General features: G+C 62.8%; 50 protein-coding genes. 34 read left to right on the top strand and 16 right to left on the bottom strand.

Annotated elements, in window-relative coordinates; genetic code table 11:
- Positions 1–104: 104 nt before the first annotated feature.
- Genes KGA89_RS03190 through fabI form a run of 6 tightly spaced genes read left to right on the top strand, consistent with a single transcriptional unit; the run spans position 105 to position 8,312 of the window.
- Positions 105–1,937 carry an extracellular solute-binding protein gene (locus KGA89_RS03190; RefSeq protein WP_263292950.1) on the top strand — a complete coding sequence of 611 codons (1,833 nt, stop codon included), beginning with the start codon at positions 105–107 and terminating at the stop codon, positions 1,935–1,937.
- On the top strand, positions 1,934–3,787 hold the full coding sequence (locus KGA89_RS03185; RefSeq protein WP_053162863.1) for an extracellular solute-binding protein: 1,854 nt from the start codon (positions 1,934–1,936) through the stop codon (positions 3,785–3,787). Before KGA89_RS03190 ends, KGA89_RS03185 begins: the two co-directional genes overlap by 4 nt.
- Before the next feature lie 4 nt (positions 3,788–3,791).
- Entirely contained in the window at positions 3,792–4,865 is a 1,074-nt protein-coding gene (locus KGA89_RS03180) for a microcin C ABC transporter permease YejB (protein WP_092198160.1), read from the top strand.
- A 1-nt stretch (position 4,866) separates the two neighbouring features.
- Complete coding sequence (locus tag KGA89_RS03175) at positions 4,867–5,886, top strand: ABC transporter permease (protein WP_003202737.1); 1,020 nt, start codon at positions 4,867–4,869, stop codon at positions 5,884–5,886.
- 1 nt (position 5,887) lies between these two features.
- Positions 5,888–7,498: an ABC transporter ATP-binding protein gene (locus KGA89_RS03170; RefSeq protein ID WP_003202738.1), complete on the top strand. Its 1,611-nt coding sequence runs from the start codon at positions 5,888–5,890 to the stop codon at positions 7,496–7,498.
- A 19-nt stretch (positions 7,499–7,517) separates the two neighbouring features.
- A complete protein-coding gene (gene fabI / locus KGA89_RS03165; protein ID WP_003202751.1) occupies positions 7,518–8,312 on the top strand; it encodes an enoyl-ACP reductase FabI in 795 nt (264 codons plus the stop codon).
- Positions 8,313–8,493: 181 nt separating this feature from the next.
- On the opposite strand, the gene KGA89_RS03160 is transcribed toward fabI, so the two are convergent.
- On the bottom strand, positions 8,494–9,456 hold the full coding sequence (locus tag KGA89_RS03160) for a sensor domain-containing diguanylate cyclase (protein WP_223470571.1): 963 nt from the start codon (positions 9,454–9,456) through the stop codon (positions 8,494–8,496).
- 138 nt (positions 9,457–9,594) lie between these two features.
- Between KGA89_RS03160 and KGA89_RS03155 the strand changes: the two genes are divergently transcribed.
- Entirely contained in the window at positions 9,595–10,419 is an 825-nt protein-coding gene (locus tag KGA89_RS03155; protein WP_223470570.1) for a helix-turn-helix transcriptional regulator, read from the top strand.
- 33 nt (positions 10,420–10,452) lie between these two features.
- Here the strand turns inward: KGA89_RS03155 and KGA89_RS03150 are convergent, their stop codons facing one another.
- The gene (locus tag KGA89_RS03150) at positions 10,453–11,040 is read right to left on the bottom strand and encodes a LysE family translocator (protein WP_223470569.1); all 588 of its coding nucleotides are present in this window, start codon (positions 11,038–11,040) and stop codon (positions 10,453–10,455) included.
- Between the two features lie 142 nt (positions 11,041–11,182).
- On the opposite strand from KGA89_RS03150, the gene KGA89_RS03145 reads away from it, so the two are divergent.
- Positions 11,183–12,637 carry a TrkH family potassium uptake protein gene (locus KGA89_RS03145; protein ID WP_043042385.1) on the top strand — a complete coding sequence of 485 codons (1,455 nt, stop codon included), beginning with the start codon at positions 11,183–11,185 and terminating at the stop codon, positions 12,635–12,637.
- Positions 12,638–12,713: 76 nt separating this feature from the next.
- Here the strand turns inward: KGA89_RS03145 and KGA89_RS03140 are convergent, their stop codons facing one another.
- Positions 12,714–13,211 (bottom strand): hypothetical protein, encoded by a 498-nt coding sequence (locus tag KGA89_RS03140; RefSeq protein WP_223470568.1) that lies wholly within the window; start codon positions 13,209–13,211, stop codon positions 12,714–12,716.
- Positions 13,212–13,356: 145 nt separating this feature from the next.
- On the opposite strand from KGA89_RS03140, the gene KGA89_RS03135 reads away from it, so the two are divergent.
- From KGA89_RS03135 to KGA89_RS03125, 3 genes are all read left to right on the top strand, one after another.
- Positions 13,357–14,439, top strand: coding sequence for a bifunctional transcriptional activator/DNA repair enzyme AdaA (locus KGA89_RS03135; RefSeq protein WP_223470567.1), 1,083 nt, complete (start codon positions 13,357–13,359; stop codon positions 14,437–14,439).
- Positions 14,440–14,462: 23 nt separating this feature from the next.
- A complete protein-coding gene (locus KGA89_RS03130; protein ID WP_038856838.1) occupies positions 14,463–15,080 on the top strand; it encodes a DNA-3-methyladenine glycosylase family protein in 618 nt (205 codons plus the stop codon).
- Positions 15,081–15,278: 198 nt separating this feature from the next.
- Positions 15,279–15,767, top strand: a complete 489-nt coding sequence (locus tag KGA89_RS03125) for a GFA family protein (RefSeq protein WP_223470566.1) — start codon at positions 15,279–15,281, stop codon at positions 15,765–15,767.
- A gap of 21 nt (positions 15,768–15,788) precedes the next feature.
- On the opposite strand, the gene KGA89_RS03120 is transcribed toward KGA89_RS03125, so the two are convergent.
- The gene (locus KGA89_RS03120) at positions 15,789–16,394 is read right to left on the bottom strand and encodes a tRNA-(ms[2]io[6]A)-hydroxylase (RefSeq protein ID WP_223470565.1); all 606 of its coding nucleotides are present in this window, start codon (positions 16,392–16,394) and stop codon (positions 15,789–15,791) included.
- A 177-nt stretch (positions 16,395–16,571) separates the two neighbouring features.
- Between KGA89_RS03120 and KGA89_RS03115 the strand changes: the two genes are divergently transcribed.
- Positions 16,572–17,435, top strand: coding sequence for a universal stress protein (locus KGA89_RS03115; protein WP_223470564.1), 864 nt, complete (start codon positions 16,572–16,574; stop codon positions 17,433–17,435).
- A 163-nt stretch (positions 17,436–17,598) separates the two neighbouring features.
- Here the strand turns inward: KGA89_RS03115 and KGA89_RS03110 are convergent, their stop codons facing one another.
- Complete coding sequence (locus tag KGA89_RS03110; protein ID WP_003202781.1) at positions 17,599–18,069, bottom strand: DUF1289 domain-containing protein; 471 nt, start codon at positions 18,067–18,069, stop codon at positions 17,599–17,601.
- A gap of 408 nt (positions 18,070–18,477) precedes the next feature.
- Between KGA89_RS03110 and acnB the strand changes: the two genes are divergently transcribed.
- Positions 18,478–21,087 carry a bifunctional aconitate hydratase 2/2-methylisocitrate dehydratase gene (gene acnB / locus KGA89_RS03105; protein WP_003202783.1) on the top strand — a complete coding sequence of 870 codons (2,610 nt, stop codon included), beginning with the start codon at positions 18,478–18,480 and terminating at the stop codon, positions 21,085–21,087.
- A gap of 140 nt (positions 21,088–21,227) precedes the next feature.
- On the opposite strand, the gene KGA89_RS03100 is transcribed toward acnB, so the two are convergent.
- Positions 21,228–22,508, bottom strand: a complete 1,281-nt coding sequence (locus tag KGA89_RS03100) for a serine/threonine transporter (RefSeq protein ID WP_223470563.1) — start codon at positions 22,506–22,508, stop codon at positions 21,228–21,230.
- A gap of 399 nt (positions 22,509–22,907) precedes the next feature.
- Between KGA89_RS03100 and KGA89_RS03095 the strand changes: the two genes are divergently transcribed.
- Complete coding sequence (locus KGA89_RS03095) at positions 22,908–23,855, top strand: 2-hydroxyacid dehydrogenase (protein ID WP_053119855.1); 948 nt, start codon at positions 22,908–22,910, stop codon at positions 23,853–23,855.
- Between the two features lie 2 nt (positions 23,856–23,857).
- Here the strand turns inward: KGA89_RS03095 and tssA are convergent, their stop codons facing one another.
- The 5 genes from tssA to KGA89_RS03070 form a co-directional block, all read right to left on the bottom strand.
- A complete protein-coding gene (gene tssA, locus KGA89_RS03090; protein WP_223470562.1) occupies positions 23,858–24,940 on the bottom strand; it encodes a type VI secretion system protein TssA in 1,083 nt (360 codons plus the stop codon).
- The gene (locus KGA89_RS03085; RefSeq protein ID WP_223470561.1) at positions 24,937–28,761 is read right to left on the bottom strand and encodes a type VI secretion system protein; all 3,825 of its coding nucleotides are present in this window, start codon (positions 28,759–28,761) and stop codon (positions 24,937–24,939) included. The genes tssA and KGA89_RS03085 overlap by 4 nt, the downstream gene beginning before the upstream one ends.
- A complete protein-coding gene (locus tag KGA89_RS03080) occupies positions 28,758–29,519 on the bottom strand; it encodes a DotU family type IV/VI secretion system protein (protein ID WP_223470560.1) in 762 nt (253 codons plus the stop codon). Before KGA89_RS03080 ends, KGA89_RS03085 begins: the two co-directional genes overlap by 4 nt.
- A gap of 18 nt (positions 29,520–29,537) precedes the next feature.
- Positions 29,538–30,869, bottom strand: a complete 1,332-nt coding sequence (gene tssK, locus KGA89_RS03075; protein ID WP_223470559.1) for a type VI secretion system baseplate subunit TssK — start codon at positions 30,867–30,869, stop codon at positions 29,538–29,540.
- 64 nt (positions 30,870–30,933) lie between these two features.
- Positions 30,934–31,383: a hypothetical protein gene (locus tag KGA89_RS03070; protein WP_013693577.1), complete on the bottom strand. Its 450-nt coding sequence runs from the start codon at positions 31,381–31,383 to the stop codon at positions 30,934–30,936.
- A 224-nt stretch (positions 31,384–31,607) separates the two neighbouring features.
- On the opposite strand from KGA89_RS03070, the gene tssB reads away from it, so the two are divergent.
- From tssB to KGA89_RS03020, 10 genes are all read left to right on the top strand, one after another.
- Positions 31,608–32,168: a type VI secretion system contractile sheath small subunit gene (gene tssB, locus KGA89_RS03065; RefSeq protein WP_003202799.1), complete on the top strand. Its 561-nt coding sequence runs from the start codon at positions 31,608–31,610 to the stop codon at positions 32,166–32,168.
- A gap of 30 nt (positions 32,169–32,198) precedes the next feature.
- A complete protein-coding gene (gene tssC / locus KGA89_RS03060; protein ID WP_223470558.1) occupies positions 32,199–33,680 on the top strand; it encodes a type VI secretion system contractile sheath large subunit in 1,482 nt (493 codons plus the stop codon).
- 192 nt (positions 33,681–33,872) lie between these two features.
- On the top strand, positions 33,873–34,370 hold the full coding sequence (locus KGA89_RS03055; RefSeq protein WP_046063980.1) for an Hcp family type VI secretion system effector: 498 nt from the start codon (positions 33,873–33,875) through the stop codon (positions 34,368–34,370).
- Positions 34,371–34,383: 13 nt separating this feature from the next.
- Positions 34,384–34,827 carry a type VI secretion system baseplate subunit TssE gene (tssE, locus tag KGA89_RS03050; protein WP_223470557.1) on the top strand — a complete coding sequence of 148 codons (444 nt, stop codon included), beginning with the start codon at positions 34,384–34,386 and terminating at the stop codon, positions 34,825–34,827.
- A complete protein-coding gene (gene tssF, locus KGA89_RS03045) occupies positions 34,811–36,601 on the top strand; it encodes a type VI secretion system baseplate subunit TssF (protein WP_223470556.1) in 1,791 nt (596 codons plus the stop codon). The genes tssE and tssF overlap by 17 nt, the downstream gene beginning before the upstream one ends.
- Entirely contained in the window at positions 36,565–37,590 is a 1,026-nt protein-coding gene (tssG, locus tag KGA89_RS03040; protein WP_223470554.1) for a type VI secretion system baseplate subunit TssG, read from the top strand. Before tssF ends, tssG begins: the two co-directional genes overlap by 37 nt.
- 1 nt (position 37,591) lies before the next feature.
- On the top strand, positions 37,592–40,135 hold the full coding sequence (gene tssH / locus KGA89_RS03035; protein WP_223470553.1) for a type VI secretion system ATPase TssH: 2,544 nt from the start codon (positions 37,592–37,594) through the stop codon (positions 40,133–40,135).
- A gap of 67 nt (positions 40,136–40,202) precedes the next feature.
- Entirely contained in the window at positions 40,203–40,784 is a 582-nt protein-coding gene (locus KGA89_RS03030; protein WP_038856368.1) for a hypothetical protein, read from the top strand.
- A gap of 32 nt (positions 40,785–40,816) precedes the next feature.
- Positions 40,817–42,826 (top strand): type VI secretion system tip protein TssI/VgrG, encoded by a 2,010-nt coding sequence (tssI, locus tag KGA89_RS03025; protein WP_223470551.1) that lies wholly within the window; start codon positions 40,817–40,819, stop codon positions 42,824–42,826.
- A 13-nt stretch (positions 42,827–42,839) separates the two neighbouring features.
- Positions 42,840–43,382: a toxin-antitoxin system YwqK family antitoxin gene (locus KGA89_RS03020; RefSeq protein WP_003202816.1), complete on the top strand. Its 543-nt coding sequence runs from the start codon at positions 42,840–42,842 to the stop codon at positions 43,380–43,382.
- 41 nt (positions 43,383–43,423) lie between these two features.
- Here the strand turns inward: KGA89_RS03020 and KGA89_RS03015 are convergent, their stop codons facing one another.
- Positions 43,424–43,819 carry a DUF4280 domain-containing protein gene (locus KGA89_RS03015; RefSeq protein WP_003202818.1) on the bottom strand — a complete coding sequence of 132 codons (396 nt, stop codon included), beginning with the start codon at positions 43,817–43,819 and terminating at the stop codon, positions 43,424–43,426.
- A 185-nt stretch (positions 43,820–44,004) separates the two neighbouring features.
- Here KGA89_RS03015 and KGA89_RS03010 point away from each other — a divergent pair, with 185 nt between their 5' ends.
- From KGA89_RS03010 to KGA89_RS03000, 3 genes are all read left to right on the top strand, one after another.
- The gene (locus KGA89_RS03010) at positions 44,005–45,072 is read left to right on the top strand and encodes a phosphotransferase family protein (RefSeq protein WP_003202820.1); all 1,068 of its coding nucleotides are present in this window, start codon (positions 44,005–44,007) and stop codon (positions 45,070–45,072) included.
- 24 nt (positions 45,073–45,096) lie between these two features.
- The gene (locus KGA89_RS03005) at positions 45,097–45,864 is read left to right on the top strand and encodes an SDR family oxidoreductase (RefSeq protein ID WP_003180553.1); all 768 of its coding nucleotides are present in this window, start codon (positions 45,097–45,099) and stop codon (positions 45,862–45,864) included.
- 232 nt (positions 45,865–46,096) lie between these two features.
- Positions 46,097–47,212 (top strand): Gfo/Idh/MocA family protein, encoded by a 1,116-nt coding sequence (locus tag KGA89_RS03000; protein ID WP_039012295.1) that lies wholly within the window; start codon positions 46,097–46,099, stop codon positions 47,210–47,212.
- A gap of 165 nt (positions 47,213–47,377) precedes the next feature.
- Here KGA89_RS03000 and KGA89_RS02995 read toward each other — a convergent pair whose 3' ends face one another.
- Together KGA89_RS02995 and KGA89_RS02990 are read right to left on the bottom strand one after the other, a co-directional pair.
- Entirely contained in the window at positions 47,378–48,820 is a 1,443-nt protein-coding gene (locus tag KGA89_RS02995) for an FAD/NAD(P)-binding protein (protein WP_039012297.1), read from the bottom strand.
- Between the two features lie 15 nt (positions 48,821–48,835).
- The gene (locus KGA89_RS02990) at positions 48,836–49,399 is read right to left on the bottom strand and encodes a helix-turn-helix domain-containing protein (protein WP_003202826.1); all 564 of its coding nucleotides are present in this window, start codon (positions 49,397–49,399) and stop codon (positions 48,836–48,838) included.
- A 12-nt stretch (positions 49,400–49,411) separates the two neighbouring features.
- Here KGA89_RS02990 and KGA89_RS02985 point away from each other — a divergent pair, with 12 nt between their 5' ends.
- The 7 genes from KGA89_RS02985 to KGA89_RS02955 all read left to right on the top strand — a co-directional run bounded on the left by KGA89_RS02985 (position 49,412) and on the right by KGA89_RS02955 (position 56,758).
- The gene (locus KGA89_RS02985) at positions 49,412–50,416 is read left to right on the top strand and encodes a DMT family transporter (protein ID WP_223470617.1); all 1,005 of its coding nucleotides are present in this window, start codon (positions 49,412–49,414) and stop codon (positions 50,414–50,416) included.
- 281 nt (positions 50,417–50,697) lie between these two features.
- On the top strand, positions 50,698–53,622 hold the full coding sequence (locus KGA89_RS02980) for a monovalent cation/H+ antiporter subunit A (RefSeq protein ID WP_027911835.1): 2,925 nt from the start codon (positions 50,698–50,700) through the stop codon (positions 53,620–53,622).
- A complete protein-coding gene (locus KGA89_RS02975) occupies positions 53,622–53,966 on the top strand; it encodes a Na+/H+ antiporter subunit C (protein WP_003202835.1) in 345 nt (114 codons plus the stop codon). Before KGA89_RS02980 ends, KGA89_RS02975 begins: the two co-directional genes overlap by 1 nt.
- Positions 53,963–55,648, top strand: coding sequence for a monovalent cation/H+ antiporter subunit D (locus tag KGA89_RS02970; RefSeq protein WP_028237599.1), 1,686 nt, complete (start codon positions 53,963–53,965; stop codon positions 55,646–55,648). Before KGA89_RS02975 ends, KGA89_RS02970 begins: the two co-directional genes overlap by 4 nt.
- Entirely contained in the window at positions 55,645–56,133 is a 489-nt protein-coding gene (locus tag KGA89_RS02965; protein ID WP_223470549.1) for a Na+/H+ antiporter subunit E, read from the top strand. The genes KGA89_RS02970 and KGA89_RS02965 overlap by 4 nt, the downstream gene beginning before the upstream one ends.
- Positions 56,130–56,408 (top strand): K+/H+ antiporter subunit F, encoded by a 279-nt coding sequence (locus tag KGA89_RS02960; RefSeq protein WP_003202841.1) that lies wholly within the window; start codon positions 56,130–56,132, stop codon positions 56,406–56,408. Before KGA89_RS02965 ends, KGA89_RS02960 begins: the two co-directional genes overlap by 4 nt.
- Positions 56,405–56,758: a Na+/H+ antiporter subunit G gene (locus tag KGA89_RS02955; protein ID WP_214512672.1), complete on the top strand. Its 354-nt coding sequence runs from the start codon at positions 56,405–56,407 to the stop codon at positions 56,756–56,758. The genes KGA89_RS02960 and KGA89_RS02955 overlap by 4 nt, the downstream gene beginning before the upstream one ends.
- A 134-nt stretch (positions 56,759–56,892) precedes the next feature.
- Here KGA89_RS02955 and KGA89_RS02950 read toward each other — a convergent pair whose 3' ends face one another.
- Complete coding sequence (locus KGA89_RS02950) at positions 56,893–57,330, bottom strand: DUF3995 domain-containing protein (RefSeq protein WP_223470547.1); 438 nt, start codon at positions 57,328–57,330, stop codon at positions 56,893–56,895.
- 139 nt (positions 57,331–57,469) lie between these two features.
- The coding region (locus KGA89_RS02945; RefSeq protein ID WP_317851097.1) for a glycine betaine ABC transporter substrate-binding protein at positions 57,470–57,671 on the bottom strand (202 nt) is incomplete at its 5' end.

Here is a 57,671-nt window from a genome sequence, read left to right as displayed (position 1 = left end):
CTTAGCTGACTGGCATCCCCGCTAAACCCCGCCTTTTTCCTGCCGATACAAGCTGTTACTGTACAGGCCATAAAAGCCCAAGCCGCCTGGATCGGATCTCAGACTTGATACGTCCCCTCCTCTTGCTCCTGATCAGCCTGGCCTTGAGCTCTCCCGCCAGCGCAGCCATCAGCGAAAGCCATGGCTATGCGCAGTTCGGCACGCTCAAGTACCCGGCCAGATTCACCCACTTCGACTGGGTCAACCCGCAAGCGCCCAAGGGCGGTGTCTTGCGAGTCATGGCATTCGGCACCTTCGATACGCTCAACCCCTACACGTTCAAGGGCAGCAGCCCGGTTTCCACACCCAATTTCCTGCAATACGGCATCAATGAGCTGAACGAACCACTGATGGTCGGCACCGGCCAGTACGCGCCGTCCGGTGATGAACCGACGTCGAGCTACGGCCTGATCGCCCAGTCGGTGGAATACAGCGAAGACCGCAGTTGGGTGGTGTTCAACCTGCGCCCCGAAGCGCGGTTTCACGATGGCGTGCCCATCACCGCCTATGACGTGGCGTTCTCCTACAGGACGCTGCTCAAGGACGGTCACCCGCAATACCGCACCAACCTGCAGGAAGTGCTGCGTGTCGACATTCTCAATCCACTGAGAATCCGCTTTGTCTTCAAGCGCGCGGGCAATCCGCTGCTGATCCTGCGCCTGGGTGAACTGCCGGTGTTGCCCCAGCATTACTGGAAAGGCCGCGATTTCAAGGCAACGACCTTCGAACCGCCCCTGGGCAGCGGGCCGTATCGCATCACCAAAGTGCAACCAGGCCGCCAACTGGTGTTCGAACGGGTCAAGGATTACTGGGGCAAGGACCTGCCGGTCAATCGTGGCAAGTACAACTACGACCGCATGGACGTGGAGTTCTATCGTGACAGCGAAGTTGCCTTCGAAGCCTTCAAGGCCGGCGAGTTCGACATCTACATCGAACACCAGGCCAAGAACTGGGCCAACGGCTATGACTTTCCGGCGATCAAGCGCGGCGACGTGATCAAGGCGCAGATTCCCCACCAGATCCCGACCCAGACCCAGGGCCTGTTCATGAACACCCGACGCGGCACGTTTGCCGAGGTCAAGGTACGTGAAGCCCTGGGGCTGATGTTCGATTTCGAGTGGACCAACCGCACCCTGTTCAGCGGCGCCTACAAGCGCACCCTCAGTTATTACCCCAACAGCGAGTTTTCCGCCACCGGCCTGCCGGTGGGCCATGAATGGCTGCTGCTCAAGCCATACCGGGAACAATTGCCGCCCAAACTGCTCACCGAACCCTTCAGCTTGCCCAAGACCGACGGTCGCGGCATCCCCCGGGAAACCCTGCGCAAAGCCCTGGGGTTATTGAAGGAAGCCGGTTGGAGCCTCAACGGCCAACGCCTGCTGAACGCCGACAGCCAGCCCCTGAGCTTCGAAATCCTGCTGGTGAACCCGAACCTGGAGCGCATCCTGCAACCCTACGTCGAGAACCTCGCCAGCATCGGCATCCAGGCCCGGCTGCGCACGGTGGACCGCGCCCAGTACAAGCAGCGCCTGGACCAGTTCGACTTCGACATGATCCTGCTGACCTTGAACCAGACCCTCAGCCCGGGCCTCGAGCAATGGCAGTACTTCCACTCCAGCCAGGTCGGGGTCAAGGGCAGCAAGAACTACGCCGGGATCGCCAACCCTGTGGTCGATCATCTGCTGGAAAAGCTGCTCGCCGCCCAGACCCGCGACGAACAGGTCGCCGCCGGCAAGGCCCTGGATCGCGTGCTGCTGTGGCAGCATTACTGCATTCCCAACTGGTATCTCAATTATCATCGCCTGGCGTACCGCAACCGGTTCGCCTTCGTCACCACGCCGCCCTACACCCTGGGCCTGAGCGCATGGTGGCTGAAATCTTCGGAGAAAGATCAATGAAGCCTCTACGTGCCCTGCTCCTGCAGGCCAGCAGCCTGTTATTCGCCGGGCTGGCTTGTGCCGCGCCGCAGCATGCCGTGACCTTGTACAACGAGCCGCCGAAGTATCCGGCGAACTTTCAGCATTTCGACTACGTCAACCCGGACGCGCCCAAAGGCGGGATCTTCCGCCAGGGCGGTTTTGGCGGCTTCGACAGCCTCAACCCGTTCATCAGCAAAGGTGTACCGGCCGACGACATCGGCCTGATCTACGACACCCTGGCCAAGCAGGGCCTGGACGAACCGTTCACCGAATATGGCCTGATCGCCGAAAAAATCGAGAAAGCCCCGGACAATGGCTGGGTACGTTTCTACCTGCGTCCCGAAGCCCGTTTCAACGATGGTCATCCGGTGCGCGCCGAGGACGTGGTCTTCAGCTTCCAGACCCTGACCAAGGACGGCGCGCCGATGTTTCGTGGTTATTACAGCGACGTCGCCGACGTCATCGCCGAAGACCCGCTCAAGGTTTTGTTCAAGTTCAAGCATACTAACAATCGTGAGCTGCCGTTGATCCTCGGCCAACTGCCGGTATTGCCGAAACACTGGTGGGCCGAGCGCGACTTCAGCAAGGGCAACCTGGAGATCCCCCTCGGCAGCGGTCCCTACAAGGTCGCCGAAGTGAAGGCCGGACGCTCGATCCGTTATGAGCGGGTGAAGGATTACTGGGGCAAGGACCTGCCGGTCAATCGCGGCTTCTATAATTTCGACGTACTGACTACCGACTACTACCGCGACAACACCGTCGCGGTCGAGGCCTTGAAAGCCGGTCAGTTCGATTTCTGGCTGGAGATGACCGCCAAGAACTGGGCCAATGCCTACAACATCCCGGCCGTGACCGAAGGCCGGTTGATCAAGGAGCAGATCCCCAACGGCAACCCCACCGGCATGCAAGGCTTTGTCTACAACCTGCGCCGGCCGATCTTCCAGGACATACGGGTGCGCAAGGCCTTGAGCCTGCTGCTGGACTTCGAGTGGACCAACAAGCAACTGTTCAACGGCGCCTACGCCCGCACCCGCAGCTATTTCGAGAATTCGGAAATGGCCGCCACCGGCCTGCCCGGCGAAGACGAGTTGAAGATCCTCGAGCCCCTGCGCGGCAAGATTCCCGAACAGGTCTTCACTGACGCCTTCCAGCCATCGATGTGCGACGGCAGCGGCATGATCCGCGACCAGCAGCGCAAGGCCTACCAATTGCTGCAAGAGGCCGGCTGGCGCATCGTCGACGACAAGATGGTCGATGCCCAGGGCAAACCGGTGGTGCTGGAGTTCCTGCTGGCCCAGACCGAGTTCGAACGGGTGCTGCTGCCGTTCAAGCGCAACCTGAGCGACCTGGGCATCGACCTGGTGATCCGCCGCGTGGACGTGTCCCAGTACATCAACCGCGTGCGTTCCCGGGACTTCGACCTGGTGGTGGGCAGCTTCCCGCAATCCAGTTCGCCGGGTAACGAACAACGCGAGTTCTGGATGTCCGCCGCCGCCGACAAGCCCGGCAGCCGCAACACCATGGGCCTGAAAGATCCGGCCGTGGACCAGTTGGTGGAACAACTGATCAACGCCGATTCGCGCAAGAGCCTGGTGGCCCACGCCCGTGCGCTGGACCGGGTCTTGCAATGGGGCTACTACGTGATCCCGAACTGGCACATCAAGACCTGGCGCGTGGCCTACTGGAACCACATCGGCCATCCGAAAATCACGCCCACCTATGACATCGGCACCACCACCTGGTGGGTCAAGCCGGAGGTCAAGCCGGCCGATGAAGTAGAGAAGCAGGTCATCGAGCAGCAAATCGCCGCCCCTGCGAGCGTGGAGTAACGAAATGCTGGCTTATATTTTTCGGCGACTGCTGCTGATCATCCCGACCCTGTTCGGCATTCTGCTGATCAACTTCGTCATCATCCAGGCCGCACCCGGCGGGCCGGTGGAACAGATGATCGCCAAGCTCGAGGGCTTCGAGGGCGCCACCAGCCGCATTGCCGGCGGCGGTGCCGAAGTGTCGGTGGCAGGCTCCTCCTACCGCGGCGCCCAGGGCCTGGACCCGGGGCTGGTCAAGGAAATCGAGCGCATGTACGGCTTCGACAAGTCGGCACCCGAACGCCTGTGGATCATGATCAAGAACTACGCCCACCTGGACTTCGGCGACAGTTTCTTCCGCGACGCCAAGGTCATCGACCTGATCAAGGAAAAGATGCCGGTGTCCATCTCCCTGGGGTTGTGGAGCACGCTGATCATGTACCTGGTGTCGATCCCGCTAGGGATCGCCAAGGCGACGCGGCACGGCAGCCATTTCGATGTCTGGACCAGCTCGGCCATCATCGTCGGCTACGCGATCCCGTCATTCCTGTTCGCCATCCTGCTGATCGTGGTGTTTGCCGGCGGCAGCTATTTCGACTGGTTCCCGTTGCGCGGGCTGACCTCCAACAATTTCGACGAATTGAGCATGGGCGGCAAGATCCTCGATTACTTCTGGCACCTGGCCTTGCCCGTCACCGCCCTGGTGATCGGTAACTTCGCCACCATGACCCTGCTGACCAAGAACAGCTTCCTCGACGAAATCAACAAGCAATACGTGGTCACCGCCAAGGCCAAGGGCCTGACCCGCCATCGAGTGCTCTACGGCCACGTATTCCGCAATGCCATGCTGCTGGTGATCGCCGGCTTCCCTTCGGCATTCATCGGGATTTTCTTTACCGGCTCCCTGCTGGTGGAAGTGATCTTCTCCCTCGACGGCCTGGGCCTGATGAGTTTCGAAGCGGCCATCAACCGCGACTACCCGGTGGTGTTCGGCACCCTGTTCATCTTCACCTTGCTGGGGCTGGTGGTGAAGCTGATCGGCGATCTGACCTACACCTTTGTCGATCCACGCATCGACTTCGAAAGCCGGGAGCATTGAGATGAACCTGTCCCCTCTCAATCGCCGCCGCTTCGAACTGTTCAAGGCCAACAAGCGTGGCTGGTGGTCCCTGTGGCTGTTCCTGATCCTGTTCGGGCTGAGCCTGGGCGCCGAGCTGATCGCCAACGACAAGCCGCTGGTGGTGCATTACGACAACGGCTGGTACTTCCCGGCCCTCAAGCGCTACCCGGAAACCACGTTCGGCGGCGAATTCCCGCTGGAAGCCAACTACAAGAGCCCCTATATCCGCGAACTGCTGGCGGCCAAGGACGCCTGGGTGCTGTGGGCACCGATTCCGTTCAGCTACCAGAGCATCAACTACGACCTGAAGGTCCCGGCCCCGGCGCCGCCCTCTTCCGTGAACTGGCTGGGCACTGACGACCAGGGTCGCGATGTCCTGGCCCGGGTCATCTATGGCTTCCGCATCTCGGTCCTGTTTGCCCTGACGCTGACCGTGCTCAGCTCGATCATCGGCGTGATCGCCGGCGCCCTGCAGGGCTTCTATGGCGGTTGGGTGGACCTGGCCGGCCAACGATTCCTGGAAATCTGGTCCGGGTTGCCGGTGCTGTACCTGCTGATCATCCTGGCCAGTTTCGTCCAGCCCAACTTCTGGTGGCTGCTGGGCATCATGCTGCTGTTTTCCTGGATGAGCCTGGTGGATGTGGTCCGTGCCGAGTTCCTGCGCGGGCGCAACCTGGAATACGTGCGTGCTGCCCGGGCGCTGGGCATGCAGAACGGCGCGATCATGTTCCGCCACATCCTGCCCAACGCCATGGTCTCGACCATGACGTTCATGCCGTTCATCCTCACCGGCGCCATCGGCACCCTCACCGCCCTGGATTTCCTCGGCTTCGGCCTGCCGCCAGGCGCGCCGTCCCTCGGCGAGCTGGTGGCCCAGGGCAAATCCAACCTCCAGGCGCCATGGCTGGGCATCAGCGCGTTCGCCGTGCTGGCCCTGATGTTGAGCCTGTTGGTGTTCATCGGCGAGTCCGCTCGCGATGCCTTCGATCCGAGGAAGTGAAATGAACCAGGATAATCTGATCGAAGTGCGCGACCTGGCGGTGGAGTTCATTGTCGGCGAACGCCGCCAGCGCGTGGTCGAGGGGGTCAGCTTCGATATCAAGCGCGGCGAAACCCTGGCCCTGGTGGGTGAAAGCGGCTCGGGCAAATCGGTTACCGCCCATTCGATCCTGCGGTTGCTGCCTTACCCGCTGGCCCATCACCCCACCGGGACCATCCAGTACGCTGGCCAGAATTTGCTGGGTTTGAAGGAAAAAACCATCCGTCATATCCGTGGCAACCGGATCGCGATGATCTTCCAGGAGCCGATGACGTCCCTCAACCCGCTGCATTCCATTGAAAAACAGATCAATGAAGTGCTCGGCATCCACAAGGGCCTGAGCGGCAAGGTCGCGACCCGCCGGACCCTTGAGTTGCTGGAGCTGGTCGGCATTCCCGAGCCCCACAAGCGCCTCAAGGCCCTGCCCCACGAGCTGTCCGGCGGCCAGCGCCAGCGGGTGATGATCGCCATGGCCCTGGCCAACGAGCCGGAACTGCTGATTGCCGACGAGCCGACCACCGCACTGGACGTCACCGTCCAGCTGAAAATCCTCCAATTACTCAAGGAATTGCAGGCGCGATTGGGCATGTCGCTGCTGCTGATCAGCCACGATTTGAACCTGGTGCGAAGAATTGCGCATCGCGTATGTGTCATGCAGCGCGGTTGCATCGTCGAACAGGCATCGTGCGAAGAGTTGTTCCGGGCACCGCAGCATCCGTACACTCGGGAACTGCTGGGCGCTGAACCCAGCGGCACCCCGGCGAGCAACGTCGTCGGCCCGCCGCTGTTGCAGGTCGAGGACCTGAAAGTCTGGTTCCCGATCAAGAAAGGCCTGTTCAAGCGCACGGTAGACTACATCAAGGCCGTGGACGGTATCCGCTTCAGCCTGCCCCAGGGCCAGACCCTGGGCATCGTCGGCGAAAGCGGTTCCGGCAAATCCACCCTGGGGCTGGCAATCCTGCGGTTGATCGGCAGCCAGGGCGGGATCCGTTTCGAAGGCAAGCAGCTGGATAGCCTGACGCAGCAACAAGTCCGGCCGCTACGCCGGGAGATGCAAGTGGTGTTTCAGGACCCGTTCGGTAGCCTGAGCCCACGGATGTGTGTGAGCCAGATCGTTGGCGAAGGCCTGCGGATCCACAAGATCGGCACCGAAGCCGAACAGGAACAAGCGATAATCGCGGCATTGAAGGAGGTAGGCCTGGACCCGGAAACCCGGAACCGCTACCCCCATGAATTTTCCGGAGGGCAACGGCAGCGTATCGCCATTGCCCGGGCCCTGGTGCTCAAGCCGGCGTTGATTCTGCTGGATGAACCGACGTCGGCCCTGGACCGTACCGTGCAACGCCAAGTGGTGGAGCTGTTGCGGTCGTTGCAAACCAAGTACAACCTGACGTACCTGTTTATCAGCCATGACCTGGCTGTCGTCAAAGCGCTGAGCCACCAGTTGATGGTGGTCAAGCATGGCCAAGTGGTCGAACAAGGTGATGCCCGCAGCATATTCGCCGCGCCGCAGCACCCCTATACACAGCAGTTGCTGGAGGCCGCCTTCCTGGCCCCAACAACTGCCGAATAACCTGAAAGAGGAGCAACACATGGGTTTTCTCGCCGGTAAGCGCGTACTGATCGTCGGTGTCGCCAGCAAGCTGTCCATCGCATCCGGCATCGCCGCCGCCATGCATCGCGAGGGCGCTGAGCTTGCCTTCACTTATCAGAACGACAAACTCAAGGGTCGTGTCGAAGAGTTCGCACAAGGCTGGGGTTCGAGCCCTGAGCTGTGCTTCCCGTGCGACGTGGCCAGCGATGAAGAAATCGCCAAGGTCTTCGAAGAACTGAGCAAGAAGTGGGATGGCCTGGACTGCATCGTGCACTCCGTGGGCTTCGCCCCGGGCGACCAACTGGACGGCGACTTCACCGAAGCCACCACCCGCGAAGGTTTCCGCATTGCCCACGACATCAGCGCCTACAGCTTCGTGGCCCTGGCCAAGGCCGGTCGCGAAATGATGAAAGGCCGCAACGGCAGCCTGCTGACCCTGTCGTACCTGGGCGCCGAGCGCACCATGCCGAACTACAACGTCATGGGTATGGCCAAGGCTTCGCTGGAAGCCGGCGTCCGTTACCTGGCCGGCTCCCTGGGCCCGGACGGCACCCGCGTCAACTGCGTATCGGCAGGCCCGATCCGCACCCTCGCCGCTTCCGGCATCAAGAACTTCCGCAAGATGCTGGCCGCCAACGAAGCGCAAACCCCGCTGCGTCGCAACGTCACCATCGAAGAAGTCGGCAACGCCGGCGCCTTCCTGTGCTCGGACCTGGCGTCGGGCATCAGCGGTGAAATCATGTACGTGGACGGCGGCTTCAACACCACCGCCATGGGCAACATCGAAGAGTAATCTTCACGTTGCAGCAAAAACGCCGCTTGTCCTGGAAAGGCCATGCGGCGTTTTTTTATGCCCACTGCAACCCCCCCTGTGGGAGCGAGCTTGCTCGCGATGGCGGTGGGTCTGCTGGCATTGATATTGACTGTGCCGACGCCTTCGCGAGCAAGCTCGCTCCCACAGGGATCAGCCTGTGCTAGCTGCGTAGCGCCTGTTTCTGTGTGTACATCGCCGCATCCGCGTCCGCCAGTAGCAGGTCGATCGACTGATGACGCTGGGGGTCGTACTCGATCTGGCCGACACTGAAACGAATGTCATAGCCACGCTGCAACATCGCATTGCGCTCATCGAGGATTTCCTGGAGCCGCGCCATGATTGCCGCTATCTCGACATGGGAAGAACCGGTGAGCAACGCCACGAATTCGTCACCGCCCAGGCGGCCGATCACATCACTTTCGCGAAAGGCGATACGCAGCACATCGGCGAACGTTTTCAGCGCGTTGTCGCCCTCGGCGTGCCCATAACGGTCGTTGATCGGCTTGAAGTCGTTGAGATCGAAGAACAGCAGCGTCGCCGGTCGCGACAAGCGATCACACACATTCAACGCATGCTGGGCCAACATCCTGAAGCCACGCCGATTGGACAGCAGCGTCAGCTCGTCCATGCTCGCCATCTGCACCGCGACCATTTCCTGCTCGGCCATGCGGGCCAAGTCGCGCAACAGTTCGCGCTCTTCGTCATTGAGCTTGCGCGGCTTGGTGTCGAGCAGGCACAACGTGCCGAGCTTGCTGCCGTCCTCCATCCCCAGCGGATGCCCCGCATAGAAGCGAATGCCAGGCTTGTCCGTGACCAGTGGGTTGTCGTGGAAGCGCTCATCCTGTTCCGCGTCGCAGATCTCCAGGATCTGATCCTGCAAAATCGCATGCCCACAGAAGGAAATCTCCCGCGAGGTTTCGCTGGCGTCCAGGCCGGCGCTGGACTTGAACCACTGCCGATTGGCGTCCACCAGCGACACCAGCGCGATGGGCACGTCAAACAGGCGTCGGGCAAGGCGGGTCAGGCGGTCAAACCGCTCTTCGGGTGCGGTATCAAGCAGCTTGAGCGAGTGCAGATTCTTGAGGCGAGCGGCTTCGTCGTCCGGTTGGCGTGGCGCAAGCATCGGAAACTCCATTGGCAGGACTTCATGAAGTCTAGTCCAGGACCCCAGCCCTTCAAACCGAACGGGCTAAATCCGACGGGCATTTACCGGTCAGGACTAATACACTGCCACTCAGGTTCAAGACGAGGACGCTGACCGATGAAGCACGCCCCCCATGACGACGCCCCACGCTTCTGGCGCGACGCGGCCCTGCCCTTCATCGAAGCCCGGGCCATCGGCGATGGACGCAAGGTCTGCTATTCGCGCCATTCCCATGACCACTTTTCCATCGGCGCGATCACCGCCGGGCGCAGCACCTACGTTCACGAACGCTCGAATTTCCAGGTGGAAAGCGGCACGGTGGTGCTGATGAACCCGGGCGACGTCCACGCGTGCAACCCGATCGACGATCAGCCGTGGTCCTACGTGATGTTGTACGTCGACACCCAGTGGCTCAGAGACTTGCAGCGCCGTATCGGCTTTGACGAAAGCCTGGATTTCCAGGGCTTCGCCACCACGCACAGCCGCGATGTGGAGCTGTTTGCCGCATTGGGAAGGTTGTATGAGCAATTGGTGGATGAGCAGCTCGACACGCACCACAAGCACGCCGCCGCCGAGGCATTTTTTATCGACCTGCAACAACGGCTCAACCCTGCCGGTCGCCCGGACCGGGGCAGTCATCCAGGCCTCATGCGTGCGGCGCAGTTTATCCACGACCATTGCAGCGAAGCCTTGAAGCTGGAAGACATCTGCACCGCCGCGCAACTGTCGCCGTCCTACCTGAGCCGAGCCTTCAAGCGCCATTACGGGATGACGCCCCACGCCTTCCTGGTCAACCGCCGGATCCAGTTTGCCCGGCGCCAATTGCGCGAAGGCAAGCTGATCGCCGACGTGGCGCTGGACAGCGGGTTTGCCGACCAGGCGCATTTCCAGCGTGCCTTCAAGCAACACCTGGCGGCTACGCCCGGGCAATATCGCGGCTGATACCGCACCACCTGACCGCAAGGACGGGTTGGCTCAAGGCAACAACAGATACACCGCACTGGCCACCAACAACCCCGCCATCGTCCGATTGAACAGGCGCATGGTCGCCGGATTACCCAACCAGGTGCGCAGGAAACTCCCGGCGTAGGCCCAGCAGCCCACCGAGACGTAGCAGATCACCAGGTAGATCGCCGCAAACTGCCACACCAGCCGCGCCTCGCCATCGGCCACGAACGCCCCCATTCCCGCCACGCAGGCCAGCCACGCCTTGGGGTTTAGCCATTGCATCAGCGCGCCATAGAACATCGAAGGCGCTCGCCCCTCGTCCTCGGCGCCCAGGTGCCCGTTATCCATCGCCAGTTTCCAGGCCATGAACAACAAAAACGCCACGCCGCCCAGTTGCACCACCCGTGTGAGGCCAGGCCAGCGTTGCAACACTTCATGCAACCCCAGCCCCATCAGCACCAGCAGCAAGACAAACCCCAGGGTTGCACCGCCCACATGGCGCAACGTCGCACGAAACCCGTACCGCGCCCCGGAGCTGAGGGCGACGATATTGACCGGGCCGGGTGTAATGGAGGCGACCAGGGCAAACGCCGCCATGGAAAGAATCAAACTCATCGCATACCTTCTTCATATCTGTGAGGTGGCGATCAAGGTAAATTGCCAATCGCGGGCGGTATTGAACAAAACTGCCCAAGGGGCTACCCATCAGCCCGCCACAAAAACAATACTGTGCGGCTCATTCATTCAGGCGTGTTCTATGTCCATTGCGGTTGTGCGGTTTATTGGCTTCATCCTCGGTATTTTCCTGATCACCCTGGCTGCCAGCATGGCAATCCCGCTTTTGACGCTGGTGATGTACGAGCGCAACGATGACCTCTCGGCGTTTTTGTGGTCGAGCCTGATCACCTTCGTCTGCGGCGTCGCGCTGGTGGCGCGCGGTCGGCCTGCACACACCCAGATGCGCCCGCGGGACATGTATCTGCTGACCACCGCCAGTTGGGTCATCGTCTGCAGCTTCGCCGCCCTGCCCATGGTGTTCATCCAGCACATCAGCTACACCGATGCCTTTTTCGAAACCATGTCCGGCATCACCACCACCGGCTCGACCATCCTTACCGGCCTGGACACGGCCTCCCCCGGCCTGTTGATCTGGCGCTCGATGCTGCACTGGCTCGGCGGGATCGGCTTTATCGGCATGGCCGTGGCGATCCTGCCACTGCTACGGGTCGGCGGTATGCGGCTGTTCCAGACCGAGTCGTCGGACTGGTCGGAGAAAGTCACGCCGCGCTCCCATGTCGCGGCGAACTACATCCTGTGGATCTATGTCGGCTTGACCGCCCTCGCCACCCTGGCCTTGTGGCTGGCCGGCATGACGCCCTTCGAAGCGATCAACCACGCGATGTCATTGATTTCCACAGGCGGCTTCTCCACCTCAGATGCTTCCCTGGGGCATTGGCCCCAACCGGCCATCCACTGGGTGTCGGTGGTCGTCATGATGGCAGGCGCGCTGCCGTTCACCTTGTACGTCGCCACCTTGCGCGGCCACAAACGCGCGTTGCTCAAGGACCAGCAAGTCAGGGGATTCGTCGGATTCCTGGTCATCACCTGGCTCATCGTGGGGACATGGCTGAGTCTGAACAGCGACTACAGCTGGTGGGACGCGGTCCGCATCGTGGCCGTCAACGTGACGTCGGTGGTCACCACCACGGGCGTGGCGCTGGGGGACTACACCCTATGGGGCAGCTTTGCCTTGCTGCTGTTCTTCTATTTGACGTTCGTTGGCGGTTGCTCGGGATCGACGGCCGGCGGACTGAAGATCTTCCGCTTCCAGGTAGCCGGCGAGTTACTGATGGGCAGCCTGAAACAACTGATCCATCCCCGGGCGGTGATCCAGAAAAAATACAACAATCACCCCATCGACGAAGAGATCGTCCGTTCGCTACTGACCTTTTCGTTTTTCTTCACCATCACCATTGGCGCTATCGCCCTGGGGTTGGCGCTGATCGGCCTGGACTGGACCACCGCCCTGACCGGCGCGGCCACCGCCGTGTGCAACGTGGGCCCGGGGCTGGGCACGATCATCGGGCCAGCCGGCAACTTCTCGACCTTGCCTGATGCGGCTAAATGGCTGCTGACCATTGGTATGCTGCTGGGTCGGCTGGAAATCCTGACGGTGCTGGTGTTGTTCACGCCGGTGTTCTGGAAGTATTGAACACGTCAGGTCAGGCAAAACAGACAAACAAAAAAGCCGCGGCGCCATGCACAGGCGTCGCGGCTTTTTTAAGCGATCAGCGGTCGTTCTTGATCGAAGAGCTGGTCGCGTTGGTCAGGCCCTTGGTGTTGTGGGTACCTGGTGTAGCGGTGGAAATCGCCGATGCCTTGGTCAGGCCACGGGTATCACGGTCGTTGGCGATGCTCGAGGTCAGCGAAGCCTTGCTGGTGCGGTCGGTGCGGGTGGTGCCGGTGTGCTTGCCGCTCAGGCCATGATCACGGGTGCGGGTACCGGTGTGGTCGCTAGCCAATCCTTTGCCAAGGCCGCTGGAATCACCAGACTTGTCATGGTCCTGGCCACCACCGGTGCCGCCACCGATGCCACCACCGTGGCCACCGCCATTGCCACCACCATTGCCGCCGCCGTTTCCTCCACCGTGGCCGCCACCACCCCCATTGCCGCCTGCGGCATAGCTCGAACCGATAGGCGACAACTCAGCAGGCAGCAAGGCCGAGGCACCGAACGCCAAGGCACAGACAGCAACGGCGATGAGGGATTTTTTATGTTTGGACATGATGTCTCCGAAAGACAAAAACAACGGTTGAACCTTTAAGACTCGCAGGTTCAATTTTTGTTCGTGACCGTCCGACCAAGTGAACGGAAATTCACTGTCGATTTTTCGGTGGAGTCGTTCCGGGCACGGTTCTATGCTCAGGCCCATGAACCTACACGACTCGCTGCTCCCGCCCCATGCCGAGATGGTCCGCGCCATGCTCGAACGAGACACCGCCTACGAGGGGGTGTTCTTCACTGCGGTCAAGACCACCGGTATTTTCTGTCGCCCCAGTTGCACCGCGCGCAAGCCGAAACCGGAGAACGTCGAGTTCTTCGCCCATGCCGACGAAGCCATGTCGGCCGGCTACCGGGCCTGCCTGCGCTGCAAGCCCCTGGACGCCGCCGCCATCGCGCCGGACTGGATCCAGGCCCTGCTCAAAACCGTCGACGCCGAACCCGACCTGCGCTGGACCGATGCCCTGCTACTGGAACAAGGTATCGAGCCGCTGAAACTGCGCCGCTGGTTCAAGCAACATTTCGGCATGACCTTTCACGCCTATCTGCGCACCCGCCGCCTGGGCATTGCCCTGGGCGGCATCAAGGACGGCAGCTCCATCGACAATGCCGCGTTCGATTCCGGCTATGAGTCATTGAGCGGTTTTCGTGACGCCTTCGTGAAATCCTTCCACATCACGCCGGGCCGCGCAGCCCTCAGCGAACCGTTGTTGTTCACCCGCCTGACCACACCGCTGGGCCCCATGTTGGCCATGGCCGAACGACGAGGCCTGGTGCTGCTGGAATTCCTCGACCGCCCGGCCCTGACCAAGGAGTTGGAAGAGCTGCAGCAACGCTACGGCTACACGGTTGCGCCGGGGCACAACGCTCATTTGCAACAGATCGAAACCGAACTGGCCGAGTATTTCGCCGGCAAGCTCACGGCATTCAACGTCCCGCTGCACATGCCCGGCAGCGCCTTCGCCGTACGGGTCTGGACTGAACTGCAAAAGATCCCCTACGGCGAAACCCGCAGCTACGGCGGCATCGCCACGGCGCTGGGCAGCCCTGGCGCCAGCCGCGCCGTGGGCCTGGCCAACGGCCAGAATCGCTTGGCCATCGTCATTCCCTGCCACCGGGTGATCGGTGCGGATGGCTCGTTGACCGGCTATGGTGGCGGACAGCCGCGCAAGGCGTTTCTGCTACGGCTGGAGAAAGCCGCGGTGCAGGTTTCACTGCCCCTGGCGTTTTGAGCGCCCCGGAGAACAAATATCCGATGTCTGTGCCCTACCATGAGGCCAGCGCCTGGCTGGCAAGCCTCGACGAAGACTGGCGACGTCACGTCGAGGCGATCGGCCCTTGCCTGCTGCAACCCAAGCCGGCCCGCGACCCCTATGAAGCCCTGGTGCGGGCGATTGCCTACCAGCAACTGCACGCCAAGGCCGGCGATGCCATCCTCGGTCGGCTGCTGGCGTTGTTCCCGGCGCAGGCATTCCCCAATCCCGGGCAGATCCTGGCGACAGACGTTGCGCAGTTGCGCGGCTGTGGGTTTTCCGCGAGCAAGATCGCGACGATCCAGGGCATCGCCCAGGCAACGCTGGACGGAATCGTGCCGGATTACGCCACTGCGCGGGCGATGGAGGATGAAGCGTTGATCGAGCGCCTGGTCAGCTTGCGCGGCGTCGGGCGCTGGACCGTGGAGATGCTGCTGATCTACAGCCTGGAACGGCCGGACATCCTGCCAGCCGATGACTTTGGCGTACGTGAAGGTTATCGACGGCTCAAGGGGTTGGAGCAACAGCCCAGCCGCAAGCAGATGGTTGAGATCGGCCTGGCCTGGAGCCCTTATCGGACGGTGGCGGCGTGGTATTTGTGGCGGGTGCCCGGTCGCTAGACCGTGTCATCGTTCATCGCGAGCAAGCTCGCTCCCACAGTTGATCTTCAGTGTCCACAAATTGTATCTACACAGAAAATCCCCTGTGGGAGCGAGCTTGCTCGCGAAGGCGGTCGCATGGTCACCTTCAATCCAACTGTCAAGACACAAACTGTCTAGGCTGTACTGAGTCATTTCCAATCCCACTGGAGGTTCCCCATGCAGCTAGAAGGATCCTGCCACTGCGGCGCGGTGTCGTTCACCCTCGACAGTGCTCACCCCTACCCCTATCAGCGCTGCTACTGCTCGATCTGCCGCAAGACCCAGGGCGGTGGCGGTTTTGCGATCAACCTGGGGGGCGATGCCCAAAGCATGAAGGTGCGTGGTCGCAAGCACATCTCGATCTACCACGCACGACTCAAGGACGAAGGCGATAAACGCGCCCACCGCAGCAGCGCCGAACGGCACTTCTGTTCCTTGTGCGGTTCGGGGCTATGGCTGTTCAGCCCCGAATGGCCGGAGCTGATTCACCCCTTTGCCTCGGCCATCGACACACCGCTACCGGTGCCGCCGGAGCACACCCACCTGATGCTGGGTTCCAAGGCGCCGTGGGTGGAAGTCGAGGCGCATCCGGGCGACCAGCAGTTCGAGGTCTATCCCGAGGAATCCATTGCTCAGTGGCATGAACGCCTGGGGCTGAGCGTTTGAGAGGCAGCGCGGCATAAGGCCCTATGCCGCAGGCACACCACTGTGGAAACGAAACTCCACATCCGGCGATTCGATCAGCTCCCGCTCGGCCTCACGGACCTTGTCGATCACCTGGGCAATGTCCTTGGCGTCGCCGTACTGGTAAGCCAGTTTCAGGTAACCCTGGAAATGTCGGGCTTCGCTTTTCAGCAAGCCGAAATAGAACTTGCCCAGTTCCTCGTCCAGGTACGGCACCAAGGCCTCGAAACGCTCGCAGCTGCGGGCTTCGATGAAGGCGCCGACCACCAGGGTGTCCACCAGCTTGACCGGTTCGTGGCTGCGTACCACCTTGCGCAACCCCGAGGCATAACGCCCGGCGGAGAGCTGGCGCAAGCCGATCTTGCGTTTTTTCATCAAGCGCATGACCTGCTCGTGATGCACCAGCTCTTCCCGGGCCAGGCGCGACATCAGATTGATCAGATCGACGTGGGAATGGTATTTGGCGATCAGGCTCAGGGCGGTGCTGGCCGCCTTGAATTCGCAGTTCTTGTGGTCGATCAGCATCGTTTCCTGGTCAGCCAGCGCGGCCTGGACCCAGGCATCGGGGGTGCGGCAACCAAGGAATTCGTGAATTTCGGGAAGATTCATGGGGCTCACGGGAAAAGGTAGTCGAGCGAAGGGCGCCGATTATACCGGCCTGCCCCCAGACCACCAGCCACCGCCGTTGATATGCATCAAGTCGAAGACTCATCCACAACAACTAGACTGCCCACAACAACTATAGTTGAGCAACGCCAGCCTTTTCATTGCAGGAGAACGCCGATCATGCAAGCCATTCGCAGCATCCTGGTGGTTATTGAGCCCGAACATTCGGAAAGCCTGGCGCTCAAGCGCGCCAAACTGATCGCCGGAGTGACCCAGGCCCACCTGCACCTGCTGGTGTGCGACAAAAAGCATGACCATGCCGGCCTGCTCAGCGTGCTCAAGGCCGCACTGCTGGCCGACGGCTACAGCGTCACCACCGAGCAGGCCTGGAACGAAAGCCTCCACGAAACCATCATCGATGTGCAGCAGGCGGAAGGTTGCGGGCTGGTGATCAAGCAGCACTTCCCTGACAGTCCGCTGAAAAAAGCCCTGCTGACCCCGGCGGACTGGAAGCTGCTACGCCATTGCCCAACCCCGGTGCTGCTGGTGAAAACCGCCGGTTCCTGGAAAGACAAGGTGATCCTCGCTGCCGTCGACGTTGGTAATGCCGATGGCGAGCATCGCCACTTGCACTCCACCATCATCGATCATGGCTATGACATCGCCCTCCTCGCCAAGGCGCACCTGCATGTGATCAGCGCCCACCCCTCGCCGATGCTCTCGTCCGCCGACCCGACATTCCAGCTCAAGGAAACCATCGAGGCCAAGTACCGTGAACAATGCCGGGCGTTCCAGGCCGAATTCGACATCGATGACCAGCACCTGCACATCGAAGAAGGTCCGGCGGACGTCTTGATTCCGTACATGGCGCGCAAGCTGCAGGCGGCAGTGACGGTGATCGGCACCGTGGCCCGCTCGGGGTTGTCCGGGGTCTTGATCGGCAACACCGCCGAGGCTGTGCTCGATACGCTGGAAAGCGATGTGCTGGTGCTCAAGCCGCAGGAGGTCGAGGACCATCTGGTGGAGTTGGCGGTCAAGGATTGACACGTCAACCTGTGGCGAGGGGATTTATCTGTGGGAGCAAGGCTTGCCCGCGATAAAAACGACGCGGTCTCTCTGGAACCGAGGCGCCTGCATCGCGAGCAAGCTTTGCTCCCACAGCGGGGCGGTGCGACGTTTCGCTAAATCCCCTCGCCACAAAAAGCTGTCAGCCGCCAATCGCATCCTTCAGGAACCCCGGCGCGATATAACGCTGGTAATGGGCTTCGGACAGAAGGAAAAACTCCCGATCAATGGCATCGCGCAGGTCCGGCAGATCCCAGTCGCGAAACTCCGGCATCAGCACCATGCCGTAGGCCTCCAGGTTGTTGATCACCCGTGCGCCCCGGGCGATCAACTGGTAGGCCCAGCAATATTCCGACTGGTGCGGCACAAAGCGGATCTTGCGCGACTCCAGTTGCTGGCGCAGCAATACCGGGTCGAAAACCTCCAGCTTGGCCACCATCACCTGCACCAACAGCTGCTCGAGCCGCATCCACACCGCGCGCTTTTCGTCCTCGTTGTAGCCGTTCCAGTGAATCACTTCATGGTGGAACCGCTTGCAGCCACGGCACACCAGGTCACCGTAGACAGTGGAGCAAAGGCCGACGCAGGGGGTCTTGATGAGCTGGTTGGGCATAAGGAAACGCACACGCAAAAACAGGACAGGCCGGCATGTTAGCCCTTTGTCTAAGATTGATCACCCCTCAAACTTCCAGGCCCAACTTACCTTTAATTTTTTTTTCCCGTAGAATCAGCCAGCCTTTTAAGGCGCCAATGTCCGTTAGAAGCTGTTTTCAAAGCGTCACGAGCACAGTCGTTCCTTCAGAGCGGTGTTGGCGAAGGGTCTTTCCAGCGGGGAAAGCCCAACGCCAACCCTCATCAGCTCCCCGTTCTGCAGGCGTAAAACTTTGAAAGCAGCTTCTGTGAGGAACGTGCGGAAACTCTGGCGTGGTGGCTCAAAAAGCCGCCAACGCGCATGAGTACCGTGGGTTCCTGGATGAGCGTCCCGGACACCCATTTGGGACCACTGATGAGGGTAATAACTGTGCTTGAAGCCTACCGCAAACATATCGAAGAGCGCGCAGCCCTGGGTATCGTTCCCCAGCCGCTTAACGCCGAACAAACCGCAGGCCTGATCGAGCTGCTGAAAAATCCTCCGGCTGGCGAAGAAGCTTTCCTCGTTGACCTGATCACCAATCGCGTTCCGCCTGGAGTCGACGAGGCTGCCTACGTCAAGGCTGGCTTCCTGTCCGCCCTCGCCAAGGGCCAGGCCCAATCCCCTCTGCTGGACAAGAAGCGTGCCGTTGAACTGCTCGGCACCATGCAGGGCGGCTACAACATCGTGACCCTGGTGGAGCTGCTGGACGACGCCGAGCTGGCGCCGGTAGCCGCCGAAGAACTCAAGCACACCCTGCTGATGTTCGATGCCTTCCACGACGTGGCTGAAAAAGCCAAGAACGGCAACGTTCACGCCAAAGCCGTGCTGCAATCCTGGGCTGACGGCGAGTGGTTCAAGAAGCGCCCGGTGCTGGCCGACAAGATCAGCCTGCGCGTGTTCAAGGTAACCGGCGAAACCAACACCGACGACCTGTCCCCTGCTCCAGACGCCTGGTCGCGTCCTGACATCCCGCTGCACGCCCTGGCCATGCTGAAAATGGCCCGTGACGGCATCGTTCCGGACGAGCAAGGCAAGACCGGCCCGATGAAGCAGATCGAAGAAATGCGCGGCCAAGGCTTCCCGATCGCCTACGTCGGTGACGTGGTCGGTACCGGTTCCTCGCGTAAATCGGCGACCAACTCGGTGCTGTGGTTCTTCGGCGACGACATTCCTTATGTGCCGAACAAGCGTGCCGGCGGTTTCTGCTTCGGCAGCAAAATCGCTCCGATCTTCTACAACACCATGGAAGATGCCGGCGCACTGCCAATCGAGTTCGACGTTTCGAACATGAACATGGGCGACGTGATCGACCTGTACCCGCATGCCGGCAAAGTCTGCAAGCACGGTACCGACGAAGTCATCACCACCTTCGAAATGAAGACCCCTGTGCTGTTGGACGAAGTCCGTGCCGGCGGTCGTATTCCGCTGATCATTGGCCGTGGCCTGACCGAGAAGGCTCGCGCCGAGCTGGGTCTGCCACCGTTCGACCTGTTCAAGAAGCCTGAAGCCCCAGCTGAAAGCACCAAGGGTTTCACCCTGGCGCAGAAGATGGTCGGCAAGGCTTGCGGTCTGGCAGAAGGCCAAGGCGTACGTCCTGGTACCTACTGCGAACCGAAAATGACCACCGTGGGCTCCCAGGACACCACCGGTCCAATGACCCGTGACGAACTGAAGGACCTGGCGTGCCTGGGCTTCTCGGCTGACCTGGTGATGCAGTCCTTCTGCCACACCGCGGCCTATCCAAAGCCGATCGACGTCACCACCCACCACACCCTGCCTGACTTCATCATGACCCGCGGCGGCGTTTCCCTGCGTCCGGGCGACGGCATCATCCACTCGTGGCTGAACCGCATGCTGCTGCCAGACACCGTGGGCACCGGTGGCGACTCGCACACCCGTTTCCCGATGGGCATCTCGTTCCCAGCCGGTTCCGGCCTGGTCGCGTTCGCCGCAGCCACCGGCGTCATGCCGCTGGACATGCCGGAATCGATCCTGGTGCGCTTCAAGGGCAAAATGAAGCCTGGCATCACCCTGCGTGACCTGGTTCATGCCATTCCGTACTTCGCCATCCAGAACGGTCTGCTGACCGTCGAGAAGAAAGGCAAGAAAAACGCCTTCTCCGGCCGCATCCTGGAAATCGAAGGCCTGGAAGGCTTGACCCTGGAACAGGCTTTCGAATTGTCCGACGCCTCGGCCGAACGTTCGGCTGCCGGTTGCACCATCAAGCTGTCGAAAGAGTCGATCACCGAGTACCTGCAATCTAACATCACCCTGCTGCGCTGGATGATCGGTGAAGGCTACGGTGATGCACGTACCCTGGAACGTCGCGCCCAAGCGATGGAAGCCTGGATCGCCAACCCGCAACTGATGGAAGCCGATGCCGACGCCGAATACGCCGAAGTCATCGAAATCGACCTGGCCGACATCAGCGAGCCTGTGCTCTGCGCGCCGAACGATCCGGACGACGCCCGTCTGCTGTCCAGCGTTGCTGGCGAGAAGATCGATGAAGTGTTCATCGGTTCGTGCATGACCAACATCGGTCACTTCCGCGCTGCCGGTAAGCTGCTGGAGCAGGTCAAGGGCCAGCTGCCAACCCGTCTGTGGCTGTCGCCGCCGACCAAGATGGACGCTCACCAGCTCACCGAAGAAGGCTACTACGGCATCTACGGCAAGGCCGGTGCACGGATGGAAATGCCAGGCTGCTCGCTGTGCATGGGTAACCAGGCACGCGTCGAGCCGAACTCCACCGTGGTGTCGACTTCGACCCGTAACTTCCCGAACCGTCTGGGTGACGGCGCGAACGTCTACCTGGCTTCGGCCGAACTGGCGTCCGTTGCTTCGATCCTGGGTCGCCTGCCGACCGTCGAGGAGTACATGGAATACGCTGGCAAGATCGACAGCATGGCAGCGGACGTGTACCGCTACCTGAGCTTCGACCAGATCGCCGAGTTCCGTGAGGCGGCTGCAAACGCCAACATCCCGGTCGTTCAAGCCTAAAGCTTAAAACGCCCGACAAAAGACGCCGCCCTTCTTGCGAGGGGCGGCGTTTTTCTATTTCAGGGAATGCCTTTTTGTTGGGGACATATCCGTTACCGCAGAAACGAATATAAACACCAACCTCGCCCTCCAATAAAGGCCTACGCCAAGAGGGAGTAAACCAACGCCGTAATCGCCACCAAACCCACCAACGTAACGAAGACATTCGAGGCCTGGCCGCGATAACGGGCCATGGCCGGAACTTTGCGAATGGCATACATCGGCATCAGAAACAGGATAGCCGCGATGACTGGCCCGCCCAAGGTTTCGATCATGCCCAGAATGCTCGGGTTGAGGGTAGCGACGATCCAGCACACCACCAGCATGAACGCGGCGGTGAGGCGATCCAGGGTCTTGGGCGCCGGCCGCCGGCCGCTCTTGACGATCAGGCCCTTGAGGCCTTCGCTGGCGCCGATGTAGTGCCCGAGGAACGACTTGGAGATGGCGACAAACGCAATCAACGGCGCGGCAAAGGCGATGGTCGGGTTGCTGAAGTGGTTGGCCAGGTACGACAGGATCGACAGGTTCTGCGCCTTGGCTTCGGCCAGTTGCGCCGGGCTCAGGGTCAGCACGCAGCTGAACACGAAGAACAGCACCATCACCACCATCAGCACATGGGCGCGCGACAGGATCTGCGAACTGCGCTCCTCGGCGTTGCCGCCGTAGCGACGTTTCTGGTCCACCGCAAAGGCCGAGATGATCGGTGAGTGGTTGAATGAGAACACCATCACCGGGATCGCCAGCCACAAGGTATGCAGCAGCGCCGAAGCCTCAGGCGGCGTGGACGCCGTGGTCAGGATGCCGCCGCTCCAGTGGGGAACCAGGAACACCGCCAGGAACAGCAGCGCCACGATGAACGGATAGACCATCAGGCTCATGGCCTTGACGATCGCCTGTTCACCACAACGGACCACCGCCAGCAGGCCGAGGATCAGCACCAGCGACAACACCGCCCGAGGCGGTGGCTGGATGTGCAACTGATGCTCCAGGAAACTGCCCACCGTGTTGGTCAGCGCCACGCTGTAGATCAGCAGGATCGGGAAAATGGCAAAAAAATACAAAAGCGTGATCAGCGCACCGGCCTTGAGGCCGAAATGCTCTTCCACCACGTCGGTGATGTCCGCGCCATCGCGACCGGACAACACGAAACGGGTCAGGCCCCGGTGGGCATAGAACGTCATGGGGAACGCCAGCAACGCCAGGATCAGCAGCGGCCAAAAACCGCCCAGGCCCGCGTTGATGGGTAAGAACAGAGTGCCTGCACCGATGGCGGTGCCAAACAGACCCAGCATCCAGGTGGTGTCCTGGCGACTCCATTGGCTGAGGGTGGCTGGGACTGTCGTTTCAAAGCGCTCTTCGACGCTATTGGCCTGATCATTCATCCGGTCGGATCTCCGTTTTCCGGTCACTTGCACCCGACCAGGACGAGTCGGAAAACCCCGACAGGCAGCGCCCTGGCCGAAACAGGGGCGCGATTGTCCGGGATTAGCGAGCAGAAGCAAAGACTTAGCTGAGGAGCGGTTATGCGGATCAGATCGCTGTCATAGAAATGGTCACCGTATTTCCCTGCATTCTCCGCATTCCCGGTGGGAGCGAGCTTGCTCACGACGAGGCCGGCACATCCAACATCTTCATTGACTGAGCCACCGCTATCGCGAGCAAGCTCGCTCCCACAAGAGGGATCCAAAAATGAATCCAAAAAGCCCAAGCTCCCCCTGCCCTCGGCTCCTACAATCAGGTTGAATACCTGATGTTCGACAAAGCGCCCACAGGAGCCCAGCATGACCGCAACCGTTCTGGTACTGGTTGAAACCGTCAATGAATACCTGCCGATTCTCGAGCGGCAGGGTTACCACCTGGAATTGGCGCCCACGCCGGCCGAACGTAAGACAGCGATTTTCGAACACGGTGAGCGCTTCGGCGCAGTGCTGACCCGCGGCCCCTTGGGTTTGACCGCCAAGGAAATGGCCGCCCTGCCCAACCTGCAGATCATTTGCGTGATCGGCGCCGGTTACGAACAGGTGGACCTGCAGGCCGCACGCAATCGAGGCATCGTGGTGACCAACGGCGCCGGGGTCAACGCCTCGTCAGTCGCTGACCATGCCATGGCGCTGCTGCTGGCACTGGTGCGCGACATTCCCCGGGCTGACGCGAGTGTGCGCCGGGGCGAGTGGGCCAAGGTCATGCGCCCTTCCCTGGCTGGCAAGCGCTTGGGTGTGCTGGGCCTGGGCGCGGTGGGCATGGCGATTGCCAAGCGGGCCGCCCTCGGCTTCGACATGAGCGTCAGCTACCACAATCGGCGGATGCGCAACGACGTGCCCTACACCTTCTGCGCCACGCCCACGGAACTGGCCCGGGTCTCGGACTTCCTGATCGTCGCCACGCCCGGCGGCCTGGACACCCGGCAGTTGATCAACAAACAGGCCCTCGATGCCCTGGGCCCCCATGGCTTCCTGGTGAACATCGCCCGCGCCAGCGTGGTCGCCACCACCGATCTGATCAATGCCCTGGAGCAGCGGCGAATCGCCGGAGCGGCCCTGGACGTGTTCGATCACGAACCCGAAGTGCCGGAGGCGCTGAAACACCTGCCCAACGTCGTACTGACGCCCCATGTGGCCGGCCTGTCGCCGGAAGCGACACGGGGCACGGTGGAGTTGGTGGGCCAGAACCTGAACGCGTTCTTTGCCGGAAAACCGGTATTGACGCCAGTACCGCTACCCGATGCGTAGCCTTAAAGAACCCCCAGCAACGTCCACAACCGCCTGGACTCGGCATCGGCACTGATCAGTTCACCCAGCAACTCGCTCAACGGCTTGTTGCCCCACTCCACGCCGCGTCGGATCAGGTAGGGCACCGGGCTGTGGGGTTCGGTACGGGCCAGGTAACCGGCGATGACCAGTAGCTGTCGGTAGGCCTCTTCACGATTGGCCGGTTCCTGGAAGACCTGGGCTGGAGCCGCCTGCGGCTGGGACGTCGACGTCGTGGACGCCGGGGACGTTTGCATCGGCGCGACGGTGGGTTGCTGTGGGTGCATCGCGATGAACTCCTCTACCAGTATCAGCAAGGCCTGCATCACGTCCTGCAGGGATTTGTAGCCCGGGGCCAGGTTGCCCAGGTAAGCGTCGCTCCAGGCTTCGAGCCGTTGCAGGTGCTGCAGGCTCAACATCAGGCTGCCCTGGCGATGCAACCAGAACGACAAGGGTGTGCTGCGAATCAGTTCGCTGAGCTTTTTGTGATCGTTGCGCGCCGCTTCGGCCGAGGCCTTGGCGTTCTTGCTGTCGTTGACCAACACTTGCTGGCGCTGCAAGCGTTGCCAGTCGTCCAGGGAGAAAGCGGCGAAGGCCTGCTCCCGGCCGTCGAACAACGGCACCCGCGTCAGCAGCACCTCGCTGTAGCGCCGGGCCAGCCACTCCAGCGGGATCACCCGCCACGACTGGTCGCCGTCCTCGGCCTGGGGGTGCAACTGCTCCGGATAGCGCTCACACAGCCCCGCCACCAGCGCCAGGCTACCCGGCAACCCCTCCAGCCCGGCCATATGCAGCCAGGCCTCCCCCAGCCAGGCGCTGATCATCAGGTCCTTGCTGCGCTCAAGCAGCAACGTGGTCGCAAGCCGTTCCAGGTCCGGCCACAGGGCGCGCTTGATCGAAGACTGCCACACGCCGGTGGGCAGGCTGGTGTCGTCCTCCCGGCGCAATTCGCGCAACTGGTCGTATTCCGGTTCGTAGCGCAGGTCCGGGCCACAGGGCGATTCGGCGCTGATCGGCTCGAGCAACTGGCTGACCAGCTCAGGCAAAGGCGATATCGGCAAGCTCACAGGCCCTCCTCACGGGTGGCGATGGCGGGGCTCGATGCGGTCGCCATGAAAGGTGAACGGGGCGCCCGCGTCGGCAGCGGTGGGATCGACAAAGGCAGCTTGGAGCCCTGGCTCATCAACGACAGGCGCATGAACATCAACGTTTGCTGCGCCGTGCTGGCCTGGGTCTGGGCGGTCACCGGCAGTTGCAGGGCCAGGGGAAAATCGGTGTAGTCGACATTTGGCTGGCGCTGGACCGACACCAGCGAGCGCATCAGGCGCAGCAACGACCAGGGCCCCTGGTACTCCCAACCGGCCTCCAGGTCGCGCACCACCAGGTTCGGTTGCAGCGGATCGTTGGCCGGACGCTGATAACCGTTACGGGCCCAGCGCAAGGTCAGACGCACGGGCTGGCCGACCATCCAGCGCAGGTTCTGCTGGCCGCCGCCAGGGTAGCTGATCTGTTGGTTGCCGGCGTCCAGGCTCCAGGCGATTACCTGGTCGGCGCCGCGCTCCTCATCGCGATCGGTACGCCAGCGCACGTCCATTTCCACCCCAAGAATGCCACTCTTGTCCCGCACGAACAGCGGCCCGAGCCAAGTACCGGCCTGTTTCAAACGGTTGAGGAAATCCTCGGCCGCCAGCCGCTCCGGCGTCTGGCTCAGCGTCAGTCCGGCCTGGGCCAGGGGCAGGCGTGTGTCGATCAGTTCCAGCAAATGCTGGACCCGCGCCGGGTCGGCATCGCTGGCCCGCACATCCTGAGAAAACGGAAAGCGCCCGGCCAGGTATTGATTGAAATAGTTGGCCACGTCATTCCAGGCCGTCGCCGCCTGGCTCTGTTGCAGGTACAGGCACCGTTGCAGGGCGCCCTGCTGCAACGCGACCGTGCGCAGGGCCAGGTCACCGCGCCCGCCGGGCAGGCTGGAGGTCTGCAAGATCTGCGCGCAGGAGGTGGTGTCCATGGCGATAAAGTCCCGACTCACCAATTGTTCCAGCTGAGCCGCCGAGCTGGCCGGGTTCTGGTTCTTGTACTTGAGCAATTCATCGTTGAGGGCCATGAAGCGTGCCACCTGGTCGTGCTCCAGGGCCGACAGGTTGTCCTGCTGGACAATCAACCATTCCAGCGCGGGCATTCGCTGCTCGGCGACCTGCAGCATCGCGCCGAATTGCTGGGCCAGGTTCAGCTTCAGGTCTTGCGGATCGCTGGCACCGTAGAGTTGCAAGCCGAAGTTTTTCGAACCGTCCCAACGCTGGACATCGGCCCGCTGGCTGAACAGCGGCTGGGCATCGATTTCGTCCAGGCCACTCTTGAGCTGCGCCAATGCCCGGCGATTGAGCAGACGTTGGAAACGAATCGCCAGGTCGCCACGGTGCACGTCCATGAAGGCCTTTTGCAGCGCAACGGCCTGGGTCGTTTGCACATTGAAGCCCATGCCGGGCAACGCCTCGTCGCTTTCATCCAGGCTCAACCACATGGCCCGGGCCGCGGCGCCTTCAGCGGCCTGCATCAGCGCGTCACGGTAATCCGGCGGAATGCGCGGCATTTCTTCATTGGCATAGCTCTTGTAGCTGGCGAAGTAGTTCAGCGCGACGCTGAAATCATCGCTGCCATCGCCCTGGCCCATCGAATCGGGGTTGTTGCCCGACGGATCCTTCTGCATGGCCAGCGCCACGAAATCACGCTTGAACAGCGCCTGCACCGCACCGTCCAGCGCCGTGACATGGTCTTGCAAGACCAGCAGGCCACTGCCCTGTTGCACCAGCAGATTGTCCCGGGAACCGGTCTGGACGATCCACTGGTCACGAAAGCTCTGCTGCAACTTCGCCGCCTGGCTCTCCAGGTCCTGCTCGATATCCGGCCCCAGCAAAGTGCTGTGGCTGACCTTGTCCAGCATCTGGCTGTAGCCGGGTACCAGGTCCTGGCCCTTGCCCCGCCCCCAGGCCGAGTTGGTCAGGCTGACCAGGGTCTGCAAATCGTCGATCAGCGCCATCAGGTCTTCGAGTTCGCTCAACGAATTGCCACTGCCGGCCTCCAGCCGTTGCAGGTGCAGCTTGAGGTAACCGGCCTGGCGCACGAAGTTGTCCGCCAGGAAGTAGTGGTCCAGCCAGCGCTGCATCAGGCCGCTGAAGTTATCGGAGATCACCGGGCGCGCGGTGTTCAGGTCCAGCCCTTTCAAATCGCTGTTCTGGGCATCGAACAGCACCCGGTTATAGAACCGGGGCCGGCTCAAGGTGCCGGTGTTGAGCCCCAGGGACAAGGCGGTGTTGCTCAGTTGCACCAGTTCGTCCAGCGGTGCCTTGGGATCGTTCACCACCTGGCTGAACATCTGGTTGTGCTGTTCAAGGCGTACCGCCAGGTCCACCAGCGCCTTGGCCTTCACGTAGCTCTGCCATTGCGCCGGATCTTCGTTTTCGACATTGCCCCGCCGCTCGGTGTTGCGGATGGATTTGAGCTGTTCCAGGTCTGAATTGAGCAGGTCCCGCAGAGGTAATATCCAATGGTGCCGAGCAGTCAGGCGCAACTCATTCTCCAGCTGCGTGTCCACGGAAGAGAACCACGAAGTGGGAAAGACCACCGAGACAAAGCGCCAGCGCGGGGCCTTTTCCAACATGTTCCAATAGTTCTGCACGTTGTGCCGGGTCGGTTCCAGCTGCGGTTCGTCAGGATCGACCACGAGGTGATTCTTATGGGTGCTGAGGATCAACCGCGACAGCCCTTCGGCTTCATCCACCGAATCGTGCCAGACCCAGACCATGCCACCCAACCAGACCAGGCCTACCACCAACGCCACCGCTCCGACCAGCCGATGCCCGCGCTGGCGCAGGCGCAACAGCCGCGGCACGGGCTGGGCCAGGCCACGCTCGGCCACCAGCCGTCGTGACCACAATTGACGGGCGAACACGGTTTGCCGCTGGGCACTGTCGGCGGCGGTCAAACCATCACCGCTGACAGCCGGCGCCTGGCTGGCAGTGAAATACACCCCGCGACAACGCGGCGCTTCGCCTTGGGCATTGCCCTGGAACACCGGCTCCAACAGGATCTGCAAGGCCCGTCGCAAGCCTTCGAAGCGCTCCGGCAACCCATACAGATCGCTGCCCAATTGCCCCGACAGCGCACCGATCTCGATGATCGATTGCGACAGCGCCGCGTTGACCTGGTCCAGGGCCTGGTCACTCCACTGCGACTGCCAGGCCGCATCCGGCAAATAGGGTGAGGACCAGCCCAGCATCGATTCACGCGCCTCGGCGGGCAGCGCGCTGACCAGTTCCTGGACCCCGGGCAGCTCTTCCATCCCGGTGATCACCACGTACACCGGCAGGCTGAGGCCGAATCGTTGCAACAGGTCGATAAAGCACCGCCGGACCTTGAGGCTCAGTTCGGTGGTGTGTTCGATGTCATCGAGGGTGCTGAACGGCACCGTCCAGATCACCGCATCCAATGGTCGCTTGCTACGCAAGCGCAACATCAGCCCCAACAGGCGCCACCAATTACCCCGTTGCCGGTTCATGCCTTCATCGGGCAGGAACAACGCCTGGGGCACCACCAGCACCGAGCCCTCGGCATCGGAAAACCAGCGCCCGAACCAGGCGGCCTTGTCGGTCGGTTGCAAGCGCCACTGGGCGCACAGTTGGGCGCCGTCGCTTTCGTTACCGAGCATCATCAGCCAAGGCATCTGATAGCGGTCCCGGGTGCCCTGCTCCTGTTCCATGCGGCGCACCGCCCCATAGAAACTGCGGATCGCCGCTCCGCCTTGGGTCCGCAGCCACCAGATCAGGGCCGCGATCAACAGCACCACGACGATGGCGAGCACCACCAGGGCAACGATACTCAGGGTGCTCATGAGTCCTGCTCCTGAACCACCGACTCGTTCAGTTGCAGCACCGGTTCGAGCTCCAAACGAATGTCACGCCAGAACACCTGCCCCAGCCCGGTCAACAACAACACCATCGCCAGGATCGCCAGCCCCAGGCGAAAGCCGTCCGGCAGTGATTGCTGCACCGGCATGCGCACTGGCGGCGTCGCCGAAGACAGCGCCAGGCGCTGGCTGACATCGACATAATCGGGTTCGTGCTGCCAGGCAAACGTGAACAACGCCAGGCGCCATTTCTCATGCTGAACCTGGCCAGGCTCGCCGCGCAACCGGCCCTGGAACCCGAGGATCAGGCATTGCAGGTAGACATTCGCCAGGTCCCGGGTGCCGGGCATCTGCTCGTCCAGCAGTTTCTTGATCGCCGCCGGCAAGCGCTCGCCGGCCTGGCGACTGGCATACATGCGTGATTCGAGGGGGTGCTGCTGCCAGGCCAGTTGTCCGGGCCAGGGGCTGAACAGCAAGGTTTCGTCCACCAGCGCCACGAAGGCATAGACCAGCGACTTGACCTGCTCGGTAGCGGCATCGCCGACGGTGGCGAAGGCCACCCGCCACAGACGCTGGGCGCCGCGCCCGGACAACTCCACCACCCGATTGACCAATGCCGCAGGGTCGCTGTCCTTGGGCAAGTCTTGCCATTCCTGGGACCACTTCAGCCAGGCCTGGCGAAAAGCGCTGCTCAGCGGCGCCTCATGCAGACTCCGAACCGCCCCGCCACTTCCATCAGGCATACGACTCCCCTTTTGCGATCAGGCACTTTCACTGGCTTGCGCCACGAACAACACCACTTGCCACGGGCTGCTGGCCTGGGCCGAGGCCGGCGCCACGATGTGCAGCGGCAATTGCGCGTCGAACCATTGCCCGCTGGCCGCCACCACAAACAAACGGGTGTCGTCGCCCACGCTGTAGGCCACCTGTTCGTTGCGACTCATGGCCTGGTGAGGCAGACCGCTCATGCGCTGTCGGCTCAGCAGCGGGATATGCCGCGCCGACGCGATGATCGCCCCGCGCAACCACTCGCCCGCCGCCTGCTCGCTGGCGCCGTTGGGCATGCGCAGGCCGATCACCAGGCGTTGGTCCGGTTGGTCGTCAGGCAACTGGATCGAGAAGACCTGCTCATTGCGTTCGAAGGCCAGGCTGCGATAGCCGGCACGAACCAGTTCCAGGGTGGTTTCCAGCCAGTCGAGCAACGGCTCGTAGCCGCGCTGCAATTCGAGAAAATTCAGCGGTGCGAAGGCCGGGACGCCCGCCAGTGGATCGAGGGCCGACCAGCTCCCGGCCAACCCCAGCAGCAAACCGTAGAGCGCCTGGGGCGTCGCCACCTGGGTGTTCAGCGCGCCCTCGACTTCCGGCAAGCGCGCCCACAAGGCGGTCAATTGCCGGCGGATCTCCACGGCATCGTCCTGGTTGCCGGCCGCCTGGGCCTGGCGCAAGCGACCGGCGAGAAACATGCACTTCTCCCGGGCCCGGGCGCACACTCCGGCGACCCGTCGACCGAGGGCCGACTCCGGCAACAGGATCGGTGTCGGCGGGGTGTAGGGCACGCGCCAGAAGCCACCGCCCTCCTTGCGGATGCGCAACAGCGGCAGGCAGATCGAATCGGCCTTGCTCAGTTGCGTACACAACCTCGGGTTGGGTCGCCAGACGGTGATCGACTCGGGAAATGAACCGCTGGTGAGGTCCGGCAACGCCTCGCCGACCACCGATTGCAGGCGCCCCTTGAGCGGCACCAATTGCCCGGCGCGCCACAGTGGGCTGACGGCCAGGTACACAGTCACAGTGGCGTCGTCGGTCTTGTCGATCGCCTCGCCGATGTCCAGCTCCAGGGTCGGCCCGACACCGGCCTGCAGGTTGACCGGCAAGCCGTCCGGCAAGGTGCCTTGCAGTTGCAGCAGCCGCACCTGGCCGGCGCTGAGGGCCGAAGGATCGACTTCCAACTGGCTGACACCCCAGAACCAAGGATTGCAGGCCCCGGCAAAATACGCGGCCAGCGCCTCGGCGCGCAGTCCTTGCAATTGAAAATGCTGGGGCAGCAATTGCATCCCCTCATGCCAGCACACCGCGTCAGGTAACAGACTCATACGACTCCCTTCGACATCCCAATGTCGCCGCGCATGGCGGCCCGCGGTCACTCAAGGCTGGCTGTCATCGAGCCCCGTCATTCACGAGGGTCATCTCGCGACTGTCGAACTTCAGCCAGGCCTCGCGCTGATCGTCCAGCCGAAGCCGGTGGGCTCCGGGAGTGTTATAGCTGGCGAAGACCAAAAGTCCAGCGGCGCGCCGCCCCTCCAGCGGGAAGGGTTGGCGGTCGATGAATTGCCCCGGAACCAGCTCCAGCCCCCACACCGACATGAGTTGACGATAGTCGCGCTGAAACTGTTCGCGCTCGGCGAACCACTGGCTGGCGGTGATGCCCGACAGCTGCTTGAGCAGGTCCGGGTCGTTCACCGCGATGAAGTCCACGGCGATCGGCGTGTCGTCATTGGCACGCGGCGCGACGTCCAGGGTCAGGCTGCCCAGGTCGACGCTGGGGGCAAAAAGCGAGCAACCGGTGAGTGCCAGGCTCAAAAAAAATCCGAAAAAAAACCCACGCAAAATGAATCTTCCTTTTCTCAGCGGTCAAAAATTGTTTTTGCTTGCTTTTTTATAGACCTGTTCTAGCGTCTTGGGTAGTTCGACCCACACGGTCGAATGCGCCAGGTTCGTCAAGGGAATGACAGGTTTTCTGCCGTCCATTTGCAACCTGTGGATCAGCAAGGGAATGCGATGAGCGGGACTCCCGATGCATTGCGCCCACACATGCATCGGAGTCGGCCGCCATGGCAGAAAGTACCCAGCACAAGCTCGACAGAGTCCGTCCTCCCCGCGTCCAGATCACCTATGACGTGGAGATCGGCAACGCCATCGAGAAAAAAGAATTGCCACTGGTGGTCGGCATTCTGGCCGACCTCTCAGGCAAGCCACTGGACCCGCTGCCCAAGCTCAATGAGCGGCGCTTTACTGAAATCGATCGGGATAATTTCAACGAGGTACTCGCCTCCATCTCCCCCCGCGCCACGCTCCAGGTGAACAACACCCTCAGCGGCGACGACAGCAAGCTCAACATCGAACTCAACTTCCGTCACATCGACGACTTCGACCCGGTCAAGGTCGTGGAGCAGGTCACGCCGTTGCGTCGGTTGTTCGAAGCGCGCCAACGCCTGCGGGACCTGTTGACCAAACTCGATGGCAACGACGACCTGGACAAGCTGCTGCGCGACGTGATCGCCAACACCGAGGGCCTGCAGGAAATCAAGTCGGCGCGACCCCAGGACGTACCGCCGGAGCTGCCCGCCGTGGCCGCCAACGATGACCCTGCCCCGGCCGAACCACAGGCCTGATCGCGCGCATCATTCAAGGGAGATAACGCCATGCCTGCTTCATCCAGCGCTCAAACCAGCGAGAGCACGACCCAGACCCTGTCCCTGCTGGACAAGATCATCGCCGAAGGCCGCATGGCCCACGACGACAGCCAGCAAGATTACGCCCGCGACATGCTGGCCGAATTCGCCACCCAGGTCCTCGACGAAGGCATGGCCATCGACAAGGATACCGTGGCGATGATCAACGACCGCATCAGCCAGATCGACCAGTTGATCAGCGCCCAGCTCAACGAAGTGCTGCACCACCCCGACCTGCAGAAACTCGAAGCCTCCTGGCGCGGCCTGCACCTGCTGGTGCAGAACACCGAGACCAGCACCCGGCTCAAATTGCGCCTGCTCAACGTCACCCAGAAAGAACTGCAGAACGATCTGGAAAAAGCCGTCGAATTCGACCAGAGCGCGCTGTTCAAGAAAATCTACGAGGAAGAATACGGCACCTTCGGCGGACACCCGTTCAGTCTGCTGGTGGGCGACTACACCTTTGGCCGGCATCCACAGGACATCGGCCTGCTGGAAAAACTCTCGAACGTCGCCGCCGCTGCGCACGCCCCGTTCATTGCCGCCGCCAGCCCGCGGTTGTTCGACATGACCAGCTTCACCGAACTGGCGATCCCCAGGGACCTGTCGAAGATTTTCGAAAGCCAGGAGCTGATCAAGTGGCGCTCCTTCCGTGAAAGCGAAGACTCGCGCTACGTATCCCTGGTGCTGCCGCACTTCCTGCTGCGCCTGCCATACGGCCCGGACACGCTGCCGGTGGAAGGCATCAACTACGTCGAGGACGTCAACGGTACCGACCACAGCAAATACCTGTGGGGCAACGCCGCCTGGACCCTGGCGCAACGCATCACCGAAGCCTTCGCCAAATATGGCTGGTGCGCAGCCATTCGCGGGGCCGAGGGCGGTGGCGCGGTCGAAGGCCTGCCGGCCCATACGTTCCGCACCAGTTCCGGGGATCTGTCGCTCAAATGCCCGACCGAAGTGGCAATCACCGACCGCCGTGAAAAGGAACTCAACGACCTGGGCTTCATCTCCCTGTGCCACAAGAAAAACAGCGACGTGGCGGTGTTCTTCGGCGGCCAGACCACCAACAAGGCCAAGGTCTACAACACCAACGAGGCCAACGCCAACGCGCGGATCTCGGCGATGTTGCCGTACGTGCTCGCGGCCTCGCGTTTCGCCCATTACCTGAAGGTGATCATGCGTGACAAGGTCGGCAGTTTCATGACCCGCGACAACGTGCAGACCTACCTCAACAACTGGATCGCCGACTACGTGCTGATCAACGACAACGCGCCGCAAGAGATCAAGGCGCAGTACCCGTTGCGCGAAGCACGGGTGGACGTGACGGAAGTGGCCGGCAAGCCAGGGGCCTACAAGGCCACGGTGTTCCTGCGGCCGCACTTCCAGTTGGAGGAGCTGACCGCCTCGATCCGCCTGGTGGCGACCCTGCCGCCACCGGTAGCTGCCTGACCGCCCTTGGCGAGGGAGCAAGCTCCCACTGCCCACTGCAGGAGCTGACTGTAGGAGCTGACGAGTGCAACGAGGCTGCGATCTTTCCACGGACGCTTGAGTCCCAAGCGAAAGATCAAAAGATCGCGGCCTTCGGCAGCTCCAACAGGTACCGGGCACTACCTCATTCGTCTTCTTCAGGAGTTCCACACAATGGATGCAATCATTCTCGACCTCGGCGGCGACATCAAGGGCGACAGCCTGCTGGAGGGTTTCACGGACAAGATCGAGGTCATGTCCTACAGCCACAACGTGGCGATGCAGGTCACCAACGACGTCAGCAACTCGGAACGCACCTCCGGCCGACCCCACATCGGCGAATTCACCCTGACCAAATTCGTCGACAGCTCCACCCCCACCCTCAATGAGTATTGCTGCGCCGGCAAGCCGATCCCGCAAGCCGTCATCACTATTGGCCGCAATGCCGCCGAGGGCAGCGGCAAACTCATGCCGTTCATCATCTACACCCTGACCAACGTCGTGCTGTCCAACGTCAGTGTCAGCGGCGGCACCGGCGGCAAACCGGTGGAAACCCTGTCGCTGAACTTCACCAAGATCAAATGGGAGCTCACCGCGCAGAAAGACGACGGCACCAAGGAAGGCACGGCGGGCACGACCTGGGACCTGGCCGCCAACAAAATGACCAAGTAGGGAAACCGCGCCCATGGCTGGCTTCGGGCTGCGTCCGCCCCTGTTCGAACGCCTGGCCAGCCCGGCGAACGATACCGGGCGGGCGTTCGACCGACAGGCGTTGCAAGACTCGGTGCATGCCGAACTGTCACGCCTGTTCAATACCCGACGCGGCCCACGGGCGCTGACCGAACCGCCGAGCATCCTGGACTATGGCATCGCCGACTGGACCGCGCTGCAACAGCAGCGCAGCGATGACCGCCATCAACTGACCCGGGAAATCCGCCAGGCCATCACCCACTTCGAACCTCGCCTGCGCCTGGGCGAGGTCGAGGTCTGCCCGGTGCCGGGCCATCCGCAGCAACTGTGCATACGGCTGTTGGGTGAGCTGCGCGGCGACCTGCACGCATGGCCCGTGGCCTTTGTCATCGAGCACGCCGGCGACGGCCTTGAGGTACGACATGAGCGACTCGATTGACCCGCAACTGTTGGACTATTACCAACGCGAACTGACCTGGTTGCGGCATGCCGGGAGTCTGTTCGCCGAGCGCTACCCCAAGGTCGCCCGGCGCCTGGAGTTGTCCCCCGGAGAGTGCCCCGACCCGCATGTCGAGCGCCTGCTCGAAGGTTTCGCGCTGTTGGCCGCCCGCTTGCAACGCCGGCTGGACGACGACTACGCCGAATTCAGCGATGCCCTGCTCGAACAGCTTTACCCGTTGGCCATGCGCCCCTTGCCGTCGTGCGCCATCGTGCAGTTCGAACCCGACCCCAGCAAAGGCAACTTGAACGAGGGCTACCCGCTGCCCCGCGACACACCGTTGTTCGTCACCACGGACACAGGCCAGAGCATTCATTTTCGGACCACCGCCGCCGTGCAGTTGTGGCCGGTGGAAATCAGCGAGGCATTGCTGCTGGGCAGCGACGAAGCCCAGGCGCTGACCGGAGTGGTCCGGGCCCGCTCGGCCTTGCGCCTGGAGCTGCGGTGCCTGGGCGAAAGCCAGTGGTCGACGCTGGGAATCGACTCGCTGCGGGTACACCTGGCGGCGTCACCGATCATCAACGCCGGGCTGTATGACCTGCTGGGCGCGCACGCCATCGAGGTCCTGGCCGGTGCGCCGGGCAGCGTGCCGGAGTCGCTGACAGGCTTGCCACAGATCGTCGGCTTCGCCAGTGACCAGGTCTTGCTGCCGGATGAAGACGGTGTGCATCCGGGCATGCGTCTGCTCGCCGAGTACTTTGCCTTCCCGGATAAATTCGGCTTCTTCGATCTGCCACTGGTCGGCGCCACCTGCGACGGCCCGTCCTTGTACCTGTACATCGTTTTCGACCGCCCTCCCACCAGCCGCCTGCCGCTGCAGGCAAGCGACATCGCCCTGGGCTGCACGCCGGTGATCAACCTGTTCCCCAGGACTTCCGAGCCGCTGCGCCCGGATGGCACTCGCAGCGAGTACCGGTTGGTGGCCGACAGTCATAGGGAAAACAGCGTCGAGATCCACAGCATCCGTGGCATGCGCGCCATGTCCAGCCAGGGCGTGCGCAAAGTGCCGGCCTATTACGGCAGCCAGCATGGCAGCGACCAAACCTGTTATTGGCATGCGCGTCGGGTCAGTGGCATGAGCCCGAACCGATTGGGCACCGACTTGATGGTCAGCCTGGTGGACACCCAGTTCGACCCGCTGGCCGATACCCGCGACTACAGCCTCACCGCCGAACTGCTGTGCACCAATCGCCATCTGGCCCAGAGCTTGCCGGCCGGCACCCCGTTGGGTTTCGAGCGCCCGGGGCCGGTGGCCTGGGCACGCCTGCGCAACCCACCCAGCCCGCAAAGCCTGCCGCGCCTGGACGGCGAATCGCGCTGGCGGATGGTGTCGCAATTGACCCTCAACCATTTGTCGCTGGTCGAAGGCCCCCAGGCATTGGACGCACTGCGCGAGATTCTCCAACTGCACAACCTGCGGGACGAGGCCAGCGCCCATCGCCAGATCGAAGGGGTATCGGGGCTGGGCTGCGACCGGGTCATCGCCCATGTCGGCGAAGACGCCTGGCGCGGCTGGCGCAATGGGCTGGAGGTGCGCCTGCAACTGGACCCGCAATACTTCGTCGGTAGCAGCGCCGTGCTGTTCTCCGGGGTGCTGGCGCAATTCTTTTCCCTTTACGCCACCGCCAATCGCTTCGTGCGCACCGTGCTGGTCCAGTCCGACAAGGAGGTGAAGACATGGCAACCCCAAGCCGGCAAACCCCTGGTGCTCTGAACCTGAGCCAGCGCCTGCGCCGCGACCCGCAACGCTTCGAATGGCTCCAGGCCTTGCTGCTGCTCGAACGTGAACGTCCCCAGGCCGAGCCTTTGGGCAGCGGCACCGCGCCGCACGCCGAAGCCTTGCGTCTGCGCGGGCCCTTGACGCCGTTGTTCGCCGCCAGTGAGATCGAGAGCCTGAGCCAGGAACCCGGCCTGCCGCCAACCCTGACCACGCCGATCTTCGGCCTCGGCGGCCCCGACGGCCCGTTGCCCTACGCCTACCAGGAATGGCTGCAACAACGGGCACGGGCGAAGGACCACGCCCCGGCGGAATTCCTCGACCTGTTCCAGCATCGCCTGCTCAGCCTGCTTTACAAGGTGATGCGCAAACATCGCATCGCCGTGGGTTTTACCGCCCCAGGCGCGTCCGCCGTACACGCGCAACTGCGGGCGTTGACCGGCTTGCTGCCCAAGGCCTTGCAGGAACGCCAGGCCGCCCCCGACTCGGCGGTACTGGCCTGCACCGCGCTGTACGCCGATGGCCGGCGCTCCCTGGATGGGTTCGCGGCGATTGTCCGTGAACAGTTCGGGCTGCCCGTGGAGCTGACCGCCTACGAAGGTGGCTGGCGTGAAATCCCGCCGGCCAGCCGCAGTTGCTTGCAACCGGGCGGGCGCAACCTGTGCCTGGGCCGCAACGCGGTGACCGGCACCCACGTCTGGGACGAACATGCCGGAGTGCGTCTGACCCTCGGCCCGCTGACCACGGGCCAGGCCAGCGGACTGCTGCCCAACGGCGAAGCCCATCCGCTGCTCGCCAGTCTCTACGCCCTGTACTTCGGCCCTGACCTGGATTGCACCCTGGTGCTGCTGATCCGTGGCGCCGGCCCGCTGCAACTGGACCGCCAGGCAGCGCCACGGCTGAACTGGAACGGTGGCCTGCAACGCCAGCCAACCCTCGCCGTGCAACGGATCGAAACCCGCCTTCGTCAGCCGGAGATTGCCTGAAATGGAACTGGCCAGCCTGATCGGACGCCTCAACCCGGATAACCGCCGCGCCCTGGAACGGGCCGCGCAACGTTGCATGCAGCGCAGCCATCATTACGTGGAAATCGAACACCTGCTGTTGGAGTTGCTCGACATCGAGGGCGGTGATTTTGCCTGCCTGCTGCCACGATTCGGTCTGGAGCGTGACGCGGTGGCGACGGAAACCAACAAGGCCCTGGACCTGTTCAAATCCGGCAGCACCCGCACACCCGCCCTGTCGGCACAAACCATCGGCCTGCTGGAAGACGCCGTGGTCCAGGCCAGCGTGCTGGGCCTGGACAGCATCCGTTCCGGGCTGTTGCTGCTGGCGCTGCTGGACCGCGATGAGCGCCGCAGCCTGCTGCTCAACAGCGCCTCGTCGTTGCTGCGCATTCCTCGCGACGCCCTGCGCGCCCACCTATTGGAATGGACCGAAAGCTCCCGCGAGCATGTCGGTGGCGTGCGCCCGGCCAAACCCGGCGAGCCTCCCCAGAAACAGGACCCGGTGCTGGACCAGTACACCCAGGACCTGACCGCCGACGCCCGCGCCGGGCGCATCGACCCCATCGTCGGCCGCGACGGCGAGATCCGCCAGTGCATCGACATCCTGCTCCGGCGCCGGCAGAACAACCCGATCCTGGTGGGCGCACCAGGCGTCGGCAAGACCGCAGTGGTGGAAGGCCTGGCCCTGCGTATCGCCGCCGGGGATGTGCCGCCGTCGTTGCAGGAAGTCACCCTGCGTGTCCTCGACCTGGGCCTGTTGCAGGCCGGTGCCGGTGTCAAAGGTGAATTCGAACAACGCCTCAAAGGCGTGATCGACGCGGTACGCAGCGCCGAAAAACCGATCATCCTGTTCATCGACGAAGCCCATACGCTGATCGGTGCCGGCGGCGCGGAAGGCGGCAGCGACGCGGCCAACCTGCTCAAGCCTGCCCTGGCCCGGGGCGAACTGCGCACCCTGGCCGCCACCACCTGGCTGGAGTACAAAAAATATTTCGAGAAAGACCCGGCCCTGGCCCGCCGCTTCCAACTGGTGCAGGTCGAAGAACCGGACGAACTTACCGCGGTGGAAATGCTCCGCGGCGTGGCGAGCAAACTGGAACAGCACCACGGCGTGCAGGTGTTGGACGCGGCCATCCACGAAGCGGTGAAGCTGTCCCACCGCTACATCTCCGGGCGACAGTTGCCGGACAAAGCCATCAGCGTGCTCGACACCGCCTGCGCCCGGGTCGCCCTCGGCCAGCACGACGTGCCGCCGCCGTTGGAAAGCCTGCGCCATCGGCAGAACAGCCTCAAGGACGAGGTCGAACGCCTGCGCCGGGAACAGGCCACCGGGCTCGATCACCGCGAGCGCATCACTCTGCTCGAAGACGAATCGACCAGCAATGTGCAGGCCATCCGCGAGCTGGAAACTCGCTGGGGCGAAGAGCGCGAAGCCGTGCGCGAGCTGCTCGACACCCGGCGCGAACTGCTTGCCCTGAGCGAACGCGCCGACAGTGAAAAAGCCGACACCGAGATCGATAACCGCATCGACCACCTGGCCGCCGAACTGCTGCGCCTGGAAGCTGGCCTGGATGCCATTCGCCAGGACGATCCGCTGGTGCCCGAACAGGTGGACAGCAAGACCGTCGCCGCCGTGATCGCCGGCTGGACCGGCATCCCGGTGGGCAAGATGCTCGCCGACGAAGCCCACGCCGTGCGCACCCTCGGCCAGCGCATGGGCCAGCGGGTCATGGGCCAGAGCACCGCGTTGAACACCATCGCCCAGCGCCTGCAAGCCTACCGCGCCGGCCTCACCGACCCACAGAAACCGGTCGGCGTATTCCTGCTGGTGGGCCCCACCGGCGTGGGCAAGACCGAAACCGCCTACGCCCTGGCCGACGCCTTGTACGGAGGTGAACGCAACCTGATCAGCATCAACCTCTCGGAGTACCAGGAAGCCCACACCGTCAGCCAACTCAAAGGCGCCCCACCCGGCTACGTCGGCTACGGCAGCGGCGGCGTGCTCACCGAAGCGGTGCGGCGCAAACCCTATTCGGTGGTGCTGCTGGATGAAATCGAAAAGGCCCACCCGGATGTGCTCGAAGCCTTCTACAACGTCTTCGACAAAGGCCTGATGGAAGATGGCACCGGCCTGGTGGTGGACTTCAAGAACACCGTGATGCTCGCCACCAGCAACGTCGGCGCCGAGCTATTGCTGGATACGCCCACCGCGCAACTGGGCAGCGATGCCTTCAACGAAGCCTTGCACAAAGTGCTGCTGCAAGCGTTCCGCCCGGCGTTTTTGGCGCGCATGACCGTGGTGGCATACCGGCCGCTGGATGAAGCGACGCTGGAGGGGATCGTGCTGGCGAAGCTGGAAAAGCTGCGCGGGCGCTACAAGGCTGCGACGGGCAAGCAGTTCGAATTCGATGCCGGGATCGTCAAGGCTGTGTTGGCCAAATGCAGCGCGGCGGGGGCACGGGACGTCGAGAATGTGCTGATGACGCAAGTGACAGGGAAGTTGGCGGAGTGGGTGTTGGAATGACTTTAAATGAGTACAAACCGCCCCTCCTGTCCCGGAATTCAAGTGCGATTGTCCGTAGGAGTCTGTCATGACAGAGGTGCATAAGGTCGGACGTTATTCTGGCGGTAATGTAGCGATGACTGGGGCGAATCCTTTGTACGCCTCGTGGCTGGCGGCCAATCAGGCTACCAATGGCGGCACCATTCCCGACTTGGCGAGCATTTGCCACGAGTCCTCTTCCAGTCGCCGGGCGCAGGCTGGTTCGGGCGCATCCCATGGAACCTGCTTCGCGCTGGTCGAACACTTCGATGCGGCTCGAGGCCTGCTGATGTACAAGTTCGGCGATAGCGCGTTAAAACTGGATTTGCTTGGAAACTACACCACGACCACCAAAAAAGTAGTCACGACTCTGCGCGGGCACGCAGAGATCAGCGCGTTGGTCCAAGCGATCAATAGCGTCACGCTTCCCGACGGTGACTACAGTAATTTCGTTACCCGTATTTATATCGAACTGAGTCCCTGCCAGCTCTGTGGCCCACAATTGGCGCCCTATATCGGAAACTCGGTGTTGATGTACACCTACACCTATGGAAACGATAACGAGATGGGTGGATGGGTCAGTGACAACCAGGCAGCGATCCATTCAAAAGGTGGAACATTCAAATGGTAAGCGTGACCTCAACTTTTATCTAAGGATGTTCGATGCCCCGCTCCACCGACAGCAACACCACCCTCTCCCTTACCGCCACCACGCTGGCGGCGCTGTACCCTGAATCGCTATCGGGCGAAGAAAGCCTCAACGCATTGGGCTCGCACATCCTCAACGGCATCAACGACGGCGCCTCGTTAACCCTCACAACCGCCGTTGCCAGCCATGTCACCACGACCCTGCACAAGGACGCTCTGCTGCGCCCGTTGGACTTGCTGGTGGCCGAGATTCGCCAGCTCCCCGCCGACGCCACCGCCGAGCGCTATCAACTCCTGCTCCGGCCCTGGCTCTGGTGGCTGAGCCTGGCCAGCAACAACCGCGTATTCCAGAACCTCGCCACCTCGGACATCGTCACCACGATTTTCAAGGCCCATGGTTTCACCGACTTTCAGCTCAAGCTCACCGGCAGCTACACCCCGCGCGAATACTGCGTGCAATATGGCGAGACCGACCTGGCCTTCGTCTCGCGCCTGCTGGAAGAAGATGGGATCTTCTGGTTCTTCACCCACGAGGAAGGCACCCACACACTGGTCCTGGCCGACAGCAATGACGCTTTCGCACCGATTCCCAACGGGCCGACGGTGAACTACCTCGGGCAGAGAATCGGCGAGCGGGAACTGCATGGCATCCGCTCCGGGCAAGTGTGCCTGCAAGCGGTGGCCGGGGTTTACCAGGCAACCGACTATGAATTCACCACGCCGACGACATCGCTCTACAGCCAGGCCGAAGCCGTGGCCGGGCCAAGCTCGATGTACGAACATCCCGGCGGCTACACCGCCAAGGCCCAGGGCGATGCGTTGACCAAGCAGCGGGTGGACGGCCTGCGCAGCCAGGAGAAACGTTTTGTCGGCGAAAGCGATTGCCGCTGGCTGGTGCCAGGGTATTGGTTCACCCTCGCCGGCCACGAAGACACAACGCTGAATATCGATTGGGTCGTGACCTCGATCAGCCACGAAGCCAGCCACGACAGCTATCGCAACCGCTTCGAAGCGATCCCCAAGGCCACGGTCTATCGACCGCCCCGCGTCACGGCAAAACCGCGCATGCACACCCAGACAGCGCTGGTGGTGGGCAAGGCCGGCGAAGAGATCTGGACCGATGAATATGGCCGGATCAAATTGCAGTTCCCCTGGGACCGCACCGGCAAGAACGACGAGACCTCATCCTGCTGGGTCCGCGTGGTCTTGCCCTGGAGCGGCAAGGGCTTTGGCATGCAGTTCGTACCGCGCATCGGCCAGGAAGTCATCGTGACCTTCATCGACGGCGACCCGGATCGTCCCCTGGTCACCGGCTGCGTCTACAACGGCGACAATGCCCTGCCCTACGCACTGCCGGCGAACCAGACCCAGTCCGGAATCAAGACCAATTCGTCCAAGGGCGGCGGCGGTTTCAACGAGTTGCGTTTCGAAGACAAGAAGGACGCCGAAGAGGTGTTTCTCCAGGCCCAGAAAGACTTCAACATCAACGTGCTCAACGACACCACCGCCACCGTCGGCCACGACGAAACCCTCACGGTGCAGAACGCCCGCACCCGCACGGTGAAGGATGGCGACGAAACCGTGACCCTGGAGAAAGGCAAGCGCAGCGTGACCATCCAGACCGGCAGCGACAGCCTTGATGTGAAGGACACCCGCACCGTCACCGTGGGCTCGGACCAGACCCACAGTACCGGCGGCAACTACGAGCACAAGGTCACCGGCAATTACAGCCTGACGGTGGACGGCAACCTGACCATCAAGGTCAGCGGCACCCTGACCCTGCAAAGCGGCGGCAGCTTCGCGATCAAGAGCGGCGCCGACCTGGCCGCCCAGGCCAGCACGTCCATCAGCCAGAAAGCCGGCACAGCCCTGAGCAACCAGGCCGGTACCTCGCTGGAAAACAAGGCCGGCACCACCCTGACCAACGACGCCGGCATCAGCTTGGTGAACAAGGCCGCGGCCGAACAGACCGTGGACGGCGGCGGCATGCTGACCATCAAGGGCGGCCTGGTGAAGGTCAACTGACAGGAACCTACCAATGGCCTCGAAAAAACTCGACCTGGAACGTGGCGACAGCCAACTGAGCGGGCAACTGGTCGATGGCCAGCTCGACGGCCCGCTGCAAATCGAAGAAGCCCAACGCCCGCAAGCAAAACTCAACTACAGTCAAGGTGAACTGCAAGGCACCAGCACCCTGTACCACCCCAATGGCAAGGTCTCGGCGGTATTGCCGTTCGTGAAGGGCAAGTTGCAGGGTGTGGCGAGTTTCTATGCGGCCGAAGGTGGGTTGCAACGCCAGGCCACGTACCGCCGCGGGTTGCTGCACGGTGAGGCGAACAACTACTTCCCCAACGGGCAACTGGCCGAAGCCGAGGTCTATCGCGACGGCGTGCGCGACGGTCGCTATCGCCGCCTGCACCCCAACGGCAACCCGGCGGTCGAAGCCCGCTACCTCAACGGCCAACTGCTGGAGCCAGCCCAGGCCTACGCCGAAGACGGCCGGCCACTGGACGCCGAAGGCAAGCCAATCTCCCGGGTGCGCTGGTGGTTCAGGCGCTGGAATGATCCGGCGCAGGCCTGACTATTGTCTTCCCCCCTGTGCAATGCCTGCAAGATTGCCAATCAGGGGATGAGCATTTGCACCTGCCCCGGCACGACGATCTTGATCACCCCGGCCCAGGTGCACATCAAGGTGCTGTTGGCATCGATGGCCGGCATGTTGCCCAGCAACAGGGTCGGGGCGCCGCCGGGGATCCATGGGGCCGCAGTGGCCGGGATGCATGGCATGGGAGTCAGCACGCCGAGTGCCGCAGCGGTGGCGGCGGCCACGGTCGGGTTCGCCAGGCTCATGCACATGCCGAACGTGGTGATGTTCACCAGCGGGATGTGATCCATGATGTTCGCCGCCGGCATCCCGCCAGTCAGCAGGCGATTGACCGGCAGCACATTGAGCACCGCCGGGGCAGCGCCGAAGCTGCATTGCAAGGTCGCGGTGCCACAGACTTGCGGGCATCCCATCGCGATGACTCCCTGAAAGCGACAGACCTCACAACCATAGCTCGCCCATGGCCGTCGTGCATCAGGCCCGCTGATTATCCTGCAACACGCTAACCTATAAGACCCTGGCGTGCTTGTGACGCCTCCCGCGCGCCATTAGATTAGCCAATGATCGATGGCCTCCAAAATAAGCAGAAGGGATAAGCATGGCGTTTACTGATCAGTCCACCCGCGTGCGCGACGGTGAAGAACTCGATGCCAACCTGATCGACCCGTACCTCAAGGCCCACATTCCCGGCCTGACCGGCGTGCCGCAGATCAGCCAGTTTCCCGGTGGCGCGTCGAACCTGACCTACCTGCTGGAATACCCCGAGCAGGAATTCGTCCTGCGCCGTCCGCCGTTCGGCCACAAGGCCAAATCCGCCCACGACATGGGCCGTGAGTTCCGCATCCTCAATCAATTGCGCGAAGGTTTCCCGTACTGCCCCAAAGCCTACGTGCACTGCACCGACGAGTCAGTGATGGGCGCCGAGTTCTATGTGATGGAACGGGTCAAGGGCATCATCCTGCGCTCCGACCTGCCGCCGGAACTGGGTTTCGACGCCGCCCGCACCGAAGCGCTGTGCAAGAGTTTCATCGACCGGCTCGTCGAGCTGCACCGTGTCGACTACAACGCTTGCGGCCTGGCCGACCTGGGCAAGCCCGAAGGCTACGTGGCCCGACAGATCCGCGGCTGGAGCGACCGCTACGAAAAAGCCCTGACGCCCGATGCGCCGAAGTGGGAAGCGGTCAAGGCCTGGCTCAACGACAAGATGCCGGCCGACCACCCCACTTCGAGCATCGTCCACAACGACTACCGCTTCGACAACGTGATCCTCGACCCGGAGAACCCGATGCAGATCATCGGCGTACTGGACTGGGAACTGACCACCATCGGCGATCCGTTGATGGATCTGGGCAACAGCCTCGCCTACTGGATCGAAGCCGCAGACCCGGCCCCCGTCCAACTGATGCGCCGTCAGCCAAGCCATGCCCCTGGCATGCTGACCCGCCGCGAGTTCGTCGATTACTACGCCGAGCGCGCCGGGATCCGCATCGACAACTTCGACTTCTATTACACCTACGGGCTGTTCCGCCTGGCCGGCATCGTCCAGCAGATCTACTACCGCTTCTTCCACGGCCAGACCCAGGACAAACGCTTCGCGCAGTTCGTTCAGATGAACAAACTGCTGGAGCAGATGAGCCTGCAGGTCATCAGCAAATCCACGCTCTGAGCGCACCTATAACAAGGAAACAGCATGTCCAAGACCCAGTTGTTCGACCTCGACGGTAAAATCGCTTTCGTTTCCGGCGCCAGCCGCGGCATCGGCGAGGCCATCGCCAAACTGCTGGCCCAGCAAGGCGCCCATGTGATCGTTTCCAGTCGCAAGCTCGACGGTTGCCAGCACGTGGCCGACGCCATCATCGCCGCTGGCGGCAAGGCCACCGCCATCGCCTGCCACATCGGTGAAATGGAGCAGATCAGCCAGGTATTCGCAGGTATCCGCGAACAGTTCGGGCGCTTGGACATCCTGGTCAACAACGCCGCCACCAACCCGCAATTCTGCAACGTCCTGGACACCGACCTGGGTGCGTTCCAGAAAACCGTGGACGTGAACATTCGCGGCTACTTCTTCATGTCGGTGGAAGCCGGCAAGCTGATGCGCGAGAACGGCGGCGGCAGCATCATCAACGTGGCGTCGATCAACGGCATCTCGCCGGGGATCTTCCAGGGCATCTACTCGGTGACCAAGGCTGCGGTTATCAACATGACCAAGGTCTTCGCCAAGGAATGCGCGCAGTTCGGCATCCGCTGCAACGCCCTGCTGCCGGGCCTGACCGACACCAAGTTCGCCTCGGCACTGGTCAAGAACGACGCCATCCTGAAGACCGCCCTGGCGCAGATTCCCCTCAAGCGCGTGGCCGACCCAAGCGAAATGGCCGGCGCGGTGTTGTACCTGGCCAGCGATGCGTCGAGCTACACCACGGGTGTGGCGTTGAATGTGGATGGTGGTTTCCTGTCCTGACAGTGAGCGCCATGGCAGACCTGTGAAAAACCCTGTGGGAGCGAGCCTGCTCGCGATAGCGTTGTATCAGTCAGACACGTACTGCTGACCCACCGCTATCGCGAGCAGGCTCGCTCCCACAAGGGATCCTCTGCAATCGCACAGATGAATATTTATTCCAATATTTGCAATTAGAGAATATTTATTCCATAAATAGCCCTCCTGAAAATAACAATTCAAAGGGCTCTTCATCATGCGTGAACTCGGCATCGGTCTGATTGGCACCGGCTTCATGGGCCGTGCCCATGCCTTGGCGTTCCACAATGCCAAGGCGGTGTTCGACCTTCCCCTGAACCTGAAGCTGGCGGCCCTGGCCGACGCCGATCCGCAGCGTGCCCGGCAATGCGCCCACAGTTGGGGGTTCGAGACGGCCCACAGCGACTGGCAACAACTGATCGACGACCCGAAGGTCAACCTGATCGCCATCACCACGCCCAACCACCTGCACTTCCCCATGGCCATGGCAGCGTTGGCAGCGGGCAAGCCGGTCTATTGTGAAAAGCCCCTGGCGGTGTCCCTGGAGCAGGCCGAGCAGATGCGCCAGGCGGCCAAGGCGGCCGGGGTGGTGACGAGGGTCGGCTACAACTACCAGCACAACCCGATCATTCAACAGGCGCGGGACATGATCCAGCGCGGCGAACTGGGACAGATCATCAGTTTCCAGGGCGAATTCAGCGAAGACTTCATGGCCGACCCCGCCTCGCCGTGGTCATGGCGCTGCGAAGCGGCCCACGCCGGCGGCGCACTGGCAGACCTGGGCAGCCACTTGCTGGCCATGGCCCGGCACTTGTTGGGCGATGTCGAGGCGGTGTGCGCCGACAGCCAGACCGTGCACCGCCAACGCCCCGCCGGTGCGGGCAATGCCGAACAACGCGCCATCGCGGTGGATGACCAGGTCCTCGGGCTGCTGCGTTTCGCCAACGGCGCCCGGGGCACGGTGAGCAGCAGCTGGCTCAAGCACGGCTACAAGAACCACCTGAGCTTCGAGATCAGCGGCACCCTCGGCACCCTGGCGTTCGATCAGGAACGACTGAATGAACTGCGCCTGTGTCGCGTCGGCCAGGCAGGTTTTCAGCGCCTGCTGGCCGGTCCGGATTTGCCGGGTTACGCCGCGTTCAGCCCGGCCGCCGGGCACCAGTTGGGGTACAACGAATTGAAGACCCTGGAAGTGCATGAACTGGTGATGACCCTCGCAGGCGAAGGCGGCAGCGGGACGGACTTCGAAGAGGCCTGGGAAGTGGAGCGGCTGGCGGCGGCGATTCGTGTGGCGGCGCGGGAGGAGCGTTGGGTCAAGGTCAGCGAGCAATGACCTGCTGAGCAAACCGCTCATAACGATCGTTCCCACCTGTGGGAGCAAGGCTTGCCCGCGATGAAGATGACGCGGTCTCCCTGGGAACCGAGGCGCCTGCATCGCGAGCAAGCTTTGCTCCCACGCAGCGGGGATAAATCCCCTCGCCACAGGGAGTGTCCAACTTCAATCTTGGGATTGCAGTTCAACCAAACGCACGGCCAGCGCCTTGGCCTGGCTCGCCACATCGGTCACGGCGGTGCTTTCCCACCACATTCCGCGCAGTGGCGGGCCCATGGCGAACAGGCGCTCGGCAGGCTCGCCTTGGGCGTCCAGCACCGCGCCATCGGCACGCGCGGCGATGCCCAGGGCCAGCGGCCCGGGCTGGATCAGCCCCTGGGCCAGCAACTGTTGCGGCAACGGCCGTGCAACCCGGCGCCAGTCATATTCGATGCCGCTGGAGTTGATCAGCGCCGCGCCCTGCACCACCGTCAGCCCGGTCTCGCCCCGGCGGCGGATGGTAATACCCAGCGTGCCCTCGGCAGAGGACGCCAGCCCCTTGAACGACGCCGCATGGATCCGCAATCGCCCTTCTTCGTGCAGACGCGCCACCAGTTCGGCGCTCAGCGGTGGCGAACGATGATGATGGCTCTCCCACCACGGCCGTACATGCCGGACGAACTGCCGGCGTTGTACATCGCTGGCCTGGTTCCACAAACGCCCGATGTGAGCACGCACCGTGTCCAGCGGCGCCTGCCAATCGATGCCTTGGGCCTGGGCCTGACGGCATTGCTCGCGCAGGGCTCGCATCAATTGGCGTGGTGACCGCAGGCTGTGATCGTCGGCGAGGAAATCCACCCAGGCGGGTGGCTGGCGGCGCACATGGGGCAACAAACCATGGCGGGAAAACACTTCGATCGGGCCACGGTGCCCGGCCTGCTCCAGGGACACGACGGCATCGACCATGGTCAGCCCCGAGCCGATGATCAGCACCGTGGACTGCGGATCGAGCTGGCGCATCGCAGCCACATCCCAAGGGTCCAGGGCCGCGGCATTCAAGCCGCTGGATTCGGTTTGCGGGGTGCGTGCCGCCGGGAACATGCCGGTGGCCAGCACCGCGAAACGCCCGCGCAACAACTGGCCGTCATCCAGCGTGAGCATTACGGCATCGTCGACAACCCGCAAGTCCACGGCCTCGCCGCGCACGTGCTCGGCGGTCGAACCGTTTTGTGCGCCCAACTCGCGAGCCTCGGCCAGGCGCTGCTGCACATAGAGGCCAAACATCCCCCGAGGCGGGAACAACTCGCTGATCGGCACGTGCTGTTGATCCGCCTCGGGCCAGCCGCCGGCCTCGATGAACGCGGTGAGCCATCGGGTCAGGTCATCGGCGTTGTCCGGGTCGACGCTCATCCGCGCGGCGTTGCCGTTCAAGGTATGGCCAAGTTCCACCGCACTATAGGCCTCGCCCCGGCCCAGTTCGCTGCGCGGCTCGACGATCAGCACTTCGCGACGGCCCGGCAAGCGCAGCAATTGTGCCGCCAGCATGGCACCGCTCAGGCCGCCCCCGATGATCAGGATATCGGCCTCCCGGGTGATGCCCTGCTCATGTCGCTCCAGCGCTGTGTCCATACCGCTCTCCAGGAATCAAATCACCACGTTGCGTACGAATCTCGCCGCCACCGGGCCATCGTTGCGATAGGCATGGGGCTGGTTGCTGGCAAACATGAAAAACTCACCGGCACCAATCCGGCGTTCCTCGCTGCCCAACAGCAGGGTCAGGCAGCCCTCGAATACGTAGAGTTGCTCGCTCCAACCGTCGGCGTCGGGCTCTGAAGGGTAATACTCGCCGGGCTCCAGGCGCCACTCCCAGAGTTCCACCTCGCGGCTGGCGGTGGCCTTGGCGAGCAATACGGCTTTGCTGCCGGCAATGGTCCCGGCCCAGGCCAGTTCGTTGATGCGACTCGGGTCGCGGGCGTCGGGGGCCTGGATCAAGTCGCTGAAGGCCACGTCCAGGGCTTCGGCGACCCGGTCCAGGGTGGTCAGGCTGACGTTTTTTTCGCCGGCCTCGATGGCCACCAGCATTCGCCGGCTGACCCCCGACAGCTCGGCGAGCGCCGTCTGGCTGAGCTCGGCGGCATGCCGCAGACGACGGACGTTCTGGCTGACGTGTTGCAGGACGGACGCCCGCTGGCCGGATTCTTTGTGCACTATATTGCTCACATGGCTGGGTTGCGCATTATACTGCCCAACTTCGGGCGCATTGTGCGTCCGCCTCAAGTAGCGCGCAAGGTCATGGCATCGGTGAATTCCCCACAAGCTTCCCCCCGTTTCTCAAGGTTCAGCAAGGCCGAATGCGTGCTGGTGCTGATTACCATGATCTGGGGTGGGACTTTCCTGCTGGTGCAGCATGCCATGACGGTCAGTGGGCCGATGTTTTTCGTCGGTCTGCGCTTTGCCGCCGCGGCCGCGTTTGTCGCGCTGTTCTCCTGGAAGCATCTGCGCGAGCTGACGCTGTTCGAACTCAAGGCCGGGTGCTTCATCGGCGTGGCGATCATGCTCGGCTACGGCCTGCAGACCGTCGGCCTGCAAACCATCCCCAGCAGCCAGTCGGCGTTCATCACCGCGTTATACGTGCCATTCGTGCCCTTGCTGCAATGGCTGGTGCTGGGCCGTCGGCCTGGCTTGATGCCCAGCCTCGGCATAATGCTGGCGTTCACCGGGCTGATGCTGGTGTCGGGCCCGGCCGGGGCCTCGCTGAATTTCAGCCCCGGTGAAATCGCCACGTTGATCAGCGCCATCGCAATCGCCGCCGAGATCATCCTGATCAGCGCCTATGCCGGCCAGGTCGATGTGCGCCGGGTGACCGTGGTGCAACTGGCAAGCACCGCCGTGCTGGCCTTCCTGATGGTGGTGCCGACCCAGGAAAAGATCCCGGATTTTTCCATGTTGCTGCTGGTCAGCGCCGTGGGCCTGGGCGCCGCGAGCGCAGCGATCCAGGTGGCGATGAACTGGGCACAGAAAAGCGTCTCGCCGACCCGCGCCACGCTGATCTATGCCGGCGAGCCGGTGTGGGCCGGCATCGCCGGGCGCCTGGCGGGCGAACGGCTGCCAGCGATTGCCTTGTTCGGCGCGGCACTGATCGTGGCGGCGGTGATCGTCAGTGAGCTGAAGACACGGAGCAAAGGGGTTGTCGAGGTGGATGAGGGGCTTGAGCGCGAGCAGTGAGGCCGGTGATTGAACCTGTGTAGGAGCTGTCGAGTGCAACGAGGCTGCGATCTTTCCCCAGACACTTGAGTCTCAAGCGAAAAATCAAAGATCAACAGATCGCAGCCTTCGGCAGCTCCTACACAAGCCCAGCGGGAGCAAGCTCCCTCGCCACGGGTGATGTGTAGGGCGCAAAGTAAGAAAACTCCACCTCCCTTGTAGGATTCTGCGACACCCTCACGGTTGGTGATCGGGAATACGCCACGTATGATCCCTCACAACCTCCCGCCGAATAGAAGCCTATGTCACTGATAGTTCTATTGCTTTTGCCCTTCATCGGCAGCTGTGTCGCGGCGCTGCTGCCGCATAACGCCCGTAACGCCGAATCACTGCTGGCCGGCCTCGTCGCCCTGGCCGGCACGGTTCAGGTGGCCTTGCTGTACCCGCAGATTGCCGACGGTGGCGTGATCCGCGAGCACTACACCTGGTTGCCCAGCCTGGGCCTGGATTTCGTATTGCGCCTGGACGGGTTCGCCTGGCTGTTTTCGTTGCTGGTGCTGGGCATCGGCACGCTGGTGTCGCTGTATGCTCGCTACTACATGTCGCCGGACGATCCGGTGCCGCGCTTCTTCGCGTTTTTCCTGGCGTTCATGGGCGCCATGCTCGGGCTGGTGATCTCCGGCAACCTGATCCAGATGGTGTTTTTCTGGGAACTGACCAGCCTGTTCTCGTTCCTGCTGATCGGTTACTGGCACCACCGCGCCGACGCTCGACGCGGTGCCTACATGGCGTTGATGGTGACCGGGGCTGGCGGGCTTTGCCTGTTGGCCGGGGTGATGCTGCTCGGCCATGTGGTGGGCAGCTATGAGCTGGACAAGGTCCTCGCCGCTGGCGACCTGATCCGTGCCCATGCTCTCTACCCCATCCTGTTGCCGCTGATCCTGATCGGCGCCTTGAGCAAAAGCGCTCAGTTTCCGTTCCACTTCTGGCTGCCCCATGCCATGGCAGCCCCCACGCCGGTGTCGGCGTATCTGCACTCGGCGACCATGGTCAAGGCCGGGGTGTTCCTGTTGGCGCGGTTATGGCCGTCGCTGTCGGGCAGTGAAGAATGGTTCTACATCGTCGGCGGCGCGGGGGCCTGTACGTTGCTGCTTGGCGCCTACTGCGCGATGTTCCAGAACGACCTCAAGGGCCTGCTGGCCTACTCCACCATCAGCCACCTCGGGCTGATCACCCTGCTGCTGGGCCTGAACAGTCCACTGGCGGCCGTGGCGGCGGTGTTTCATATCCTCAACCACGCCACCTTCAAGGCGTCGCTGTTCATGGCCGCCGGGATCATCGACCACGAAAGCGGCACCCGCGACATTCGCAAGCTCAGCGGCCTGGTACGGCTGATTCCGTTCACCGCGACCCTGGCCATGGTCGCCAGCGCGGCGATGGCCGGGGTGCCGTTGCTCAACGGTTTCCTGTCCAAGGAAATGTTCTTCGCCGAGACCGTGTTCATTTCCGCCACGGCCTGGGTCGAACTGGCGCTGCCGATCATCGCCACCATCGCCGGGACCTTCAGCGTCGCCTACTCCTTGCGGTTCACCGTGGATGTGTTCTTCGGCCCCACCGCCACCGACCTGCCCCATACCCCTCACGAACCACCGCGCTGGATGCGAGCGCCAGTGGAGTTGCTGGTGTTCACCTGCCTGTTGGTGGGGATTTTTCCGGCCCAGGTGGTCGGCTCGCTGCTCGCGGCCGCCGCGTTGCCGGTGGTGGGCGGCACGCTGCCGCAGTACAGCCTGGCAATCTGGCACGGCCTGAATGCACCGATGATCATGAGCCTGGTGGCCATGTCCGGTGGCATCGTCCTGTACCTGCTGCTGCGCAATCAGTTCCGGCAAGGGTACATCACGCACCCGCCGTTCATTGGCCGACTCAGCGGCAAGCGCCTGTTCGAACGTTGCCTGGTGCTGATGATGCGCCAGGGCCGGCGCCTGGAACGACGGATCAGCACCCGCCGCCTGCAGGCCCAGTTGTTCTGGCTGGTCCTCGCTGCGGTGCTCGCCGGGCTGATCCCGATGCTGCACAGCACGCTGGTCTGGGGCGACCGGCCGAAGATCCCCGGCTCCATCGTCTTCGTCACCCTGTGGCTGCTGGCAATCGCCTGTGCCCTGGGCGCGGCCTGGCAGGCCAAGTACCACCGGCTCGCGGCCCTGACCATGGTCAGCGTCTGCGGCCTGATGACCTGCGTGACCTTCGTCTGGTTCTCCGCCCCCGACCTGGCCTTGACGCAGCTGGTGGTGGAAGTGGTCACCACCGTGCTGATCCTGCTGGGCCTGCGCTGGCTGCCACGGCGGATCGAGGACGTCTCGCCTCTGCCCAACAGCGAGCGGCGCGCGCGCATCCGGCGCCTGCGGGACTTGCTGCTGTCCAGCGCCGTCGGCGGCGGCATGGCGCTGTTGTCCTATGCGATGCTCACGCGCCAGACGCCCAACGACATTTCTTCGTTCTACTTGAGCCGGGCCCTGCCCGAAGGCGGCGGCAGCAATGTGGTGAACGTGATGCTGGTGGACTTCCGCGGCTTCGACACCCTCGGGGAAATCACCGTGCTGGTGGCGGTGGCCCTGGCGGTGTTCGCCCTGCTGCGGCGTTTCCGCCCGCCAAAGGAAAGCATGCAGCTGCCGGCACAACAGCGCCTGCTGGCGCCGGACGTGGTCACCGACCTGGTCAACCCGCGCCATGCCAGCGACACCGCATTGGGTTTCATGATGGTGCCGTCGGTGCTGGTGCGCCTGCTGCTGCCGATCGCCCTGGTGGTGTCGTTCTACCTGTTCATGCGTGGCCACAATCAACCCGGTGGCGGCTTCGTGGCCGGGTTGGTGATGTCGGTGGCGTTCATCCTGCAGTACATGGTTGCCGGCACCCAGTGGGTCGAGGCGCAAATGAGCCTGCGACCGCTGCGCTGGATGGGCACCGGGCTGTTGTTCGCCACCGCCACGGGCCTGGGGGCGATGGCCGTGGGTTATCCGTTCCTGACCACCCACACCTGGCATTTTGAATTACCGCTGCTGGGTGATCTCCATGTGGCCAGCGCGCTGTTTTTCGACATCGGCGTGTACGCCGTGGTGGTCGGCTCCACCCTGCTGATCCTCACCGCCCTGGCGCACCAATCGGTTCGGGCCCATAAGCCTGGCCTGCAAGCCAAACCCGTCGCCCCCGTCAAAGGAGCCACCGCCTGATGGAAGAAGTCATCGCAATCGCAATCGGCGTACTGGCCGCCTCCGGTGTCTGGCTGGTGTTGCGGCCACGGACCTTCCAGGTGGTCATGGGCCTGTGCCTGCTGTCCTACGGCGTCAACCTGTTCATCTTCAGCATGGGCAGCCTGTTCATCGGCAAGGAGCCGATCATCAAGGACGGCGTGCCCCAGGACCTGCTGCACTACACCGACCCGCTGCCCCAGGCGCTGGTGCTGACCGCCATCGTGATCAGCTTCGCCATGACCGCGCTGTTCCTGGTGGTGCTGCTGGCGTCCCGGGGCCTGACCGGCACCGACCATGTGGACGGTCGGGAGCCCAAGGAATGATATTGACGCCCCATCTGATCGCCGCGCCCATCCTGCTGCCGCTGCTGACCGCTGCGTTGATGCTGATGCTGGGCGAGAAACACCGCCCGCTCAAGGCACGGATCAATCTGCTTTCCAGCCTGCTGGGCCTGGGCATCGCCGTGCTGTTGCTGTACTGGACCCAGGACCAGGCCCTGCCCGCGTCCATTGGTGTGTACCTGCCCGGCAACTGGCAGGCGCCGTTCGGCATTGTCCTGGTGGTCGATCGCCTGTCGGCGCTGATGCTGGTGCTGACCGGCATCATTGGCGTCAGCGCCCTGCTCTTCGCCATGGCCCGCTGGGACCGCGCCGGGGCGAGTTTCCATGCGCTGTTCCAGATCCAGTTGATGGGCCTCTACGGGGCCTTCCTGACGGCGGACCTGTTCAACCTGTTCGTGTTCTTCGAAGTGCTGCTGGCGGCCTCCTACGGCTTGATGCTGCACGGTTCGGGCAGGGCGCGGGTGTCGTCGGGCCTGCATTACATTTCCATCAATCTGCTGGCCTCGTCGTTGTTCCTGATCGGCGCAGCGCTGATCTATGGCGTCACCGGCACGTTGAACATGGCCGACCTGGCCCTGAAAATCCCGCTGGTGCCGGAGGCCGACCGCGGCTTGCTGCACGCCGGCGCAGGCATCCTTGCGGTGGCGTTCCTGGCCAAGGCCGGCATGTGGCCGCTGAACTTCTGGCTGGTGCCGGCCTACAGTGCCGCCAGCGCACCGGTGGCGGCGCTGTTTGCGATCATGACCAAGGTCGGCGTCTACACGATCCTGCGCCTGTGGACGTTGCTGTTCTCCGGCCAGGCCGGCGCCTCGGCGTATTTCGGCGCCGACTGGTTGGTCTACGGCGGCATGGCGACCATCGTCTGCGCCGCCATCGCCATTCTGGCGGCCCAACGCCTGGAGCGCATGGCGAGCCTGAGCATCCTGGTCTCGGCCGGGATCCTGTTGTCGGCCATCGGCTTCGCCCAACCCAACCTGGTGGGCGCGGCGCTGTTTTACCTGGTGAGTTCGACCCTGGCGCTCTGCGCGCTGTTCTTGCTGGCCGAGCTGATCGAACGCTCGCGCTCGGCCAATGAACTGGCCCTGGACGACGACTTCGACACGTTGCCGCGACCGCTGGAATCCTTGCAGCCACCCAAGGGCATCAACCTCGATGACGAGCAGAAAGCCGTGGTCGGGCAAGTGATTCCCTGGACCATGGCCTTCCTTGGCTTGAGCTTTATCTTCTGTGCGCTGTTGATTATCGGCATGCCGCCGTTGTCGGGGTTCATCGGCAAGCTGAGCCTGCTGAGCGCCTTGCTCAATCCCCAAGGCTTCGGAGCCAGCGGCGGGGAGTCGGTATCAAACCAGGCGTGGGGCCTGTTGGCCTTGCTGATCCTCTCGGGGCTGGCCTCGCTGATTGCCTTTTCACGCCTAGGCATCCAACGTTTCTGGACGCCCCAGGAACGCCCATCGCCGTTGCTGCGGCCGTTCGAATGCCTGCCGATCATCCTTTTGCTGGGCCTGGGCATCGCCCTGACTTTCAAGGCCGAGCCGTTGCTGCGCTACACCCAATCCGCTGCCGATGCGCTGAACAACCCGGAACATTATGTGATGTCGGTACTCGCCACCCGCGCCGTGCCCAACCCAGAGACCCGCGCCGCCTTGTCGGAGGTGCAGCCATGAAGTGCCTGTTTCCCGCCCCGTGGTTGTCCCTGGCGCTGTGGTTACTGTGGCTGGTGTTGAACGTGTCCGTCAGCGCCGGCCATCTGCTGCTCGGCGCTGCACTGGGCTTCCTGGCCCCGTTGCTGATGCGCCCGTTGCGCCCACGGCCCATCCGTATCCGCCGACCATGGGTGGTGTTGCGCTTGTTCCTGCTGGTGGGCCGTGATGTGCTGGTGTCCAACGTGGCGGTGGCCTGGGGGGTGCTCAACGCTGGCCGCCGCCCGCCTCGCTCGCGGTTCATCAAGGTGCCGCTGGACCTGCACGACGCCAACGGCCTGGCCGCGCTGTCGATGATCACCACGGTGATTCCGGGGACGGTCTGGTCGGAACTGGCCCTGGACCGCAGCATCCTGCTGATGCATGTATTCGATCTGCAAGACGAGGCGTCATTCATCGCGCATTTCAAGGCCACCTACGAGCGCCCGTTGATGGAGATTTTCCAATGAGCCCCTTGCTGTCCAATGCGATCCTGTTGAGCCTGTTCCTGTTCTCCCTGGCGATGGTGTTGACCCTGTGGCGGCTGTTCAAGGGACCCTCGGCCCAGGACCGGGTATTGGCCCTGGACTATCTGTACATCGTGGCGATGCTGATGATGCTGGTGCTGGGCATCCGTTATGCCAGTGACACCTATTTCGAGGCGGCGCTGCTGATCGCCCTGTTCGGCTTCGTCGGCTCGTTTGCCCTGGCCAAGTTCCTGCTGCGGGGCGAGGTGATCGAATGACCGGCGAACTGTCGATGTGGGTGGAAATCCCGGTGGCGATCCTGCTGGTGCTCAGCAGCCTCTTCGCCCTGGCCGGGGCAATCGGCCTGGTGCGGTTGAAGGATTACTTCCAGCGCATGCACCCTCCGGCCCTGGCATCCACACTGGGCGCCTGGTGCGTGGCACTGGCTTCGATCGTGTATTTTTCGGCGCTCAAATCCGGGCCGGTGTTGCACGCCTGGCTGATACCGATCCTGTTGTCCATCACCGTCCCGGTGACCACCCTGCTGCTGGCCCGAGCGGCGTTGTTCCGCAAGCGCATGGCTGGGGATGATGTGCCGGCGGAAGTGAGCAGTCGCCGAAACGACTGACAGATACGTTGATCGTTCCCACGCTCCGCGTGGGAATGCATCCCGTGACGCTCTGCGTCACCTTCCAGAAGCGGAACGCGGAGCGTCCCTGGCGACGTTCCCACGCAGGAGCGTGGGAACAATCGATATGAAACTCAGGTCCACGCCACCGCCAGCAACCCGGCCCCAAGCACCACGCACAATGGCGAATAGACCCAGGTGTCGAGCCTGGCAAATGTCGAGTCCTTGACCTCCTTGAAGAAGCCCACCAGCTCCGACTCGCCAATGGCCCGGGCGAACATCAGCAAGGCAATCGCGCTGATCAGCCACTGCAACGCCCGATGGGTGACCGGCTGCGCCAGCAGGCCGACCCGCAGGCACACCAGCAGCGCCACCATCAGCAGTGCCAGGGCCACCAGCAAGGTCAGCCAGCCCGAGGGATCGAACGCCGGTCGCAACGCCTCCCCCTGCTTCACCGGCACCTGAGGCACCACTGCCTTGGTCGCCCACCGCCCACCCAGGGCCCAATACATATGAATCAAGCTGATGGTCGCAAACACTGCGACCAGCGACCGAGCCAATAAAAGCGTCATTCGCCAGCCTCCTGAAAAAGGTTGAACAATCATCCTAGCTTGAATTTGGCATTTCGCTGGACGGGCGTAGGTTGCCAGTTTCCAGCGAATGACTCATTGCCCAGGATCAAGAGTTCAACCTGCCGGCACGCGCGCTGCCCTACAGACCGGCGGAGACCTTGTCCGCCACCTCCTTGGGCAGCCAGGCCTGCCAGACCTGCGGATGCGCCTTGAGGAACGCCTCGGCGGCTTCGCGGGGCGGGGTGCGCTTCTCGCTCATGTCGGCCAGGGCCTTGTTCAACGGTTCGATGGGCAAATCGACCTTGCTGAAGAACTCGGCAATATCCGGGTATTGCTTCTGG

Source organism: Pseudomonas sp. A-RE-22 (genome assembly GCF_019956035.1).
GTDB classification, from domain to species: Bacteria; Pseudomonadota; Gammaproteobacteria; order Pseudomonadales; family Pseudomonadaceae; genus Aquipseudomonas; species Aquipseudomonas brassicacearum.
Note: the sequence above shows the minus strand (reverse complement) of the source record. Positions and strands in the feature narration are given on the sequence as shown.

Coding starts and splice junctions, on each gene's coding strand:
- KGA89_RS03185 (WP_053162863.1), top strand. CDS start 1,934: ATGAAGCCTCTACGTGCCCTGCTCCTGCAGGCCAGCAGCCTGTTATTC.
- KGA89_RS03180 (WP_092198160.1), top strand. CDS start 3,792: ATGCTGGCTTATATTTTTCGGCGACTGCTGCTGATCATCCCGACCCTG.
- KGA89_RS03175 (WP_003202737.1), top strand. CDS start 4,867: ATGAACCTGTCCCCTCTCAATCGCCGCCGCTTCGAACTGTTCAAGGCC.
- KGA89_RS03170 (WP_003202738.1), top strand. CDS start 5,888: ATGAACCAGGATAATCTGATCGAAGTGCGCGACCTGGCGGTGGAGTTC.
- fabI (WP_003202751.1), top strand. CDS start 7,518: ATGGGTTTTCTCGCCGGTAAGCGCGTACTGATCGTCGGTGTCGCCAGC.
- KGA89_RS03160 (WP_223470571.1), bottom strand. CDS start 9,456: ATGCTTGCGCCACGCCAACCGGACGACGAAGCCGCTCGCCTCAAGAAT.
- KGA89_RS03155 (WP_223470570.1), top strand. CDS start 9,595: ATGAAGCACGCCCCCCATGACGACGCCCCACGCTTCTGGCGCGACGCG.
- KGA89_RS03150 (WP_223470569.1), bottom strand. CDS start 11,040: ATGAGTTTGATTCTTTCCATGGCGGCGTTTGCCCTGGTCGCCTCCATT.
- KGA89_RS03145 (WP_043042385.1), top strand. CDS start 11,183: ATGTCCATTGCGGTTGTGCGGTTTATTGGCTTCATCCTCGGTATTTTC.
- KGA89_RS03140 (WP_223470568.1), bottom strand. CDS start 13,211: ATGTCCAAACATAAAAAATCCCTCATCGCCGTTGCTGTCTGTGCCTTG.
- KGA89_RS03135 (WP_223470567.1), top strand. CDS start 13,357: ATGAACCTACACGACTCGCTGCTCCCGCCCCATGCCGAGATGGTCCGC.
- KGA89_RS03130 (WP_038856838.1), top strand. CDS start 14,463: ATGTCTGTGCCCTACCATGAGGCCAGCGCCTGGCTGGCAAGCCTCGAC.
- KGA89_RS03125 (WP_223470566.1), top strand. CDS start 15,279: ATGCAGCTAGAAGGATCCTGCCACTGCGGCGCGGTGTCGTTCACCCTC.
- KGA89_RS03120 (WP_223470565.1), bottom strand. CDS start 16,394: ATGAATCTTCCCGAAATTCACGAATTCCTTGGTTGCCGCACCCCCGAT.
- KGA89_RS03115 (WP_223470564.1), top strand. CDS start 16,572: ATGCAAGCCATTCGCAGCATCCTGGTGGTTATTGAGCCCGAACATTCG.
- KGA89_RS03110 (WP_003202781.1), bottom strand. CDS start 18,069: ATGCCCAACCAGCTCATCAAGACCCCCTGCGTCGGCCTTTGCTCCACT.
- KGA89_RS03100 (WP_223470563.1), bottom strand. CDS start 22,508: ATGAATGATCAGGCCAATAGCGTCGAAGAGCGCTTTGAAACGACAGTC.
- KGA89_RS03095 (WP_053119855.1), top strand. CDS start 22,908: ATGACCGCAACCGTTCTGGTACTGGTTGAAACCGTCAATGAATACCTG.
- KGA89_RS03085 (WP_223470561.1), bottom strand. CDS start 28,761: ATGAGCACCCTGAGTATCGTTGCCCTGGTGGTGCTCGCCATCGTCGTG.
- KGA89_RS03080 (WP_223470560.1), bottom strand. CDS start 29,519: ATGCCTGATGGAAGTGGCGGGGCGGTTCGGAGTCTGCATGAGGCGCCG.
- tssK (WP_223470559.1), bottom strand. CDS start 30,869: ATGAGTCTGTTACCTGACGCGGTGTGCTGGCATGAGGGGATGCAATTG.
- tssB (WP_003202799.1), top strand. CDS start 31,608: ATGGCAGAAAGTACCCAGCACAAGCTCGACAGAGTCCGTCCTCCCCGC.
- tssC (WP_223470558.1), top strand. CDS start 32,199: ATGCCTGCTTCATCCAGCGCTCAAACCAGCGAGAGCACGACCCAGACC.
- KGA89_RS03055 (WP_046063980.1), top strand. CDS start 33,873: ATGGATGCAATCATTCTCGACCTCGGCGGCGACATCAAGGGCGACAGC.
- tssE (WP_223470557.1), top strand. CDS start 34,384: ATGGCTGGCTTCGGGCTGCGTCCGCCCCTGTTCGAACGCCTGGCCAGC.
- tssF (WP_223470556.1), top strand. CDS start 34,811: ATGAGCGACTCGATTGACCCGCAACTGTTGGACTATTACCAACGCGAA.
- tssG (WP_223470554.1), top strand. CDS start 36,565: ATGGCAACCCCAAGCCGGCAAACCCCTGGTGCTCTGAACCTGAGCCAG.
- tssH (WP_223470553.1), top strand. CDS start 37,592: ATGGAACTGGCCAGCCTGATCGGACGCCTCAACCCGGATAACCGCCGC.
- KGA89_RS03030 (WP_038856368.1), top strand. CDS start 40,203: ATGACAGAGGTGCATAAGGTCGGACGTTATTCTGGCGGTAATGTAGCG.
- tssI (WP_223470551.1), top strand. CDS start 40,817: ATGCCCCGCTCCACCGACAGCAACACCACCCTCTCCCTTACCGCCACC.
- KGA89_RS03020 (WP_003202816.1), top strand. CDS start 42,840: ATGGCCTCGAAAAAACTCGACCTGGAACGTGGCGACAGCCAACTGAGC.
- KGA89_RS03015 (WP_003202818.1), bottom strand. CDS start 43,819: ATGGGATGCCCGCAAGTCTGTGGCACCGCGACCTTGCAATGCAGCTTC.
- KGA89_RS03010 (WP_003202820.1), top strand. CDS start 44,005: ATGGCGTTTACTGATCAGTCCACCCGCGTGCGCGACGGTGAAGAACTC.
- KGA89_RS03005 (WP_003180553.1), top strand. CDS start 45,097: ATGTCCAAGACCCAGTTGTTCGACCTCGACGGTAAAATCGCTTTCGTT.
- KGA89_RS03000 (WP_039012295.1), top strand. CDS start 46,097: ATGCGTGAACTCGGCATCGGTCTGATTGGCACCGGCTTCATGGGCCGT.
- KGA89_RS02995 (WP_039012297.1), bottom strand. CDS start 48,820: ATGGACACAGCGCTGGAGCGACATGAGCAGGGCATCACCCGGGAGGCC.
- KGA89_RS02985 (WP_223470617.1), top strand. CDS start 49,412: ATGGCTGGGTTGCGCATTATACTGCCCAACTTCGGGCGCATTGTGCGT.
- KGA89_RS02980 (WP_027911835.1), top strand. CDS start 50,698: ATGTCACTGATAGTTCTATTGCTTTTGCCCTTCATCGGCAGCTGTGTC.
- KGA89_RS02975 (WP_003202835.1), top strand. CDS start 53,622: ATGGAAGAAGTCATCGCAATCGCAATCGGCGTACTGGCCGCCTCCGGT.
- KGA89_RS02970 (WP_028237599.1), top strand. CDS start 53,963: ATGATATTGACGCCCCATCTGATCGCCGCGCCCATCCTGCTGCCGCTG.
- KGA89_RS02965 (WP_223470549.1), top strand. CDS start 55,645: ATGAAGTGCCTGTTTCCCGCCCCGTGGTTGTCCCTGGCGCTGTGGTTA.
- KGA89_RS02960 (WP_003202841.1), top strand. CDS start 56,130: ATGAGCCCCTTGCTGTCCAATGCGATCCTGTTGAGCCTGTTCCTGTTC.
- KGA89_RS02955 (WP_214512672.1), top strand. CDS start 56,405: ATGACCGGCGAACTGTCGATGTGGGTGGAAATCCCGGTGGCGATCCTG.
- KGA89_RS02950 (WP_223470547.1), bottom strand. CDS start 57,330: ATGACGCTTTTATTGGCTCGGTCGCTGGTCGCAGTGTTTGCGACCATC.